Source organism: Lysinibacillus xylanilyticus (assembly GCF_001183605.1).
GTDB lineage: Bacteria > Bacillota > Bacilli > Bacillales_A > Planococcaceae > Lysinibacillus > Lysinibacillus xylanilyticus.
Map to the genome: position 1 here is coordinate 1,288,416 of NZ_LFXJ01000005.1, position 57,671 is coordinate 1,346,086.

The following is a 57,671-nucleotide window of genomic DNA, read 5'->3' on the forward strand; positions in this document are numbered from 1 at the left end:
ATACCGTACGGAGTTGGGGACAGTTCCATCAGCTCTTCTCTATCTTTAAGATCAATAAGCTCAACTGGTATATTCAATTTATTTGCACCAGTTATTATATTTTCTGTTGCAATTTCAACATATGGGCATTGGAATGAACGTAAAATTGTTAAGTTGTTAAATTTTTTTAATCTGTCCACCCAATCATTCGGAAAGTATGGTTGTTCGGTTTCGTAGCTCAATGGGTAGACAAGCAATTCAAAATCATATGGCGCAGTATCAATAAGTTGAAAATCATTTTTCAAAAATATCTCTTTACTTGGCACCCAAGAAGTTTTTGAATTAGAAATAACAACGACACCTTTTTTGGCTTGCTTTTTGGCATCTTCAATACATTTATTGATTAATGAAGTTCCGTAACCTTTCCCAACTTCACTCACCCATAAACAATGAATTACTAAATAACCATTAGCATGAACCACTCTTGAGGAATTTTCTGCCTCAGTATATTCAATAAACCCAACTTGTTTTTTATTGTCGATTACTTGCACATATTTCAAGCCTTCTTCAAATCTATTGTTCAGCCATTCGTTCTTATTTAAATATCCGTTTGATTTCTTCTTACTTCTAAGACAATAGCTCCCAATTCCCTCTAATAATTCATTATTTAATTCAATTAACTCAATCTTACTCATGGACAACACCTCCTATTTATTAGGTTAATTATACTTTTTTTGTTTGAATGTTTTAAGTACGTTTGTTTGAGTAACAGATTAGCATCTGTGGGATACCTTGGAGAATAAAAAATCAGGCTATTTTTCATTTAGCCTGATTTTGACAACGAATGAAAATTAATATTTTATGTGCATTACGACTACTCGTTTTTAATATTTCATGCAAATGATAAAAAAGTAATGATTTGAAATATTCGAGGAGGATTTAAATAATGGATAGGAATAGGGATAAGAATAAAAATAAAAATCAATCTACTGATTCACTGGATATTTATGCTGCTAAACTCAACTATATCGGAACATCTCTTTCTACATTAGGTGATGGCATTCAGACAATTGCAGCAGGTCTTGCCTTAGAAGCATTACTAAATAAAATTCAAATGATCAAGCAAAACAAAATATAAAGATGAAACAACAAATTGATCAATTAATTTCTGAGTTACAGCAAATAAAAAGATTTTTAAGATAACACATTTTAGTTCCAATATTACGGATACTTATTTGTGTTTGCCTTTTTTACTCTGCACTTCGAGTAATTCAGAAACAGTGACAAAACGATATCCTTGCCTTTCAAGGTCAGGTATTATTTTTTCCATTGCTTGCACAGTTTGATGGCGATTTCCACCTCCATCATGAAAAAGAACGATATTTCCTTCTTTAACACCGTTTAACACAGTATTAACAATTCTATCCGTACCTGGGCTTCTCCAATCTAATGTATCTAAATGCCACGACCACATAACTACTTTATATCCTTCTTTAGCAATTGCTTCTATCATTGCATCTGAATACTGTCCTTCAACAGGTCGGAATAAAGTAGGCTTAAATCCTGTAATGTTCTGAATGACGTCATTCGTTTGATTTATTTCATTTAGTAAATTCGAGACATTCGTCCTTAGAGGATGCGTAAATGTATGATTGGCTAGTTCATGGCCTTCCTTATACATTCTTGATATTACCTCAGGATTTTTTTTCGCATTTTGACCAACAATAAAAAAAGTTGCTTTTGCATTATATTTGGCTAATAAATCTAAAATCTGAGACGTGTATTTTCGATGTGGTCCATCATCGAAGGTAAGGGCAACAATTTTTTCATCGGTATTGATCTCCCAGACAATTTGTCCTGCCTCTTCATAATACTTTCTTCCTTTATTTTCATATTTTTCTGCGCCGACTTTTACATATAAAAAGGAAACAGTTAAAAGGCAAATAGGTAATAAAAATAGGAGTTTTTTCAAATCATCACTTCCTCAAATAAAATATTTAGTACCTTATTATTTGAGGAATGTTAAAAAAAATGCTCTTTTTTGATTTTTTGTTTTAGTATATACCTTTGTGATTGCAGCTAAAGGTTGTCCTTACAGTGATTTTGGGTTAAAATCTGTTTTTTAAAATGATGTTCCATATGTTCAAGGTAGTCCTGGATAAGCCAATGAAGAGTCACTTGTTGATTATTTTCAAAGCCACATTGTAGAGTAAGCTTTTCATTGGGGATATTTTTAATAACATGTATAATTTTTTTATTTAAGCTCACCCATAGATTCAATACTTCATTAAAAGGTAACTCTTGATACCCTTGAATTTTCACCCAATGAACTTGGTCATACGGGGTTAATACTAAGGGTTCCTTTTCGTATTGTATTTTAATGAACCTTTCCAAATTATTAATGGCGGAGTCACATAAATGGCCTAATATCTCTTTTTTTGACCACTTTTGAGGCGCTGGTCGTTGTGAAATCTCTATTTCAGACATTTGACGAAACTCTTCTGGTACCTTATTTATCCAAAAATATAATTGATCTATTGTACTTTGCATATTTTTCACACCCCTAATGATTTTTGAAATTAGCTATTTATGAAAACTTAAATAATAGTCAATTAATTTAATGACCTCGTATATTTTTTTATATTCTTTTTCTATTTTATAGGAAATAAACAATATAGCTACATTAAAACTTAAAACTGCTAGAGCGACAATTTGGACCAGTGAGATCCCCATCATCAGTTTTATATTGATGGCTGAGGCAATTATTGTAATCAATGATAAGATTACACCACACAATGTAATATAAATTGGCTTAGATCTAATAATTTCATTTGCTTGCAATTTCAAAACATCTAGTAAATATCGAATTTCTTTCAATTTATATTGTTGATCAAAAATCACAAAATATGACATATAAACATCGTTAGTTATATTTTCATTCAGTATATTTTTATGAATTTTTCTCACTAAACGATCACAAAAATCTTTATCTAATGCTTTTTCAGGTATGAATAATTCCTCTTTATTTTCAAAAACATTTGCGCCGGGATGCTTCAAACCCCTCATCCTCTCATACTTGTTTACCTGATTTAATGACCTTATTAAGAATAGAAAACTCGTTTATAGTCTCAAAACATAGTCACCCAAATTTTTCAGATATTTTAATTATATGAAGGGATGGAAAGGTTGTATGTTATTTTGGACAAAAATTTTATTGTAAGTTTAGTAACTGCTGCAGGAAAAATACATAAAGTTCCTTAGAAAAGTTGTCGATAGACAGCTAATGCATCTGTAATATTGAATTGCTCTGTTCGTGAGTCACCATTAGCACCTACTGTTACTAAAATATACTCCTCGCCATTAATCGTTGCTAGACTTGCTAAACATAAGCCTGCTTGCACTGTGTAGCCAGTTTTGCCACCAATTATTTCACCTCTCGTATTTTCATTTGCATTCAAATTTTTAAACATTCTACTCGTCAGAGTCATTCCCTCTGGATGAAGATTCGTTGACTTTATTGAGTATCTTTCAGCCGTATAAATATCCCTAAAGTTGTTATTTGTTAAAGCATATTGTAAAAGTATCGAAATATCTTTCACACTCGTATAATGATCAGGATGATGGAGTCCTGTTGCATTCCTAAAATGTGTGTTTTTCATCCCTAGCTGTTTAGCTTTTTCGTTCATTAACTTTACAAATTTACTCTCCGACCCGGCAATATAATCGGCTAAACCAATAGAAGCATCTGCACCAGAAGGTAGCATTGAACCATAAAGTAAATCCTCTGCTGTTAACTCTTCATTAGGAAGAAAGCCTGCCACAGAAGCATTTTCTTCATATAAATTCTTAAATATACTTTTAGGAAGCAAAATCTTTTCCTGTAAATTCGGGATATTTTCAATGGCAACTAAAACTGTCATGATCTTCGTCAAGGAAGCAGGATAGATAATTTCATCACTACCTTTGTCTAATAAGATCTTATTTGTGTCTAAATTCACTAAAATAGCATTTGAGCTATGTAAATTTACATCAAGATTTATTTCACTTTTCTCTGGCATTTCCAACTGAGGATAATCAACGATTTCTGGCTTTAATTGTTGCAATGGATTTTCTTTAACAAACAAGTACATCAGAATAATAAAAATCATTAATATTAGGCTATAAAATCCTTTTCTTTTAAACATAAAACAACTCCCTCTCTCTATGCCTCTATTGAAACATAAAAGAAGGAGCTCTTTTTTAATAATCTATTATAGAATTCTTAAGGTTTCTTAAGAAAGTGTTGGAAGCATAACAGTGAAAACTGTTTTTTCTTCATCACTTGAAGCTGATATCGTACCTCCATGAGCATGGACTATTTCATTGGCAATTGCAAGACCAAGCCCCGCCCCACCTGATTGAGTCGATCTGGCAGAATCTAAACGATAGAATTTCTCAAAAATCATCTTTAATTTTTGTGGTGGAATTGTTTTTCCCTTATTTGTAAATGAAATAAATACCTGGTCATTTTGATGGTGTGCGCTAATATGGATTAAACTGTTATCATCGCTATATGCTATGGCATTTTTTAAAATATTATTAAATACCCTTGCTAATTTATTGGCGTCCGCAAAAATCTTTATTTCTCCCTCGATATTCACAATTGCCTGCTGTCCTTTAGGGGCCAATAAGGGATAAAATTCATCTGCCAATTGCATTAGCATATAATTCAAATTAATGGCTTCTTTATCTAAAACAATGGACTGTAAGTTAAACCTAGTGATTTCAAAAAATTCATTAATCAACTGTTCTAGCCTATATGATTTTTCTAATGAAATCTTCACATACTTTTCTTTTTGCTCTACAGGCATGTCCTTTGCCTCATCCAACAGACTTAAGTAACCAATCATAGATGTCAGAGGTGTTTTAATATCATGGGCTAAGTAAACAACGAGATCATTTTTGCGCTGCTCAGCCTCCTGTGCATCCTTTGACCGTTTTTCTAATTTATTTTTTGCATCATTTAATTTTTTCTCCATAAAATCTAGCTCAGAAGGAAGATTTATTTCTTGATTTGATTCCTCTGAAAGCATATTAACACCTATGGCAATTTGTTTAAAATACTTCGTAAATCGAGAAAGTGCAAAATAAAAAATTACTAATAGCAAAATAATTAAGCCTATTGCTAACCAAAGGGACTTATTTTGTTGGAATAATATCCCATAAGCCGTCCGTGCCGAATAATAGTCAAGCTCTAGCACGTTTTCACAAAATCGAATAAACCAATCAGCGAAAGGGGCTTGTAAGACACCATCAATAAACACATAGCTTATGAAATAACCGACCAACAATGTTATTACTAAAATGAGCAAAATTCGAAGCATTATTGTTCTTTTTAGTTTTCCAAAATCATTTTTCAATAGTATACCCCACTCCCCAGACAGTTTTTATGAATTTAGGGTTCTCTGCGGAATCATTCATCTTTTCTCGTAAATGTCTAATGTGAACCATTACCGTATTGTTACTGCTATAATACTTCTCGCCCCATACTTCTTGAAATAATTCTTCTGATGAAACGACACGCCCTCGATTTACACATAGAAACCACAATATGGAGAACTCAGTAGGAGTAAGAGACAGTTGTTTTTCGTTTAACATACATTTTCGGTTATTTTGCTCTAAAATTAAGCCTGAAAAATCAATAATCGGATCATTTTGTAATGTCCCCTGATAATTGTACTTTGTAGATCTGCGAATTTGAGCCTTAACCCTTGCAATAACCTCCAATGGCCGGAATGGCTTTGTTATGTAGTCATCAGCCCCTAATGTAAGCCCCGTTATTTTATCTAATTCCCCTTCTTTCGCTGTTAACATAATCACCGGAAAATGATATTGTTCCCGAATTCTTCGGCAAATTTCAAAGCCATCTATATCAGGCATCATTACATCAAGAATAGCAAGATCCAATTTGATAGAGTGTATACACGCTATTGCTTCCTGAGCATCATAAAATTTATATACATTAAAATTTTCATTTTTTAAATAAAGCTCTATTAAATCCGCAATTTCCTTTTCGTCATCTACTACTAGTATATTTATATCCATGCTCATAACCACCTTTGTTCAAAACCTTTATTTAACAATATTTTTCAGGTTCTACTAATCACCCAACATCATATCATTCCGTTTAACTTACTGTCATGCAAAGTCTTATTATTTAAGAAAATCTAAAGAATTACACATAAAAAAACCACTCGTTTTTTACAACGAAGTGGTTTAAAGAATTATTATGCCGAAATATACACCATTTAGGTGGTTTCATTATCTAGCTTGATCATCATAATAGGCTTCATTAGCAGCCTTTTCATTAGTGCCCTTTAAAAAAGCTAAAATCATACCTGGACGTTTCAGTAACATCCAGTCTCCATAATGGTCAAATCGTCTGCACGAAGTAATCATTCCATTTTTAATCGTTCCGTATTTTTTACCGTTCTTCTTGCCCCATTGTTTTAAACGCTTAGCAAAATCAGCATCTTCTGCCATTAGCATATTCTCGTTAAAACCTCTTATTGCCTGAAAGTCTTTTTTATAGCACCAAAAGATTCCTACAGAAATAAAACCATACTTGAACAGTAAAGGAACAATTAGTAACATGGTAGATACTACTATACCAAAGGACATTCTTTCAAAATTTCCGGTCACGCCTCCTCCAATCAATTGATTGGATGCTAAGTGCTTTTCAACCTCAGTTAGCATGTGTTCTGTCATTCGAGTATCAGCATCAATTGTAACGAGAATATCGCCTTTCGCTAACGCAGCTCCAGCATTTCTAATCTTGGATAAATTTTTATCGTTATTTTCTAATGTCACGCAATTATAGGACTGTGCAATTTCTTTCGTTTTATCGGTACAACGATTTAACACAACAATTACTTCTACTTGATCTTTAAAAGGTTGTGCAGCCTTTGCAATTGACTCTAGACAACCACCAATATAATTTTCTTCGTTATGAGCAGGTATTATAATAGAGAATTTCAAACTTCCATCACCAGGAACATCTTTTATAAATGGTGTGCTTTCCGACATATAAAATCTCCCCTTCATAAGTAGTTCTCGTTATTTTAATTTAAGTATACATGTAAACGCTTCCCTCATTTTTTATTTTTTGGATTTTTATGTCTATTCTGCAACAACATTTACACTGTAGTAAAATGAATTAAGTCCCACTATTCACATTTAAATTTTTGGGCAAAAAAATAGAGTTGATTTTGTGAATATCAACTCTTTCGTCTTATTTTATTTAGGATTTTTATTCATTAGAACTTCTTCTTTTATTTGATTTGCTTGAAACGAAAATCGCCGTTGAGAAAATAAAAATTCCTGTACACAGCCACATTGTCATTCCATCCCATTGACTGTTGAATAATGTAATATTTATGAGAATGATAAATTGCATGAAACATGTGGCTAAATAAAGCGCTAAGGGATAGTTCATCAAACCACCTCCATTTTGAAGTCATCCATTTAGAATATATTCAAAGAAAATGTTAAAAATCCTTTAAACAAACAAAAGTACTGCAATGATTTTTTGCAGTACTCATCAATTATGCCTCCGGCGGATGTTTGGTCCCCGCTGAAAAGTGACTTAAAATCTCATTCAGCTCTCCACCTATTGAGGTGGGAGACTTCTGTAGCTGGCGCTTCGCTTTCGCTACATAAAACATTTGTAACTGCCGTTTCACTTTCGTTACATAAAACATTTGCTGAAAGAAGTTAAATCAAGTTGGCTTAGCTTCCAAATGCGAAAATAAGCTCAGTCTCACAAGCTATTTCTCCGTCAACAGTTGCAATTCCTCGCCCTTTACCAATGGCACCTTTTAAGCGTGTAATTTCCACTTCAAGTCGAAGTTGATCACCAGGTTTAACTTGTTTTTTAAAGCGACAACTATCAATACCTGCCAATAATCCAAGTCTTCCTTGATTCCCTTCTTTTGTGAGCATAATAATTGCACTTACTTGAGCTAATGCTTCAACGATTAACACACCTGGCATCACTGGATAATTAGGAAAATGTCCATTAAAAAATTCTTCGTTTATCGTTACATTTTTAATAGCAACCGCTCTTTTCCCCTCTTCTAATTCCAATACTCTATCCACTAACAGAAAAGGATAACGATGTAGTAAAACTTCTTGTATTTGTTGAATATCTAGCATCAAAAAACCTCCAATATTTTTATCACCTAATTCTATCATTAATTATTAGTAGTTGGTACTATTTTTATGTTTGAATTACAAAACCACCTTAGATGTGAATTGAAATAATATTGGAGTTTATTACTATAATTTAATAATATATATCATTATACAAATATCACCGAAATATTTTCTGATTTTTAGAAATAGTTATTTTCACTTCTTTTCAGTATTTCAGTATCGACAGTTATATAGCAGATAGCATATAATATTTGTTGCATTCATTAAGTCAATTTATTATTCTCACAAATGAATGTTTAGTTTATTAGAATAGGATGGGTAAAAATGTTATCTTTTATTGCAATAGTTCTTCTCTTATTTTTAATTCCTGGTCCTGCAGTTATCATTACTATTACGCAAACGCTAAAAGGTGGAAAAAAGAACGGTATTTTCACTGCATTAGGTATTGGACTAGGTGATTTAGTTCATACGTTAGCAGCTGTATTAGGGCTATCAGCAATTTTAATGAATTCTGCCACTGCCTTTGAAATAGTGAAATATATAGGTGTTGCATACCTTGTTTATTTAGGTATTCAAATGCTCCTAACAAAACCACAAAAAATAGAAAAACCAACTGTTGAACAAAGTTCGGCAAGTTCTTCGTTCCGACAAGGTTTTTTAGCGGAGATTTTAAATCCAAAAACTGCACTATTTTTCTTAGCGTTTTTACCACAGTTTGTTCAGCATAATGGCCAATCTATCACTGTACAATTATTGATTTTAGGAATTACTTTTGTTGTGATGAGCGCTTTGTATACTATTTTGTTAGCTATTATTACAAGCTTCATTGGTGAAAAAATCTTTACGAAGACATCAAACAATGGTTCGCGTTGGATTGAAAAGGCTGTTGGTTTCGTTTATATTGGTCTAGGGGTTAAATTAGCACTTCAAACTCAAAGTAGATAATATATAGTTTCTTAGGAGAACACGATAAAAACGTGTTCTCCTTTTATATTTCAACAACAAGTCCCATTTCTACTCTTACTTCCCTTTTTTCAATATCTTTATTTGAATAACTCAATAGATCACATCCAATAAGTTGAAATCCATGCTTTCTGTAAAATTGAATGGCAGGATAATTAGAAGTTTGCGTTTCTAAAACGATCGCCCTCACCCCTATTTCTGCTGCTCGCTTTTTGACCAAAGCCATGAAATTACTCCCAATCCCTTTATGTTGATGAAATTGATCAATATGAATATCATTAATTCTCAACACATTATGCCACTTTTCATGGCTGAAGCTAACAATGCCCGCTTCTTCGCCATTTAACTCTGCTATATAGCATTCAATATCCTCTATGTGATCTTCGAAAATTTCTCCTTCTAAATACTTGTGAAACGGGGTGTCGAGATGTTTTAACGTAAAATCAATTGCCCATCCATTTTCTTGTTCTTTATAGGAAACATCATAATAATAATCAGAGCTGTATTGATAGATTATTTTTTTACCGTTAGGAAAATTCTCTTTATATATTCTTTTTATTCGTAACAACTTTAATCCCTCTTTTCCTATATCTTTAAACTAGTTCTTTAGATAATCTTATTGCACATGGATAAAACTGTAAACAAGTTAGAAGATATGCAACTTGAATTAGTTCAAAGTTCATTCGAATTCTTGGAACATTTGAATACAAGAGTCCTGTTCAGTACAAACTTATACACTTTAAAAGTTTTGTGTAGACAATCCACATATTATAAAATACTCTTATTACTTATTAATTAAAGAAGGTGTAAATGGATGTATGATATTACAGTTATCGGTTCAGGTGTAAGTAGTATTTTTTTAGCATATGCCTTATCTCAAAGTAATCAAAAAATATTAATACTTGAAAAAGGAAAATCTATAGAGAAGAGAAATTGTCCTTTAGATCGAGGCGAAACATGTAATTGTAAAATATGCGATAAATATTTCGGGTTTGCTGGTTTGGGTAAATCAGAAGGAAAATTTAATTATGCAAGTGATTTTGGCGGGGAATTAGAGCAAAAATTAGGTAGAGAGAATCTTCTACAATTAATGGATGAAGTGGACGAAATTTTATGCCGATTCGGTGGGGACTCGGTTATAAAATATTCCACAGCGAATACAGAACTCTCAAAAAGAGCTCAATTATGTAACTTACAAATGTTAACTACTGAGGTGAGGCACCTAGGTACATCACTTTCAACAGATATTTTCCACCAAATATATAAAGTTTTATCAAGTAAGATAGATATTCAATTTGAGGTGGATGTGCAAGAAATAATAAAAGATAATGATTCTTTTACTTTAATTACAAATAAAGGTGATATCCAATCTCAGCAAGTAGTGTTCGCAACAGGTCGTTCAGGAACAGATTGGTTAAATAAACAATGTGCTAGTCTTGGAGTTAAGCAAGGCAAAACTCGTTTAGATTTGGGTATTAGAGTTGAAATGGCAGAACAACAGTTACGTTCAATTTTGGAAGATACCTTTGAAACTAAACTTGCTTATGCACATGGAGATATCATTTCAACTACTTATTGCATGAATCCTAAAGGAAGAATCATTCGTAAATATCAAGAAGGTTTAGTCATGCCAGATGGTCAAAACTTTCGAGAGCAAAAGAATGGAACTTCTAACTTGAATTTTACTTTGTTCACTCCAACGTATTTTTCTACTCTAAAAGAAGCAAATATGTATGCACATAAGGTGATCGGCGAAATAAATAAAGGTATAGATCGTATTGTAGTACAACGCTATGGAGATTTAAGGAAGGGACAGTCTACAACAAAAGAAAATATGTATAATAATCGAATTCAGCCTTCGTTAAAAGCTGACTTTGGGGACTTAACTAAAGAAATTCCTTTACTATATATTCAAATCTTGCAGGGATTTTTAAACCATTTGGAAGAATTTATTGGTGAAGCTATTGATGAGGATACATTGCTTTATGGTATGGACGGAAAGTTTTATTCACCAACAATAGAAACTGATGAAAATTTCCAAACAAATATTCAAGGATTATATGTAATTGGAGATTGTTCAGGAGTTACACATTCATTATCACATGCAGCCTCTAGTGGTATTTTCGTAGGTAAATATTTAGCTAGAAATTGTTAGTTTAAAGAAATTTATTGCTTTATTGCAAATCGAAAAATTTGTTAAATACGATATCAAATATTCAATAACCCTTCAGATAAAGCAATTCTGAAGGGTTTCAATTATTTTTGATTTAGCTTAAACTTATTTATTGTTGAAATATTTTCTTACTTAATCTATTCTACACTTTAAAAATATATAAGTACTTTGTGTTCTAAAGGTTTTACCTTATTTTACTCGTTGAAACATAGGATGACTTTCTTTAAATTGGATTAAATCCCATAAATTTCCGTATAGATCTTTGAATACAGCAACAATACCATATGATTGTTCTTTTGGTTCTCGAACGAATTCTATTCCTTTTTCTATCATTTCATTATAGTCTCTCCAAAAGTCATCTGTCCCAAGGAATAGAAAAACTCTTCCTCCTGCTTGATTCCCAATAAAAGATGTTTGTTCTGGTTTTGAAGCCCTTGCAAGTAATATTGTAGTTCCAGACGAACCAGGTGGGGATACTACTACCCATCGTTTATCTTGTTCTGGTTGATACGTGTCTTCAATTAACGTAAAATGAAGTTTTTTTGTGTAAAACTCAATAGCTTCATCATAATCTTGAACAACTAAAGCAATATGTACAACAGATTGTATCATTTTATTAACCCTTCTTTCTTTGATAAGCAAAAAGCCTTATACCCTATTTATTATAATGTTTATCTTTGCAAATCATTTCTGATATATCAATAATATATCAGAAATGATTAATTAAATATAAATTTATTTTTGTTTTTTATTGCACTAAACTGCACTGTTAGTATAAGAAAATGAATTATACGAAAAAGTAAAGGATTGAAGATGCAATAGACATCTACTTACGTACTTAAAATTCCTGCTTTTTTATTATCTCCCACCACTAACATTCATAATTTCTCCGAGGATATAATTTGAAGCATCGGAAGAAAGGAAGGCAATTACCTCTGCTATTTCCATAGGTGTAGCAGCCCGTTTAATAGGTACAGATGAAGCCATACGCTCGAGTCGATTATCACCAGGAGCAAATTTATCATGAAAAGGTGTTTCTACCATTCCAGGTGCTACCCCATTCACGATAATTCCATATTCAATTAGCTCTCTGGACATTCCAATCGTCATTGTATTTATCGCACCTTTAGCAGATGCATAATGAATACTTTCTCCTGCCCCGCCAATACGTGCAGCCGCAGAGGATACATTAATAATTTTTCCGCCTTTTTTCGGAATCATATGTCTTAATACAGCTTGGGAACATAAGAGAACACTATTTACATTTAATTTAAATGTTTCTTCCCATAGCTCTTCACTCAAATCCATAAATGTACTTTGGCGGATTCCACCCCCAGCGTTATTAACTAAAACGTCAATTGTGCCAAATGAAGAAATAGCTTGTTCAACCATTGAGTTCACTTCTTCTTTATTAATAACATTAGCTTGAATTGCAATGGCGTCTCCATCTTTTTCTTGAATACGTTGAACGGCTTCCATGGCACCCTTTACATTTGTATTATAATTAATAATTACTTTAGCCCCTTTAGATGCCATCAACTCGGCCGAGGCAAGCCCAATTCCTGAGCTTGCGCCTGTGATGAGAATAACTTTTCCTGATAAGTTATTCATAGCTTCCCTCCTAACAAAATGTTTTTAATTAGTAATTCTATATTTTATATCGTTAAACCTTTTGAGGAAGATTTTTATGTATGAGAACATGAGGCTTTTGTAGATTACTAATTGGCTTAATTCAGTGTTTCTTGTTGAGCTAACATGCCCCGTTAGCTCATTAAAAAAAGGAGCTGTCAAAACAGCAGAATGATCTTCAAGTAACCTCCCCCTATGACCATTTTCTAATCATAAATATTTCTAATTATAACTATCACTAATCTTTATTTCACTTAATGATTGAACTAATATAAAGTAAAGCAAAAGAGAAATACTGTGAAATACAAGGAGATGTAGTAGTTTGTCGCAACATTTATTTAAAATAATCATTCTTGCATTTGCTTCTGCCATTCAAGGAGCAGCTATGTCTATTTTCTTATTCCCTCATTACATTCCATCCGGTGGTGCTGCCGGAATAGGTGTGTTATTAAATTACACGTGGGATGTGCCATATGCAACGAGCATTTGGATATTAAATGCAGTGATGGTGATCGCAGCCTTCAAGTGGCTCGGAACAAGCAACGCAGTGTGGACGATGTTTTGTGTCGGCTCAGCTGCCTTCACTATCCATTTAATTTCTCCACACATTCATCATCCTATTGGAAATGTATGGATTGATTTAGTAATTGGAGCCTTTTTATTCGGTTTGAGTGTGGGAATTTTATTTAAAATGGGGGCTTCTTCAGGAGGAATGGATATTTTAGCTCTTATTATATCATCTTTTATAAAGCGACCTCCCGGAAGCATATTATTTTGGATTAATAGTTTGATATTACTTGTTGCCGGTGTCGTGATCGATTGGAAAGTGATCATGTATGCCCTGATTTGCCAATGGTTTGGAACAAGGCTGATTGATATCATTGGAAAGGGAAACTTTTCTATACCTGTACTAAAGAAATATTCTGGTGCAAAAACTTTGAGATAATTGGCAAGTAATCTCTAAATCTTGGTCATACTTATACTATTATCAAAACAGATACCCTGTTAATGGTGTAGCCCTGAAATAAAGTTTGATAAAAGAGCAAATAGAAAAGCGTGTTTTGAAAAAAAATTGATCAAAACACGCTTTTTTTACTCAACTGAAACTGACTGTCTATTACACTAAACTGCTCCGTTAGCAGCATAAAAAAGCTGACTTAACGACAGCCATTAATCTTAGTATTACATAATCCATTATTTTATGATTTATTTTGTATATCTTCATACCATTCCAGTGCTTTTAGTTCTTTATCTTTAACAAAATAATCTTTACCTTTTATGTACGATTCAATGTCATTAGGAAATTATTGTGCTAATTTTTCTTTTAATTCTCCATAATTCTTCAGTTCATCTGGGTGCGATTTTAAATAATCTCGAAAAGCCAGGTGCCTTCTTATTTCATAACTTCCAATCTGATAGATATGAACGTGATGAGAGCGATTGTCCCCGCCTTTTCGAAAGTATCTACGATTAACTATCCCGTATTCACCTTTCGGCACATAACCAATTTCTTGCATTTCTAAATTATATTTATCAACCTTGTTAATATCTTTAACAACAGGCATTATGTCGATTATTGGTTTAGCTTTTAACCCTGGCACAGAGGTACTACCTATGTGGTAAATTTCTATGATTTCATTGCCGAAAATAAGATTCAGCTTTTCAGCCTCTTCCGTAAACATTTGAATCCAATTCTCATTGAACGAACTTACTTCTACTTTTCGCAAATTTCCCCCTCCAAATCATTTTTTCAAATTTTATCACAATTGAATTAATAAATCCCGCACTGCCGAGGGGAGTATTTTAGCCAACATCGTGTTTCTTAACGATGCAAAACGCTCTTGAATGACCTATCAATAAACTGTTGAAATGTCTTCTAATTCATACTAGAATGACGTATATAGATAAAATCTATATTTAACAGTTAAATACAGTCATTTCACGATATGCTGCATCGTATGTACGAGATACGATAAAGCGATTTACAAAGAGTTGGCGCTCAGTTATGAAGTAAGTAAAATTACATTTATACATTTCCATACATTCTAAGTTGACATAACAACTGAAAAAGGCAGTAATGACTAAGGATAAACCCCTGTCATTACTGCCTTTTACATCATATAAAAATTATATTATATTTTCTTTTTGAGTTTGTCCTTTTTTCTTCCGTTAACAATGAATCGATCAATCTTATAAAAAATCCGTATGAATATACAAATTCATATGGATTTTTTTAGTTGACATATCATCTACTCTCTCTAGATCGAAGTTACATCACATCTCTTTTTTGCATGGTGTGGTACAAACTGGTTTAGTATTAACAGTTATTACCCCATCTGATGCTGCTTCTGCTGATGATGATGCTGCACCAGCTACTGAGGTAAATCCTACCGCTAATAAAGCTGTAAAAATAAGTGCTTTCACTTTTTTCAATATACTCACCCCCTCTTTTTACTGTATTATAACTTATTTGGAATATTACGACAATACAGAAGTAATTAAACTTACACTTTATGTATTTAATAAAAGTTCAACCAAAACAATAGTATAAAGCAGGACGAACAATATTATCATGGCACTATGAAAAAATTTTCTGATATATTAAAAAATAAGAGATACAGCTATCCAACAATAAAGGGATACAGCCAATATTTCGGCATAGAAAAAATTTGCGAAATATTGTAATACCACGTTTTATAAGCACTTTGAGGCGCATTGAAATACAAAAAGAGGGAGGGTAACCCATCTCGATTACACTCACGGCTCTAACAGGGAATATGTGTTAAACTAAAACGAAAGGTAATGTTACACAAAAGGTCCATTTTAAACTCAGGAATTTGTCCTTCCAATTTTCCATTATCCAACTGCAACGGCGTACAAATTGGTTCTGGCGCGACACCATTGACACGTACATCCTTAGAAACAAAGTACGAGGACAGAGATACCATAAAGTTACTTATCGCACCTTTTGTGGCGGCATAATCCATTAAAGATAAGGACAGATCGAAAGATTGAACCGATGTGGTGGTAATAATCGCACTTCCTGGTTCAAGATGTCATTTACTTTTTCCTTACAAAAGAAAAAACACCCTATGTAAGCGAGCAGACTAGTCCAATTTTGAAATGGATAGTTTGAACACATACATACAGTGTTTTAATTACCTCTATATAGTTGGTTGAGGTTATGAAAGATATTTAATGACGTTTTTTATGTTTAGACAACTTTTCATGCTTATGCTTGTAACGCCTCAATTGTTTGAGCTACTTGCTCTTCTGTTAAATTGTGACGCACGATATAGCGGTTGCTCGCATGCTTTGTACATTCGATTGTACAGCCACCTAAATGCTTTGCTTCATTTTCTTCAGATGCGATGATTTGCTTGTTACATTCAGGGTTTGCACAGTTAATGTAACGTTCACAAGGTTCAGCGTCATAGTGATCACGACCGATAATCACATGCTCTACTTGATTGACTGGCACCGTTAAACGCTCATCAAATACGTACATTTGACCGTCCCATAATTGGCCTTTCGCAACAGGGTCTTTTCCGTATGTTGCAACACCGCCATGTAATTGACCAACATCGCCAAAGCCTTCACGTTTCATCCAGCCCGAAAACTTCTCACAACGAATCCCACCTGTGCAATATGTTAAAACATTTTTCCCTTCGAATAGCTCGCGGTTTGCACGTACCCATTCCGGTGTATCACGGAAGTTTAGTACATCTGGTCGAATCGCACCACGAAAATGGCCGACATCGTATTCATACGTGTTACGCACATCTAATACTACTGTATTTTCATCTTGCATTTCAGCAAGGAATTGTTCTGGTGACAGGTAGCGACCTGTTAAGTCATGTGGGTTTACGTCTTCTTCTAAGCCTAAGTTTACTAACTCACGACGTGGGCGTACGTGCATTTTTTTGAATGCATGGCCATCTACCGCATCAATTTTGAAGACAATGCCTTCAAATAATGAGTCTGCTTGCATGTTTGCCATGTATTGCTCTGTTTGCTCAATCGTACCTGAAACAGTACCGTTAATGCCCTCATTGGCTACTAAAATACGACCTTTTAAACCGATTTCTTTACACATAGCTAAGTGCGTCGCCGAAAACTCAGCTGGATCTTCAATCTTCGTGTAATGGTAATATAATAAAACTTGATAATTCATTGTTTTCCACCTATCATTTCAATATTTGCAGGATATTCCTGATAGTGTCTTTTACGACTTATTAACCATAAAGGATAATCATTTAAAATGCTATCGGTAATTAGACTGAAATGGTTATAAATATTGTTTTTAAAGAATTTGTGAAGTGATTAGCGGACCTTTTTTATAAAGAAGTGTATTCCACATCCTGGCCCGATTGTGGAACATAAGTTAGATATCACTATTCAACTAAACTGCTCCGTTAGTTGAATAGCAACAATCTTTTCGAAAACACCCTAATAGTTTAAAGGGACTTTAGCCTTTCTAGCTCTAATTTAATCTAACCTTATGAATGTGATGTTAATGGAAATAAAGGTCGTTCTGTTCCGAAGTTTATCATCGGTCGAATAAACAACACATCGTCCTCAACGTCTATTACTTCAGATTCAGCATCTTTACAATCAGGGATAAAGTGAAAAATAATTCTTTTTATTTCTGAGGATGTAATGTAACTTAAAACCTCCTCTATATCAATTTTCTTACGACTAACAAAGTCAAAAAGATGTAATTCTCCATCCTCTTTTTCGAATAATACAATAACGTCTTCTTCTTCGATAAAATAAATTGAATTAGGAAATACAATAAGAAAATAGAACATAAGTAAACTTTCATTTTCTTTCACATCTAAAATTGACGACGCCGGAATCCTCTCCTTTGCGTACAATTTCAATAAAGATAAATTCTGGATATCTTCAATATCTAATTTACGGATCGCTGTATTTGATTTTTTCTTTAAATTATCCACATTTAAAAAATATCTACTTTCTTGTACTTTCGAAAACCCAAACTTCGGATAAAAGTCAAGGACTGTTTCATTCGCAAATAAATAGATGATTTCATATTGGTCCTGATATATATCAATGATATGATCCATTAATTTTCGTGCTAAGTCTTTATTTCGATAATTTGGATGTGTCATTACTGTACCAATTTGTATCGCTTTATACTCTTTACCGTTTACTAATACAGCCATTTTACTTATTGATGCATTGGCAATAATTTTATCTCCATCTATATATGAATAACATATATATTGATCGTTCCAGCATCCTTTTTCATACCATTTGCTAAAATCTAAATTAAAAACTAACTTTGCTAATTCATTGAAGCTTTCTCTATATTTTAGATTGTCCTTGTAATCATATACGAATTGATAATTTGTCATAATGACGCCTCATTTCTATATTTGGTTACTTCAAACAAGATTATTTAAAACATTGCTCCCTAACCTGCTTAAAAACATAAAAAAGACTATAAGAAGAAATTCTTCTCATAGTCAAATTTAAATTCAATATAAATCATTACGCCTCTCCGTAATTTTTGTTTGCACACAGATTAACATTGAAGCAGATACACATTGTTGCTACTGCCTTGGCTTCTGCACATATAAACTATGCGACCGGATTTTGCCTTTGACACCAGCTAGAGACTTATTGACAATATTGAATATTTGATTTGAAAAGATATGATGACTTCTAATCGATAATGAGCAAATGGGCAAACTAAAAAGAACTAAGGAATAACCTTAATTAGCCATATTGCACTATAAAATTCTGTAGAATTTCCATTAGCAATTAATAAGTTTCATCATAAACAATCAAACCCTCATTTCAACATTGTATTTATCACCACTATATATTTTTCTGGATACTTTTGTAAAGAGTATTTACTTATAGCTCTATAAATGTGGTTATTATGTATATGCCAATAGACCTTCAACAAGTCAAAGATCTATTAGCTGAATTGTTGGCATTTCTATTTACTGTTTTGGTGTATTTGCGGTAAGTGGATTACTGTTTGCAACTAATTGTACTGGTGTCGTACCCTGCTGATCAGACTGTGTCATTTCTTGTGCATTGTTTACCCCAAAGCGTTTCATTACACCAAAAATAGCCGCAGCACCTATAATTCCCAATGTTAAAAATCTCACTGATAAAATTCTCCTTTCTCATACTGAATATTCTAAAACAGCTTTAGTATTGGAATTCCTATGCGGTTTATACTGTGTTAAATATACGAGTTTTTCATTTAATTTACATATAAATGGTATGAATTTCGAATGGAGGTAGAACATGAATATATTTTTGCAACAGTAGAAGATATCCCACAAATAGAAAAATTATTTGTATTAGCAGAAAATATTTTCGCTATTAACTTGTATGACAAACATGGATTAAATGAAACGAGCCGTACTGTGCGCTTAGAACTTTAAAAATATGTATTAGAGCCTGCATTGAAAAAAAGCAGGCTTTTAAATTAGGTCAAATGTAAAACCACTAAACTCAATTAAATAAAATCTTTCCACATAAAATCAATACTTAAAATACCAATTGGAAGCTCGTTAGCTATATAGTTTTTTCCAACGGCCACTTTTGGTTTTCGGAAACATACAAGATTATTATAATAACCAAAAGCTCGGCAAATAGACGGACGTACCGAATGAATACCACATTGGTCATTTATTTCGTCATAAAAGATACAGGTTCCATAAAGACGTTGTTGATTTTGTAAATCTAAGCTCATCTTTTTAGGCATCGCTTTGATTTTCTTTTTTATTTTCTTTAACTCTTGTTCTGTAATTGGAACAGGCCCACAACACATCCCTCTACAGCCTTTACAGGGTAATTTTTCCATAAAACAATCATCTCCTAGAAAAAGCAAGTGTTATAATTCGTTTTTTGATTGGATTCTCTAGTTAATTAACCTAAATAAAGCAAAAAAATAGGATTCCCCTGGCCAGGAGAATCCTATTTTACACTTAAAATCAATAATTGTAAATTATAGCACAAATTAATTATTTTGTCAATTTTACACACTAAGAAATTTCTATTTTTTAACATCATATTTATTTAAAAAACCAATGATAACTTTATTAATTTTTTAAATTGTGTTTTTCCGATGGATGTATCCACAAAAGCTCTTTCAACTTCAAAATTATAAGAATTTAAATACTGCTTAGATGATTCAAAATTTCCAATCTACCTTTTTCACCATTAGAACCCTCCTGCAATAATTTTACAGGATTTGACTAATGTTTATAACACTTTATTTAAAATGTGTACTCCTCACCATCTTCCGGTACGAATACATGTGCAGCAATTCCTTTTTCATGTATAAAGCTTTTTAAATCTGCTCTTGATAATGCCCAATGGTTGACCGCTTCCATATGACTAACGATAATTTTCGAGTTTGCAGCCGCTTTATGAACTTCATAAATATCATCTTTACCCATTATGAGAGAGCCACCCTCCAAAAATTGATTGTCTCCCCCATTAACGACAATAATTTCTGGATGATTTTTTTTGAGCACTTCTTGTACTCCGTCATACCATACAGTATCTCCAGCAATATATAATTTTTTCTCGTTCGGATGGTTAAAGACAACTCCACATACTTGACCAATAAATTTTAAAACTTCTCCCCTGCCGTGTTGACCTTTTGTTTTGATTAATTGAATACCTTCAATTACAGTATCTTCTTGTAAAACTTCGACATTGAAAAAGCCAGCTTTTTTAACTTCATTGGCATCCTCTTCATTTTGCACAAACATTTTAAGATCTTTCGGTAGTATTTCTTTAGCGACTTCATCAAAATGATCTAAATGTAAATGAGTTACGATTACTGCATCGACATTAATGAGTTTGTCAATAGATGTTGGTAAATCAACTAATGGGTTATTTTGATCCTGTCTCACCGAATTTTGCACAGGAGGATATGCACCTTTATTTGCTAAAACTGGGTCAATTAAAAACCTTTTCCCTGCATATTCTATAACTAAAGTGGCATTGCGAATTTGTTGGATTTTCATATTTATAACTCCTTTTCTTTAAATTACATTTAGTTTATACTATGTCCAAATAGTAATTACATAGATAAAATCAAGTCTTTTATCAATTTGACTTGAATAATGAAAGGAGTTACAACATGTTAGATAGTACGGATCTGCGTATACTAGATGAGCTTTCTAAAAACAGTCGTATTACGATGAAGGAGTTGGGTGAGAAGGTTCATTTGACTGGGCAAGCGGCGTCAGCGAGGGTGTCAAGACTTGAAGATAATGGGGTCATCGAGAGCTATACTATTGATGTGAATCCTATAAAATTAGGTAGCAATGTCCATGCATTTATTAATATTTATACTAAAAGTCCGCACCATGAACCTTATCTGTCGTTTTTAAAAACACAGCAGCAATTTATTGTTAATAATTTTAAAATCAGTGGAGATAGCTGCTATCTTCTTGAATGCAGGTTTCCGTCAAACGAAGTATTAGATCAATTTTTAGTTGATTTAAATAAGCATGCAAACTATAAATTGTCTATTGTCATTAGTAAATAATGAGATACCAGGCTCGCTCCGTAGTAAGCCTGGTATTAATTCATATTGTTGTAATAAAGTTTTTTAATTCTCCACTTTCACATAAACACTACCAACTAATTTTCCATCAAGTTTCCACATGCCACTTGTTGGGAAAGTCATATTTGTTGGAGCATGGTTATCTGCTCCACTATTCGGTCCAAGTAACCTTAGCATCTGTAACCCATTCAAATTCTTTATGCGTTAATTGGTGAGTACCCTTTACACTAAAGAAATCTCCTGTTTTTACGCTTTCTCCCCAAAAGTGCCAGCCGTATTTTCCTGGTTTACTAGTAAATAATTTTCTTTCTTTAGTATGCGTAAATCCAATTAATTGTGGTTCACCGATTAGGCTTAAATTTTCAGAAGTAAGTACTCGCTTTCTTTCCACTCGTTTTCCTTTGCTAGAACTTCTCCAACATGTCTCGAACCATTATCCTCTGATTCTTTGAGAGCAACCTAGTAATACCAATCCACATATTGTGATGAAGCCTATAATTCTTTTCACCAATTTCCCCTTTTTAATGTCCAACGACTGTTTTCCATTTTTTGTTATATGATTTATCATTGTCTTTTCCGTTATATTCTAAGTGTAATTGCACAATCTAAAACGTAACTAAACAATAACGGAGGTTATAACAATGAAAAAATTCTTGTATATCGGAGCAATGGCAGCATTCTTACTAACTGCTTGTTCTTCTCATGACGAAGCTCCAGCAAGTGAACAAGCAGAAGCAAAAGAAAAAACAGTCAATGCTGAAACAAAAGAAAATCTTGAGAAAAGTTTTCTATATGAAGCAGAAGATCCGTTTACAGAATAGTTGAAGAGGACAGATAACTAATTAAAGTTATCTGTTCTTTATTGTGTACTTTTAAAATTTCAACAACTTGCGAATTATATAAGAACCAGACAAAAACGATCAATCTTATCATGTGGATTTTGATCAGTCATATGCGTATCTTATGCTCTTACGTACGGAAAGCGGATAGATCTTCGTATTCCACTATCGAAAATTCCGTGACATCCGCTGAAAAGTAGCTTAAATGCACTTTTATCTCTACACATATATAGGTGGGAGACATCTGTAACTATCATTGCTCAAACACATGTAGCTGACGCTTTACGCTACCAAAAAATGCTAAAAGAACTTTAAAACTGCACCTCCATTTAAAGAAGGTGCAGCTCATATTGAATGTCCTTATTTTACCTTCATTCAGGCTTAAATTTCTTTGATATTTCTTTCTTTTTAAGAACAACAAATGATATTACTGTCCCTTGGTTTAGGTCACTTTTTATTTGAAGTCCCTTACCGTAATGTTGTTTTAAACGAAGATCTGTATTAAGCAACCCAATTCCAGTTGTTGTCTCCGATCTTCTAACAAGTAAACGTTCCATCGTCGCATTATCCATTCCAATACCATCATCCGACACAGTTATCTCAATGTACGTGTCGTAATCTACAATGCGAATATGAATATTCCCACCATTTTCACGGGGCAAAATACCATGTTTCAAGGCATTTTCAATCAATGGTTGGATGATTAGTGATGGTATCAAGACGTTAGTCGAGACTTCCAAATCCCACGTTACATTTATCCGCTCCCCAAAACGTTCCTTATAAATATATAGATAGGATCGAACAAGATTTAGCTCATCCTCAATTGGAACAAGTTCATCAATATTTTGGAACTTAAATGACTCCCTTAAAAAATCACTCAGTGCTTCAAGTAACTTACTAGTTCGCTCGATATCAATGTCACTTAACGTAATAATGGCATTTAATGTGTTAAATAAAAAATGAGGCTGTATTTGTGCCTGAAGCCAAGCTGCCTCCATTCTAAGTCTTTCTTGTGCAGATTGTTTAACGTCAGTTAGAGCCTTTACCCTTGACCTTAACTCTAAAGCGTCCACAGGCTTAGTGACATAATCATTAGCACCAGATAAGAATCCATTTTTAATGTCTTGAGACTGACTTCTCGCCGTAAGAAGTAACACAGGAAGTTCTGTTATTGAAAATTGCTGACGAATTGTACGCACTAATTCATACCCAGACATATTCGGCATCATCACATCTGAAATAACCAAATCCCATTCTTGAGACATTAATTTTTCGAGGGCTTTACTACCACTTGTGACAGTTACTAAGTCGTATTTTTCTATTGAAAGTATTGTTTCGATCACTCTTAAGTTAACTGGATCATCATCGACGACCAAAATTTTAGGTCGATTTGCTTCAATGATTGAATGGTTCTCTGCCTGAGAATCGAATGTGTTTATAGAAGGCACTACCGTTAAATCTTCCTTCATACTCGATAGCAGCGCCACATTTTCTGTAGCATCTTGCTCATCAGTTGAGTCAGATATGGGTAAGGTAAATGTAAATTCTGACCCTTTTCCAACAGCTGAAATTGCCTGTAATGTTCCCCCATGTAGTTCAACTAAACGTTTACTAATACTGAGTCCTAGCCCAAATCCGCCTTCAATCATTGCCTTACTAAGGGTACCCTGCTCATACGGTTCAAAAATACGTTGAATGGTTTCCTCATCAATACCAATACCAGTATCCGAAATTACAATTTCCGCCATACCATTTTTCACATGACCTGAAATTTTCACTTCACCTTCGTTCGTGTATTTCACTGCATTATGAAGTAAGTTGAAAACAATTTGAATAGCTCTATTTTCATCAGCAACTACTTTTGGAAAATTTTCAGGAATTTGATTAACTAACTGAATCTGCTTTCCTTCATTCATAACATAAAGCATATCTAATACACCCGATACAATTGAGTGAATCGAAAAAGTTTGAAGCTTTAGTTTGGGGTTATTTTCTTTTAAGCTCATCACATCTAGTAAATCATTTAACATTAGTGACATACGTCGTCCTACAGACAGAACTGTTTCTAAATCCTTGACACTTTTGTCACTGAGCACTTGATTTTCCCTTTCCAAAACGGCTTTTGAAATGTTAAGGATGCCATGAAGTGGATTTCGTAATTCATGAGACGTATTGGCAAGGAATTCATCCTTTAACTTATCTGTCTTTTGGAGCTTAATAGCAAGTTCTTTCGTTTCCGAATGGACTTTAGCATATCCTTTAAACCATAAAATAGCCAAACAAGCCACTGTTAATACAAGATCAAATGGATACATGATCACTTTTATTCCAAAAATAAGAAGTAGACCATCCCAAATAAGATTATTACCAAATGCTAAAATGGCAAAAAGTAAAAAAATATTACTTTTAATCTCTTTAATAGATTCTCGAATTACTGTTAGGATCGTTATAACAATCGGGATCCCTAAAATAATTATGTAAATGCCTTGATTGATTACTATATAGCGAGTAGACAACACGATTGTCAACAATGATGCGATACCACAGAAAATACTAAACAAACGAATATATTTTCTCACATGTTGAGGTAACCAATGTTTTATGCATTGAAGCATTGAAAAGCCTATGCCGACCATAGAAAGATGAACTAATTTAAAAGCCCAGTCGTAACTAATCGGAAACCAATAAGATAATAATTTGTCATCGCTTCCTAATAGGAAATAAATCATACAGCTAATCGATAACATTGAAAAGTAAAGTAATCTTCTTTCTTCCATGTTTCCAACAAAAAATAAAATAATGGAATAGATAGCATGTAGTAAAAAAACAACTGCTACTAGTTGTTGCATATTGATCGACAATTGAGTTTCACGAGCTAATATATCTTCTTTTCCAAATTTAATGGAGCGAACAATTCCACCGTTACGAGGGTCCTTAAAGTTTGAAGCCTGAACAATAATGTCGATTTCTTTGTGACCGTTCGCTTCAAAAGAAGCAGTAATCGGAATATTCTTGGCAACTGTTTTTTCTGCATTTTCCCCTATTTGACCTGATTTTGCCAGCCGCCTACCATTTACATATATTTCTGAGGAACTTCGAACACTCGGAACTCGAATACTGTAAGTTATATTGTCTTCTGGATTAACGAGTAATTTTAAGCGATAAGTACCGTAACCATAAGGTGTTATCTCTCCCTCTTGTAAAGATGAGCTCCACCCTTTAGGAACCTGTATGTATTTAGCATTCTTCGAGGATTCTAATTGCTGTTCTTCACTAATCAACCATTTATAAGGATAAAATTCCCACTCTCCATCAAGTGTAACTGCATGACCGTCATTTATATCCCAATTTCTTAAATCCAATTGACCTTTTTCCGCATGTGGTTGATCTGTATTATTAAATACATGTAGCCATAAAATTCGTGAGCCTGTTAGAATTATTATAAACAAGCTAATGATGAGAGCAATTTTTTTCTTTTGCATTAAAAATAATTGTCAAAAGGTAGTTTGTGTTTTTCTGTTATAACACAAGTTCCTTAGGCCAAACCACACCTCCTACGATATATTATCCTAACAGAGTTACCGTTACTTTTAAATCTAATTTTTTCTCTAAAATCCAAATTTTACATTTCGTTAATATTAAAAAGCCTTTTATATAACAGATAAAAGGCTTTTAATATTAATTCAGATTTTCATGGAGAATCCAATTTTATGTAGTCAATATCATACAATAATTGTATATGTGCTAAAGGGATTCTTGTGATGTTAGATGAAAGAACCGTTCACTTTGACTACGATATCAGAATTAAGCTCATCATTTTCACGGAATCATGCGAAAAGTAACCAAAGAGATTACCGGAAAAGAATATTTTGCCTACTCCGGTTGATTATTGTATCGATACTTCCTTTACACTAGCTTTAACTGTTTCAAAGCATAATCTGTTGTCATTGTAATGTTTTCTGGTATTTCATCTATTGAGAACCACTTAACTTCCTCTAAAGCATGCGGCTCTCTATTTTGTACTTCCCCATTCGTAATACGAGCAGCGAAAGTAGGTGCAACATAGTGAATATCTTCTGAATGAATAATATGATTGGTCACACATACTAATTGAGTTATTTCGATATCCACACCAAGTTCTTCCTTAATTTCTCGTATAATTGCGTTTTCTATTGTTTCCATATAGTCTACCTTGCCACCAGGTAAGCTCCAACAGCCGGCTTCAGGTGCTTTTTTACGTAAAACGAGTAAAATCTTGTTGGACTGATCTAGGATAACTGCTCCCACGCCAACTTTAGGTAATTTCTCTTTTTCCATTTTTATTCCTTCCTCTACTAGAATACTTTTAATATTTGTTAATTATTATATACGAATTCTTCCTCATTCGGGGTCACTTTTATCAGTGAGGCTTTTTATCTTTATTGCTATAATTTATAAAGTTTTAGCAGATTAATGTCAGCGTTGCTTTTTTCTATGTACAAAGATTTCAATAATATAAAACGCGCAGATGAGTGTCTACTTTAAATATTTATTCATAGATCTCACAGTCAAGAATAGTGTGGCTTAATTAAGGAACACTAAATAGAGGTGTTGTTGCTTATGAAAAATTACATTATTTTACTGCTTACACTTTTTCTTGTTGTTTTTATTAGCGTTGCAGAAGCAAAAAATGAAGAATATGAAATTGTTTCAAAATTAAGCAATGAAAAAATAACTTTGTATGCAAAGAATATAGGAAGTCTATACCGAGATTTTAAACTGGACTTCAAAGGGGAATCTTATTTTAGACCTTATTGGATGAACGTTACTAACCCAGCTTATGCCCCACAAATATATTATGAAGACATCAATAAAGATGGGGAGAAAGAGTTAATCATTATCTTAACAAAGGGGTATGGCACTGGTGTGTTAGATGAAGAGGTTCATGTATATAGACATACTAATGGATTAATTGACGTTCTTGTTGATAATCCTATTGCCATTATTAACAAAAGCGTAAAAACTAGTTTAACGACTAATTCAGCCGAAATTAGATTGTATGACAAAGTGTATAAAATTGACATATCCCCCATAGATATACAACCTGCAAACATGTTTGATGATATCGCCTTTGGAAGTTCTATTCATTATGAAGTACAAGACAATCAACTTATTGTAAGAGTAAGTGGACAAATATCTCCTGCCAGTTTTGTCGGTGAAATAGTTATTGTTTATGAATATCGTGACAAAATGTATCAAGCAAAATCCATTGAATTCCAGCCATACAACTAATTTCAATAATACTGTTGCCTTTGATCTTGCGCAATCTGAAATATAGAGAAACTTTAATCATATACATTTATGTCTATTTCATTATTTATTGGAATCAAATCCTGATCACTAGTCCCCTAAATCCATTTCCTTTAAAAATTTATATAAAGACATACAAAAAAATGAAAGTCCAACCAATAGCAGAATTCCACCAAATATGAAATTCGATAAAATGTAACCTTTCGTTATTACTAGGAAACTATCTGTATCCATGCTTCCACCCATTGATGTACTTAAGTACTCATTCGCTGAATCAGCACCATTTTCAACACCATTTATTATTATTAAAAATCCAATTGCGCTTAGGACAAATGTAAATATTACAAATCCATACTTTTTTATATCCTTCATATTTTCATCCACTTTCTCTTTTATTTCATCGTTTTAGCGATAAAAACCAAGACAGCAATTAAACAGTCTTGGTCTTGACCACTCATGATGTTTTATCCTTTATTAAAGAAAAAATATTAGTGTCAAACGGAACACCATTTTGGTGCATATAATTTTTAAATATCCCTTCTTTTTCAAAGCCCAATTTTGTTAATAGCTTGTTTGAAGCTTCATTTTCAGTAAAAACAATAGCTCCAATACGCATTAAATCCATCTCTTGAAAGCCAAATGATATTACTCTATTAACGGCCTCCTTGGCATACCCTTTGCCCCAGCTCTCCGGAAAAAGTGCGTAGCTAATGTCAGCTCTTTTATGCTCTGTGGACCACTCTTGAAAACCAATCGTACCAATAATACCTTCTTGCCCTTTTAATGCAATTCCCCATTTAATACCACGTTTTTCATCATAATTCTTTGAAAAATTTTTAATTATTTGTTTAACCTGCTCTATACTTGTTAATGGATTCTGACCATAATGGCGTAACACATCAGCATTAGAAAAGCAATTTAAAACATCTTGGGCGTCATGTTCAGTAAGTTCTCTTAACACTAATCGTTCAGTCTCTAAAATAGGAATCATCTTCTTCACTCCACTTCCAAATAAGTTATAGGTTAGATTCTATATAAAAAGAGTGAGAGTTGCATTACTATTTTAAAAATTTCTAAAATAATAGATGTATTCAAGAAATTCGATGGCAGAATATTGTCCAGCTTCATCACAAATTTAACAAGCTTATTCAATTAGATAAAAAATCCTATAAATAAATAAGAAAATAACGATTGGTAGCAAATATGGAATGGCGCCATAATTCACTTGGCATTTTCGAAATCAAGGGCCGCTAAAAAATTGCTGGTTAATGAGGGATAGTACGTGTGTGTGGCTACTTCACGCTGTGATGTTTTCTTGAATTAATCCCAGATATATGAATTTCGTTTTCCCATTACTAGATAGCCCATGAATTCAACAGATGAGGGAATTGGCCCTAACTTCTTTGCTCTATACTACATAGTATAAAGTTAAAAAGGATTTGATCATAAGTATAGTTTGAATATCCATTTAGTAGCTTTAACCATTGTAAATAAACGATAAATTTTGTGAACCATGCTTTGTAATAACAGTTGTGCACCTTTTCCCTTCTTCGCAATGCGCTCAGGTGTATATAAAAAGGGAAAGGACAATAAGGGTATGGTGTAATGCTCCAGCTGCTTTTTATAAAATAAAAACTTTTCTTTCTACAATTAATAATGCTAGAAATTTTATAAAGGAGGGAAACTGTTTGAGTTATTCAGGTTATGGAACAGGCACGAGTCTTGCCTTTGCAATTGTATTATTCGTTCTTTTGATTATTGCCGGCCTTGGCCTATTTTATTTATTAAGAACTATAGTATGGAGCGGTGTGTAGTAATGCATCATATTCCAAAAGTTAAATAAAAAATGAGCTAAATGACACTAAATTTAGCTTCATTCCAGGGCTTGCGTGTATGAATATTACCCATAACGGAAGTCCTTTTTTCATGTTTTCATATAATTTTGGGAAGTCGATTTCCCCCTAAATTTCTTTACATCCTTTAATTAGGGAAAAGATAAGTTTTTAATGATTAAACTTTCTGGTAAAATAAGTGTAAGAAATTGTAATATTTTCAGATGAACAATAGATTATCAGGAGGGAAAAAAGTGAAAAAATCATTTTGCTTGAAAGAAAAATTTCTCTTATTTCTTTGCCTCTCACTTGTAGTTTTATCGGGATGTGTAACTAATGACAATCCTACGCCAAAGGATTTTCTTAAAGATGGTAAAGCAGACATCTTTGTTCTTGATGATATTGTATATTCTAATGTTGAAAACATAGATTGGGTAAAAGAATTAGATTACACAATAGGTGAGAAAATTGGTGTAATAACAAAACAAACCAATAAAGCTAAGGGTTTTGAAAACGGAACATCTAACAAACTACCCGTTGGAACCATAATTTATGAAACCGATACACCAATCAATATTACTATTGTAGATGGCAAGGAAATACCTTATCTGAAGATGCTCGAAGGATAATAGATAAGTATCAAGTTAAATATCTAATTTCATTTTTCTACTTACGCTTTTCATATTAAAATGTTTATAAAATTCAATTGCTTTCGTATTAAATTCCCAAACATTTAACTCGACTGAGTCAACTTTCTTTTCTTTAGCCCAAGTTATACAAGCATTAAACAATATTTTCCCCATTCCTTTTCTTTGTAAGTTCGCTTTTACACCAAAATCGTGTATGTAAGCATATTTCCTTTGAACAAGCGACTCGAAAGGTGGAGAAGCTTCAACACTTATAACTGCGAAGCCTACTACAATTTCATCTTCCCTCGCAATTAGAATGTCACTCTCTTCGTTATCAATTAATTCTTTATAATAGGATTCGGGCATTACAGATTCAACGCTTTTAAAAATCGTTGGTTCTTCCAATACATGCTCTTCATGCCCTTCTTTTACAATTTCATTCACAGCAAAATAATCTTCCTCTGTTGCGATAAAAACTTCGATTGTCATCATTACATCCCCCTTATTTTCATAAAATAAAAACCTTGTCCCCTCAATGTATCTTTTAATAATCAATTTATCTTTCCAATTATTATTTTCCTATACATCCCATTTAGCATTATTGGTGTATCTTCTACAACTACTATATTTTCAGGTGAAATTTCTTCAAAGCTCCGGCCAATATCAGTTCCTAATAAGCTAATAATAGGTCTTAGCAACATTTTAGGTAAGGACAGTTTTTTGTTTTTAGGGACAAATTTATCAAAAACTATTATTTTTCCTTCCGGCTTTAAAACCCTTATCATCTCTTGAAAACATTTAGTTGCATCAGGAACTACCGAAAGGATTAAACTAGCTACGATAATATCAAACGATTCATTTTCAAATTCCATTTTTTGAGCATCCATTTCTAAAAATGTAATTGTGGAATTTCCAAACTTTTTTCTTGCTTTTCTTAGCATATCAGGAGAATAATCAATTGCCGTTATATTTAGGTTAGCGTGATGTATTAACTCTAAATCAGCTCCTGTTCCTACACCGACGAACAGGATCTTTTGTTGATTATTGAATGGTATGGATTGAAATATTTGTTTTCGTGCATACAAAAAAAATTCCCGAATTAAAGAACTTGTCGTAAATTGGAGAACCAATCTTATATATAAATTTATTCCAAGAATTATTCAAACTTCTTCACTACCACTTCAATATTAATCCTCATCTTAAATCAATAATACATCACGCCATTCCCATTTTGTATAAAATTACCTATTAATATAAAAAACCGAATACTCATTATCAATAAAATATTGAGTACCGGTCATATGTTTATATTGTTCTCAAAAACATTAATAAGGGATATTAAAAATTATTCTAGACACCACTTAATAATAAGTCCTGCATGTGTAAGACCTCCACCAAACCCATAGATTAATAAAGTATCCCCATTATTTAATTTCCCTTCGTTTATGCCTAACTGTAAGGCCAATGGAATAGAAACGGATGATGTATTTCCCATATACTCAACACTAGTTAATGTTTTATCTAGGCTAATACCTGATTTTTCACAAATGGATTCTATCATTCTTAAATTAGCACTATGAGGCACAAACCAATCTATTTCATGTAGTTGCATTTCTGCTTGCTGTAGTAATTTCTCTATACCTATAGGAAGTGTACGCGATGCCCATTTATATACCTCTCTTCCATTTTGAACTATTTTCCCTGACGTATTCAATGCTGAACCGTGCATAGTAGTTGATAAATTAGTTAAGTATAAATGCTTTCCTCCTGCACCATTTGTACCTATATGACTAGCGATAAAGCTTGGCATTGCTTCATCCTTTTCTATTAAAACTGCTGCAGCTCCATCCCCAAATAAGATACATGTCGTTCGATCTGTATAGTCCGTAACTTTAGATAAAGCTTCCGTCGTTATAAATAAAATTTTACGATGGAGTCCTGATGTAATTAACCCGTTCGCTACATGTAATCCATATGTAAATCCAGCACAAGCTGCGTGAAGATCTAATGCACCTACATCTTTCATTTGAAAGTGTTCTTGGATTTGGCAAGCTACACTTGGAAAGGCATAATCAGGTGTAGTTGTTGCAACGAGAATTAAATCTATATCCGAAAGATCCTTTTGATATTGTTCAACCAAATTTTCTATAGCTTTAAAGGCTAATGTTGACGCAAATTCATTCTCACTTGTTATTCTTCGTTCCTTCATGCCAGTCCTTTGTACAATCCAATCATCGTTCGTCTCTACTATCTTTTCTAAATCATCATTTGTTAGCCTATTTTCGGGAACATAAGTACCTATTGCTGTTATTCTTGCTTTTGATTGAATGTTAATCATTCAACATCTCACTCCTTTTTTATATTCAAGTACTATTACTTAACAATACAAATTAAGGTTCTTCAAAACTTTGTAGTTCCTTTAATATGTATTATTTTTCATCATAAGAAATACCTTAGACTAAAATAATTTTTATCACCTCATTTTAGTAACTGGTACTAATTATAAGTAAAATAAGAAATATATTCAACTTTGACACCTAAATAAAAGGCATCAAGAAACTCTTGATACCTTAGTTAACAACATTCCTTAACCACGACCAGCTTGGAATTCAGGATATAAAGTCATTCCACCATCCGCAAATAAAGTAATCCCTGTTACATAACTAGCCTGCGATGAAGCAAGCCATACTGCGACTGCAGCAATTTCCTCTGGTTTTCCGATATACCCCATCGGAACCATGCTTTCTACATCTGCACGTTTTGCTGGATCTGCAAACTTTTCTGCATTTATGGGTGTATTGATCGCTCCAGGTCCGATGTTATTGACACGAATTCCTTTTGGAGCATATTCTAACGCTAAAGTTTCAGTCATTAATTTAATGCCCCCTTTACTAGCGGCATAATGCACGAACAAAGGCCAAGGAATTTTCTCATGAACACTGGACATATTGATTACAGTACCTTTAATATCGTTCTCCACGAAGTATTTAATCGCTTCTCGACATCCTAAAAACGCACCCGTTAAATTTGTATTGATGACTCTATTCCAATCACTTAACGGCATTTCATGAGAAGCTACTGGATTTTCTATTCCTGCGTTATTAATCATGACATCGAGAGTTCCAAACTCTTTTACAGCTGTTTGAACGAGATTAATAACATCCGCTTCAACTGTAACATCGCCCTTTACAGCAATGGCCTCCCCACCGGCTTTTTTAACTTCTTCAACGACAGCTTTAACATCCGCTTCATTTGAACGGTAATTAATAACTACTTTCGCTTTTTCTGCTGCGAAGCGAATACCCATCGCTTTACCTAATCCCGTTGCAGCACCTGTAATCACAACAACTTTTCCTTCTAAATCTGGATACATACAATGCCCTCCCTTTTATTTTTTCGCAATCCCTAACATAATGCCAGCAGCAACTATAAAAACAATCCCTATGATAATTGCAATGAATTGCCGTTTTGTTTTTTTCTCACCTAATATAAAAATTCCGCCTAAAGTGGAGATGATGATCCCCATTTGGGAGAGAGAAAAACTTGTTGCGACACCTACACGTGGTTGAGATATGAATAAAAACATATTTCCGGCCGCCCAGATTAAACCTGGGATAATATTACGAAACGCATATTTATTAAATGGTTTATGCTTAAAGGTTAATAAAACCCCACCTATTACCATCCCGATTGCTTGTGGTAATAAAGCAGACCATCCACTAACATTGAATAAACGTATTACCACCACATATACTAAATATCCAAACGTTGAAACAAGTAAAATTAAAATCCCTTTTTTCAAATTGCTTCCGTGATCTTCTTTTTTCTCCTCTGGATTTGGAAGAGATGTAAGTACGATCCCTATAATAATACTTATAAGTGCAAGAACACCTAAAATAACCGACATTGTTGTCGACCATTCATGGAACACAATTACACCAAATAAAGTTGTGGACACTAATTGTAGCCCTGTCGAAATAGGCATTGTTTTGGAAACACCCATTAAATCAATACTTTTCAATTGGTTTACTTGTCCTAAGGCCCAAAAGAGACCTGATACAATTCCGACTCCAAACACTAATGGTGTTAACTCAGGCTTTACAAAAAAATAAATACCTATTGAGAAAATAAGTGCACCAAATGTAGTCCCTAGTACTTGACTATAGGGTCCACCACCGAGCTTGACGTTAAATAATACTATACTTCCCCAAAAGAGAGCTGGTAATAATGCAAGGATAATATCCATTTCTTTCACCTCTCTAAATGCTTTATTTGATTCTGATTATTGTTACTTGAAACAAAACATCCATAATACTTTTTTATGATGTACCAAGGTAAATTTTTTATACTTTTAACTTAGAACCACGATTTTAGTTTTGCTTAATTTGTAATGTAAAACTTGCACTTTCATAACGCAAAATAACCAAGATGGCAACTAAGCTATCTTGGTCCTCAATATTATAAGTCACTTTTTTTATATTTTTTATTCATTACTAAGGCAATCAACTCTACAATAGTAGTTATCCCATCATAATATAAATTAAGCTATTATTTAGCTTACACACCGCCTTGAATTGTTACTGAGGGTCACTTCCATATGGTGGCCCTTTTTTATTGTTAAATTTTTTTCGAGTTTCTCATTTTAAAGGACTTTTTGTTGGATAAATACCTCCACTATTTTCTATAAAGGTACATATTATAGTTGTAGAAAGGAGGAATTCTTTATGGGATGCTTCGGAAACTATGGCAATTACAACAATTGTTGCTACGGAGGTTATAGCTATGGAGGTGGCAATAACGGTTCAACATTTGTTCTAATTGTTGTTCTGTTCATTCTTTTAATTATTGTCGGCGCTACTTTCATAAAATAAACAGGGTGAAATTGTTTAGCATACCTGTTCATTCAAGGTCACTTCCACAGAGTGACCTTTTTTAGATGAGATAATGTGCCGCCCTTTAGGGTATGAATTTGCCCAACGATCCAGCCTCAATTAATTATTCCCCGTCACAAAATAAGTCAAAATTTCACTAGTGCCAACAATTATTTATTCTTTACATTATCGTTTTTTATCCATACGTATCGCGGGCACTAGCTTCAGGCTATTAATAAATTATACTCAATACCTCGCCTTATGCTCATTTAGGGAAAACTAAGTTATTCCTGCCTCCAAAAATGATAAGTTAAGGATCACTTTCCTCCGCTGACCCTATATATATAAACCTTAATTAATGAACAATAGTCTCAGTTCAGGAAATTGTAAATTTAATTAGTCACCTTTTTTACACTTAAAGCATTCCAAATAATTATTTACAGGAAATGGAACGGCGAACTCTTTATAAAGATATTGTCGTTTCTTTTTTTATAGATATATTAGTAATAGCGTGGGTTCGGATAGTGGTGGTGGTGGTGGTGCGGATGGCGATGATGTGATGGATATGTTGTATGGGTTGGGTAGTAATGCATTGGGTAGTAATGGTGGGTTGGATAGTGATGAGTCGGATAAACATGGGCTGGAGCAGTAACCGGGTAATATGGATGTCTCCCACCATGTTGTCCCCCATAAGTATCATGTCCGTAATCGTATCGCATATCTTTTCCTCCTTTCGATTTCGATATAGGTTATGCTATAAAAGGATTAACAGTCTACGCAGATGCCTATTTGCTAGTCAAATTGCCTCCTCTTCACACCTACAAACAGAAGAACAATCACCATTTCTACTAATTTTTCTACACTGAATACCATTAATTGAGCATGTTTTTTATCTACAATGTATGTTTTCTATAATTTAAATGGACTGTAGAGTTAATAAAAGAAAAAAGATACAGCTCGCTTTTGTCGACACAATAAATAAGCTGTTTATATGACAATACGAAAGCCCACAATCATTCAACTTATCACATCGAATCTACTAGCATAGCATTTTTTTCATGTATACCTAAATAATACCTTATTCGTGTTATAATTCTGTTGAGTATAGAAGTAGAAATTAAATTAAGCACAATTAAGGAGCGAAATTCATGATCGATAAAAAATGTAAAAGATGTGGAAAAACCCAATTTACAGAGGCTACAGATTACATACCTATAAAACCAAGTAAAGGCTCATTTAAAGGGGCAAACAAGATCTACACATTTTGCTTAGATTGTGGTGAAGTTGACTCAATTCGTATCGAAAATACAACTATTTTTAATAAATAGGCTTTTAAAAATAGAGCGATAATGGCCCACATATAAAAAAATGAATATCCTATAATTTCAAACCTTTTGTGAGTGTGTTTGTAATCATGATGGCCATTCGTAATTTACTAAATCCCACCAATTGATCAATAGCATGATTTTAATACTTCAAAGTGAAGGAATTTGACACAACAATTTCGAATATTAAAGATGTATTTATTCGTACAAGTCTTTGTGAAGAACATTTGACAAACAAATTCGACTGTGAAAATTGAGTATTTGATTTCGTAAAGGAGAGATTTTAATGAGTATCGTTATCAAAAGAACCAATGAAACTGAAGCTCCTATTCTTTTAGAAATACAGAAAGAAGCATTTGAAGATGATTTAAGAAAGTATGAAGACCATGATACAAGTCCAGTAAATGAACCGATCGAACGATTACTTCGAAAAATTGAACTCTTTATACACTATACCATATGGCACAATAATGTGATTATTGGGGGTATAGATGTGCGTGATTTAAAAGATAACAAATATCGATTAAACAGAATATTCATCTCAAATAAATATCAAAACAAAGGGCTTGGTAGCCAGATAATGCAATTGGTAGAAGAAGAATTTCCTTCAGCAGTTGAATGGGTTTTAGATACACCACATTTAAATATTAGAAATCATCACTTCTACGAAAAATTGGGCTATAAGAAAATCGGTCAACATCAAATAAATGAAAAGCTTATTTTATTTGATTATACAAAAAAGATAATGTAATGTTCGATTACACAAAAATTGTAAATTTCTATTTAATATTAATATGACTGTCTATAATTCAGTTTTTGATAGTGAGAGCATAGAACAAACAAAAAGACTACTCATCACAGAGTAATCCATTTTTGTTTGTTGTTTAAAATTGTAATTTCGCATTTTCCTGATGCTTCAATATATTAAATTTTCGTTGGATATACCATTCCACAACTATTAAATTGGGTATCCAACATAACCAAGCGATTATAGAGTAGCTAAGATTAAAATGTTCAAACCCAAATAGTATAGTAAACAAGACAAGCCATATTCTTAATGTGACAGCTGCAAAGGTTAAAGAATAATTTCTTATCATCCACTTTTGATGATCAAAAACTTTTTTATTTTTAATTTTAGCAAAAGCTTGTAATGCTGTTATCAACCAAAATGTAGATAAGAAACCAAACCCCAACTGAGACATCAATCCTCCTGTAGCATAAAAGGCTAAATAAAGCCCTGAAACGCTTCCTAATAAAATACCTATCAAATAAATTTTCCCCATCATACGATGACGTTTTATATTTTTTTCTCTAAACTTCGAAAATAAAGTAAAGGGACCAATGACTAAAGCCACTACTCCAGATATGATATGCAAATAAAGCATTATGTACCAAAACGAACTCAATGTTGCATTTAACATAAGCTTTAATTTAACAAATCCTGCTTGATGCGCATCCATGAAGAAATATTGAACAACTGAATAACAAGATATTAAAATAGCTAAACAAATCAATATAAGCCAAGTTTTTTTATGCATCTTTCTACCTCCTATTTTTTAATGTCGGATTTTGCGTTCAAAAGAATCTCCTCACTTCATCTATATGCTATTTAAGTACTTGTTTTGTTATGTATGATTTCTTTCTGTTCTTACTGTAACATTTAATTTCACGACATCCCCTTCCCACCTAATAAGTGGTAAAAAAATGCGCGTAAGAGGTTTTATTTTTTAAATGAAATTTGAACCATATAGAATTTTTTGATATTTCTTAGATTGCCATGCTTTCTCTCCCTATGGATAAAAGGATAGTAGAGTTGACTTATATTTATAATTTTGGCATAATTTAAATAACTCAATCAAGAACGTGAAAAATAGTTTGAAAGGAGGTATAAGGCAGTGGATAAATTACGTTTACACTCTTCAAAATAAAATTTTGAGGAGGAAGAAAAATGACAATTATATTTAAAGAAGAAAAGTATATTGATAAGAACGATTTAAAAGTACTATATGAGGATGTAGAATGGTATGCATATACAAAAGATTTAGACCAGTTACAGCAAGCATTGTTAAACTCTATCTATGTATTATCTGCATGGGAAAATGATCAATTAATTGGTTTAACAAGAGTTGTGGGTGATGGTCTTACAATCCTTTATATACAGGATATTTTAGTTTTGAATAGCCATCAAAATCGAGGCATCGCGACTGATATGATGAATCATATTTTAGAAAAATATAAAGATGTTCGTCAAAAGGTTCTTTTAACAGAAGAAGCCCCTGATGTCCGTCATTTTTATGAAAAGAATGGTTTCCAATCTTGTGACAAAGGAACACTTGTAGCTTTTGCAAAAATGACTTAATTGTGTGCTAATGCTAGACATTTAACCCAACAAAAAAATAAATGAAATTTGATATATCCACTATTCTAGGACTTGTGTGTATGATATTCCTCATATATACAAGTCCTTTTATTAGGCTATCATATGTTTACACGATCGCTCACATACTTTTGTACATGGCTTTGTACCCCTCAGAATAGTCAAAAATTGAAAGCAAACTGGAATGAAATTATGCTTCAACACCCCTAACCTACTATAACCTTTCATAGCCTTAAACTCGCTAAAATACGTGAAACACTAAAAAGCTTTTCACACGTAGCAGAAGAAAAAGCTATGTACAATTAGGTCACTTATTAAAAAATCCAAGCCATCAAACCCTTAATAAGACTACTCTACAAAATAGCAGCTTCTAAGCTCAACAACGTTTCAATGCGCTTTGTCCCCTACAGGTTATGAAAAAACAAATACAAAAAACCGCCCATTTCTGAGCGGTCTACTGTTATCTGATTTAATTTGTACCCATTGTCTTTATTCACGTTTGTTTAATTTTTCGGGGAATTCTAAATCCTAAAGCTATAGCTGCACCTATACAGCTAGATAGACATCCTATTATCAAATATATTGAAAGAAGTGATTCACCAATTAGAACAGATGCTATACCCCCAATAACCGGAAATAAAGCTACCATGTACCCACTTTTGGCAGCACCTATTCTTTCAACAAGCTTTAAATAAAATAGCCATGCTAGGAAAGATGCTATCAATGTTAAGTACAGTAAAGCAGATATGTATGTTGTTGATGTAGGAATTATGATTTTTTGTCCCTGTAACAATACAATTATTGACATTAAAATACTTCCTACAGCAAAACCAATTGCATTAGAATAAATAGGATCAATCTTTACTCTGGCGTTCCTTGCAGAACTTACATCACCAATCGCTGTAAGTACTGTACCTAAAAGAGCAACCATAATGCCTTTTAGAACATCTGTGCTAGAAAAATTACTTAAAGAAGGATAAATGAGAACACAAACTCCAAACACCCCTAAAAGTCCTCCAAACAAAACACGAGGATGTAGTTGCTCTTTTAAGAAAATACGAAGAGCTAACGGCGTCAGTATCACTTTTAATGAAAAGATTAATGTTACAATTGCTGCTGAGCTTAATATTGTTGCGTAATATAGGCATAAATAACTTAAAGCAAAGTTACAAACACCAAACACAATGATAAAGGGTATATCTTTCCTTGTAGGTACCCCTTTAGGCTTAATAAACATTACTAGGGCAATAAATAAAAATGCAGTAATAACAAGCCGATAAGTCAAAGATAATTCTAAGCTTACTGGCGTTCCTTGAATTTTCACTGCAATAAAATTAAGCCCCCACACTATTAAACAAAATACATACATTAGATTTGTCACTGTATTTACTATACCTTCTGTCGTTCTTTAATTAACGAAATATCTAGAGAGAATATCCAACAGTTTTAGGAAAGAATTATCTTCTCTTGGAATTATCGCCTAATACATATTATCATCGTATTTCAAGTTTGTAAAAAGGTTTTTCCCTAACCTACTTAGCTTTGTAGATTCCTGAAAACGATGGAATCTATACATGTTACAAACTTTATTGACCAAACAAGCGTCTGGTCATTTGTTTATATGGTTTAAAAGCAATCCCTCAACTTGATTTTTTAACGCCTGATTAGCATATCTTAATACTTGGTCCTCTCCAGGTGTAGTAACGGTTAAATCGCTGAAATACTCGCTCACCTTTTCCTACTTTGCTAAATCTCTTTTGATGTTGTATTGTTCGCTAGTTATAGCTTTTAAGAGTTTTTCAATCAATTACATGTAAACCTTACACATCTTTAGATTTTCAATGACCGAAAAATCACGCTGTAATGATTGTATTGTCAAATCCAATATAACAAATTTGAAGAATTGAAATTGGTTGGATTAGCATCAGGGAAAGAGTTATATTACAAATTTCCACATGGGGATGAAATTTATAATGCGACGGCCATTTTTAAAGCAACAGCTGTAAAAGGCATTATTAAGCAAAATGAGGAGAGTAAAGATTTAAAATATTTCCCTTTAGAAAAACTTCCAGATTTAAATTATACAACATTGAAATTACTAGAAAAGGTTGGCTATATTTCAACTGATTAGAAACGGGTCTATTATCCACCTCTCGTTATCCAAAACAATAAACTCACCCATCAATCTTGAAAATTACACACAATTCCTTTTGTTAAGCCTCCTCAACCACTTCTATGCCCCCCTGCTTCGCTCTGTTGACCAAAAGACTCAAGCAAGTGTCCTTATCTTGGTGTTCTTCTGAACTTGTTACTTCTCCAATTGGGATGTGCTCACTTACTGTTAGGATAGAACGTGCTTTATATATCGAGATTTATGGATATTTCCTAAAATCAAACTTTCAAATAATATTACATCTTGTAAAGCAATTTTTCTTGCGTAAAATGCTTATTTTGGTCTCTCACGGTCTCCAGTTTTGAGAGACCATTTCAAATGAAAAACTTGTTCCCTACTTTGTCGATTGCAATACACTTAACCTGTTCCAGTAAGGCACCTGAATAAGAAAAACACTGACTTCGTTAATGGATGAATCAGTGTTTTTTACGTTATCGATACATCATTTTTTTCAGGAGAAATTCTTAAAAAAGCCATGTATTGAACAAAAGCCTCTTTACAAAATTAAACAGTCATTGTACAGTTGGTTACACAAGTATACAACCATACAATCAGCATGAGCAAAACTGGGGCAAAGAAAGGAGTGTTCTTGTTGAAGCCAATATTAGATGAATCACTACCCATCTTTCAGCAAATCGCACAAATAGTAATAAACGACATTGTTGAAGGACACTTAACAGAAGGCGAAAAAGTTCCATCTGAAAATGAATTATCAAATTTTTATAACATCAACAGAGCAACTGTAAGAAAAGGACTACAGACTTTGGTTGATGAAGAAATCATTTATAAAAAACGTGGAATTGGGATGTTTGTTATGGAAGGAGCTAAAACAAAATTGTTAGATGAAAGGAAAAAACAGTATCGAAAGGAATATATATTGCCACTGCTAGAAGAAGCCAAGCGATTGGGAATGAGTGTTGAGACAGTAATGAAATTAATAAAAGAGGAGGAGAAAAAGTGATTCGAGTTAAGAATGTTACCTATGGATACGGTGAGGAACCAATACTAAAGGATATTTCTTTCAAAGAAATAGAAAATGGTATTACCGCAGTGTGGGGGCGAAATGGGGCTGGTAAAACTACACTAATGAAACTTCTTGCTGGGCATGACAAACCAAACAAAGGGATTGTTGAGATTATGGGAGCGGCTCCCTATAATCGAGCAGAGGTAGTTCAATCTGTATGTTATATGCAAGAAAATCACCCATTTAGTTCTATCTGGAATGTAAAGGATTCTTTGCGATTTGGACAGTATTATTATTCCAATTGGGATATGGATATGGCTAATCGACTTTTAAAGATCTTTAAGCTGGATGAAAAGAAGAAAATATCAAAGTTATCAAAAGGTATGAAATCTGCTTTGCAGTTTATCATTGGAATTTCTAGCAATGCGAAAATCACAATTCTGGATGAACCTAGTAATGGATTAGACGCAAACATGCGTAAGAAAATGTATAAAATTATACGAGAAAGTCAGGAGCAGCATCCAAGATTGTTTTTAGTATCTACTCATCATATTGAAGAAATCCAACAGATATGTGATTCAATTCTTGTTATTCATGATAAAGAAGTATTCATACATGAACCAATAGATGAAATTAGAGAGTATGGAATCTGGTTGGTAGGAGACAAAAATAAGATAGAAAAAGTGACGGATGGACAATATGTATTAGAAGCAAGTGAATTAGGATCTAGGTTAAAAGTGATGGTTGATGTACCTTTTAATGAAAAATGGAAAGAGATCGCATCTTTTCATGGTCTATCAATAGAAAAAGTAAAACTACAAGATTATTTGTTAAATAGGACTGAGGAGGCAGAATAAGGATGAATTCTTTATATGGAACATTTCGTTTAGTCTCAGAGGAAGCCTTATTTTATTTAGGTAAATTAATGTTTCTATACATTACTATTCCGTTGACGTTGTTGTGGGTCCTTATTGGATATATATTTGGACTTGGAGATGATGTAGTTGCCTCAATTTCTGGTCCCGCTTATTTTTTTATTGCATTATTTGGAGTAAATGGATATAGATCAATGTATCCAGTTGCGATTGGGATGGGAAGTACGAGGGTACAATTGCTCAAAGTCTATTATGGTGTAGGTATTTTAACAGTTGTTATAAGTATTACTTTTCTAAATGTATTGCAATATATTTTAAAAACTTTATATCTTCGATGGGAAATCGGAGCGAACATTTTACATCCTGGATTATTTTTAATAGATGGATATCATTTCTTGGCTTATTTATGGATTGACCTTATGTTTGGACTCTTTTTGTTCGGGGTGCCTTTTCTACTTTATAGTATTTATTTTCGTTTAGGGCTGCGGAAAAGCATCATTATTCTCATGTTGTTGTCAGTCATTTTCATGGTTTTATATTATGGTAGTTATTTAAGCGATAGTATGGAATGGTTTTTAGAATTATATTTAGATGCTTCGGGGATGACATTGGTTACTTTATTAGGTTTATTTAGTGTTGGAGCATTATTATTATCATACCCTATTATGCGAAATGCTCCGTTAAAATCAAAGTCTAGAAAGGATTAAACTGGTAATGTTAATTTCAATATTTGCTCACTTAAGAAATGATAAAAACAGCCTGAAAATCACATGATAGATGCACACTATTGATAGACTGCAAAAAGATAAGGCGAGTGACCTTTTCGATGACCTATGAAAATCACTTTGGTCTCTTTTGGTCTCTCGCCTTATTTTGATAAAGCCTTGATACCCTTACTCTTGAATTGCTGCTTCTAATGCTACAACGATCATATCGTTGAATGTAGTTTGACGTTCTTCTGCTGATGTTACTTCACCTTTTTCTCAATTTGTGACTATGTATAATTACTTTTTAAAAATAGTAAATGCTAAATCTGTCTAACGCTCACAGTCTCTATAAATGGCTCTGTGAACTTATTACAATTATTACGGTAAGCTAATTCAACTTAGCTCCTATTGAATTGCATCAGCCGTAAAATCAGAAAAACGATTGCAATGAACGCAACCGTTTTCTAAGTTCAATTATTTTTGCTTTGATACGAATGATTCATATCTTTGAATAAACGCTGATATTTGAGAACGAGTTAAAATTTGGTCAGGGTTATAGCCACCGATTGATGTAGCTGTAGTAATCCCATTATCTATGAAAAATTGAATAGCTTCGTTTTGACTTACTGTTTTCCCATAGTAGTAAGATGCCATCAGTTGTGCCAATGTACCACGTCTAATGCCCTTATCCGCTAGACCTTTAGAAGCTGTAGTTTCTTCATTTGCTAGTACAGGCATTTTGTACTTTTTCGCCATGTTGTATAAACCACTTTTGTTCCAAGACGATGTGTTTTTTACACTTGCTAATTCATCTTTTTGAGCGTAACGGAAGAAGATTGTTAGGAAGTGAGCTTCTGTTAATTGTGTGTTCGGTTGTAACTGTGTTTCATATTTCTTTGTTTTTGCGTTCCATACGTTACCGTAACCACTAATTAAACCTCGGTCGATTGCCCAAATCATATCATCTCTCCACCAAGCTGTAGTGCTGAAGTCTGCAAACTTTTTAGCGTAAGCTGAGTAGTCCTGTGTAGTGGTAACTGGAGTTGTAGGCGTTGGTGTTGATGTTGAAGCTGAGTAGTTTAAATAACTTGATGCTACATACCCCTTTGTCCCGTCACTTCTTTTCACAGGATACCAAACAAAATGGTTTTTCTTCGTTGATACTTCTTCATATTCAAAAGGGCCCGTAATGGTAACAATTTCGCCTTCACGTAAAGTACCCATAGAAGGACTATCCGTAGTAGGTCTTGTCCTTAATGTTACATTAGTTGTTGCACTAACTTTTTGATTTGTTTCAAAAAAATACTTTGATTTATTTAATGGTAAATCAAAATCATAGTTCATCGCTGAAAATTTAATATTTTCCCTGCTGGTAGAGTCATATTGAAAATGTTCGCGTGAAAAAGGCAGATCTGTTAAGTCTATTAATTCCGATTTCTCAATAATTTGGAGAATTCTTTCTTGATAGGCATTTGCATTTCTTTCACCAGTTGCTTGGACAATTGGACTATTTACTGGCTTAGTACCGTTATAAGCCATGATAGCGAAGTACCAATGTTCCAGTACATCTCTTTCCCCGCCGTTGATGCTAGGTAAATCCTTCCGCTTAAACATAGCATCTAGAGTCTCTACACCAGCTTGAATATTATAGGCAATATCGCTTTTTAGTCTATCTTGATTGTAGCCGGCTTTATTTGTAATTTGCATAACGCCAATTCCATTATCAGCTGTCACAATCGCTTCACCATTCTTATCGAAATGACGCCAATTTCCACTTTCACCTTCCGCTATTGCCTTCACAATTTCAGGAGGAACATCATAAATCAGTGCTGTTTCGGTTAACAAACAGTTCATTGTGGAATAATCAGGGTTTACTTTCGATGCCGAATCATACTCACATGTATTTGCAATATTATTAGCTAATACATTTTTATCTATATTTATAGATAGGGAGAGGGCACCAATGGCAATAACACTAATCAATGGTTTCAATATCTTTTTCATATCAGATTATTACACTTCCTTTCATATTTTCTAAAGTTAAAAGGTTCAGATATATGTTATCATAAACCCAATATTTGGGATAGTGGTAATATTCAATGTTTCTTTCATTTAACAGGATTGAGTGATAAATGATAGCCCTAACATATATTGTTTAATATTGATTCGGTGAAAGGGTTGTAAATAGTGATTGTTGGATTTTTACCTTTTTGTGAAATAAGTAAGATTTCTAAAGTCCATTGAAACAAGCCCAAGTCAAATCTATCAACTCTTTCAGGCTCGTTAAATGGCTCTGTAAGCTTGCTATGTTGCCAAAGAACAAAAGGAACAAGCGAGTGAATTATTCGACTTACTATAAATAAAAAATACCCAACAAGCTCCGATATTTTCGGTCACTCATTGAGTATTTTTTATGCTATTTATTTGTTTGGGCACTTTTGCGCACTTTGAAATTTCTTCCAAACTACAAACCCTTGCTACGCTTAGTCTTGAATTGCTGCTTCTAAAGCTACAACGATCATATCGTTGAATGTAGTTTGACGTTCTTCTGCTGATGTTACTTCACCAGTTAGAATGTGGTCACTTACTGTTAGGATAGAAAGTGCTTTACGGCCGTGTTTTGCAGCTAATGTGTAAAGTGCCGCAGATTCCATTTCTACAGCTAGTACGCCGTATTGAGCTAATTTTTCGTTTTGGTGTTCATCTGAATAGAACATATCTGCTGTAAATATATTACCTACTTGTAAGTTTAAACCAGCTTCTTTACCTGCATTATATGCTTTTAATAATAAATCAAAGTCAGAGATCGGCGCGAAGTCGATAGCGCTGCCCCAAATGATTTGGTTCATACGTGTATCAGAAGTTGCTCCTTGAGCTAAAATAACGTCACGAACTTTTACATCTTTTTGAATTGCACCACAAGTACCTACGCGGATTAATTTTTGAACATCATATTCTTGCATTAGTTCTGTAGCGTAAATCGAGATTGAAGGCACACCCATACCAGTACCTTGTACAGAAATACGTTTACCTTTATAAGTACCTGTAAAACCAAACATGTTACGTACTTCGTTATAGCAAGTAACATCTTCTAAAAACGTTTCAGCAATGTACTTAGCTCGTAATGGATCTCCTGGAAGTAAAATTGTGTCAGCGATTTCGCCTTTTTTTGCATTAATATGAATACTCATACTGCAATCCCTCTTTTCTGTCAGTTATCACTATAAATAATACTGTGTTTCTCATTTTTTCGCAATGCTAGACGTCTAGCAACTTGAAATAAATTATTTTATTTTAACTTATATCATGCATGATCTACGTATAATGCCCACAACTCATCAAATACTTCAGTTGTTAAGTTGTCAGTGGCGTATGATTCAATATACGAAGAAAGCTCATCAAAGTCTTCGCTCTGCTTCGGAAAATTATGTTCGTGGAACGTTTCCTCCGCAAATCGCACCTTCGGATCTGACCAATCCCCACCTCTGAATGTCAGTACATACAAATAAAAGCTCTTTTTCATTCTAGAAATCCCCTCTTTACTCATCTGCTTTCCGCTAGTTTATCAAAAAATATCTTCTTCGTCACAAAAAAATCTATTAAGTATTTTCTCCTACTATTACGAATAGAACTATTCTCTCGTGAACTCTGGACTTTCGTCTCAGAAAAATAATATGCATATTTTGTCTGAAAAATGAAAATTTTTAGATAAAAACGATAGAAATACCTAACAAAATAAGGTAAAATTTAAACCAATATTCAAAAATAGGATGGTGATGGCGATGAAAAACTCTCACAAACTCAGGAACTCTATACAGAAACGCCTGTCTCTCTTTAAAACTGACCTTTCAAAAAAGAAAACACATGATCTAGAATTCGATAGGCACAATCTCCCTCCTACTAAAGAAAAACGACAACGTTTTTACCATTTAATACGAGGAAAAGTACTTATTATATTTTCTCTCATTATTGTTATAAATGGCACAATGGGTTTATTATCGTATATCAATATTCAGAATCTGCAAAGACAAATGAAGGACTTTACTGAGAAAAACGTTCAGGAACAATTAACTGTCAACCAACTTGCGTATGAAATTGCGAGGCTCACCAATTTAGAACAAGCCTATTTAATTACCGGGAACGGGAACTTTGCTACTTCTTATAAAATGAAAATCGATACCATCGATAAAAAAATGAAAACCTTAGATGAGCAGTTTACAGAAAGAGAGTTAGAATTAAGTCATATACAGGCGATCAATCAATATTATAAAAATTACCTTGAATATTCTAAAAAGGTCATGACAATGCGTGATGAGCTTGGTCTCGAACAAGCTCGCAAGCTCATGATGGGCGGTACTGGCGAAACGATGAAGAATTATATTGATAAAAATATCGAGTCCATTAATGCGGTTATGGATGATGCTAATAAAGCTAAATTAGATAAACTTAACAAGCAAGTTACGCTATCCATTACTTCTTTCTTCTTAATTTCAATACTTGGATTTATTGCAATTATTATTTTTGGTTTTATGTTATTTAAATCATTAAGAAACAATACACAGGCCATTAACCATTCCATTCTCGATATTGCACAGGCTGGTGGCGACTTGACACGACGTGTTAAAGTTCGTAATCGTGACGAGTTTTCAATTATCGCCGCTTCAACCAATACACTTATTGAATCGATATCTAATTTAATTAAACGTGTCAGTAATCTGGCGGACCACGTTTCAAGTAGTAGCCAGGAGCTAATGTCATTAGCCGATGAAAATGCGCGTACCATACAGAATATTGCAGATGCTACAGCTGATATCGCGTGTGATAGCGAGAATACGATCTCTAGTATGACTAGCGCACAACAAAAAATGAGTGATCTTGAGCATTCTGTGAACCATTTAAATGAGCAAGCAAATGCTGTTAAGCGTGCTTCCTTAGCTATGCAACAAGCAGCTGACGAAGGCAGTAGCTCTGTACAACAATCTTCATTAGTTATGCAAGCAATAGAAGAAACGATGGCCTCCACTACTACCACAGTTGAAGCACTCGGTCGAAAATCCGCCGACATAACATCTATTATCGGCACGATTACTGCTATTTCAGAGCAAACAAATTTACTCGCATTAAATGCAGCAATTGAGGCAGCACGCGCTGGTGAGCACGGACGAGGCTTTGCGGTTGTCGCTGATGAAGTTCGAAAGCTAGCAGTGCAATCTCAAAATGCCGCTAGAGAAGTAACATTCATTGTAACGTCCATTCAAGACGAAGTGACATCCATAATCTCTCAAAACCACGAGGGTGTATCATCCGTTATTCGTGGCGTTGAAGTAACGAATGAAACAAACCAATCTTTAGCCAATATTTTAACGCATACTCAAGAAACGACAACAATTATCGCGACTATGGTAGAGAAAATTGCATTAACACTTGATTATAGCAATGCTGTAGCGAATGATTTTGTCCATGTGAATGCCTATGCTGAGCAATCAGCTGCCAACACAGTCACTTCTGCTGCTGCCGCCACTCAAGGATCAGCATCTATGCAGGAAATTAATGCCGCTGCCACAGAGCTTGCTCAACAAGCAGATAGTCTACGAAATCTTGTCAGTGAATTTAAAGTTTAAAGTGTCCTAGAAAGATGTTCATTTTACATGAAGCAAATACATGAACTAGCGCCGGAGTTTTTTAAATATAGTTCAATAAACGAGCATTTTATTGGAGATCGTACTATGAAAGTAGTGTCTAAAAAAATAGTTTGCGATTTGGAGAAGACAATGCTAACTAACTTAAATCAATACCTAAAAGAATTAATGGTGCATATTCCTGAAGGAGAAATCAACTTACGTGATTTTCGAAACGAGCAAAAATGGATTAGTTCAAACTATAAATTTGGAATGCCGGGTATAAGAAAAAATTTAAAAGAGGTTACTTGGATTGTTGAGATAAAGCCATTTTATCTTGGCAAATATACTGTGACTGAAGAACTTTATACGATTATTATGGGGAAGAAATTTTCAACAATACAGGATCGAAAACCAATTGTTAATGTTTCATGGATAGATGCAGTGAACTTTTGTAATTCATTATCTGACGCTCTGGGTTATGACAAGTTTTATGATTTTTACAAAAAAAGTAAATCAGTTGTATGCAATCATAGTTCTAATGGCTTTCGATTACCGACAGATGCTGAATGGCAATATGCATGTAAAGCAAAGTCAAAAGGATATCGGTATGGAGACATTGATGACATTGCTTGGTATAAAGATAATTCTAACGAACATGTACACAAAGTTGGAGAAAAAATGCCGAATGAATGGGGCTTGTACGACATGATAGGAAATGTTTGGGAATGGTGCTGGGACTTATACGATGAAGAGATATTTGGTAATTACAGAATAATTCGAGGAGGAAGTTGGGCTGAAGAAGAACGTGGATGTGGAGCTACTTGTCGCCGAAAGAGTATGCCTGATTTCTTTATTGATGATATGGGATTTAGAATTGCAAGATCAATCATTTAATATTTCTAATCAATTATGACGTTCTATCCATCAGCTTGACGAATCTATCCGTCGCTTCGACGTTTCTTTCCGTCGTTTCAAGGGCCCTTTCCGTCGCTTGATTGTTCTTCCGTCGTTTCGACGACCCTTTCCGTTGCTTCGGTTGTTCTATCCCGTTTCGATGGCGCTTTCCGTCGCTTTTGAAAATATTTTAAAACCATAAAACAACTCCTAGCACGATATAATCCTGCTAGGAGTTGTTATTATTTAAATAACGAAAGATATTCTGCATAGCCTTCTTTTTCTAAATCTTCTTTTGGTACAAAGCGGAGGGCCGCGGAGTTAATACAATAGCGTAAGCCTCCTAGCTCACTTGGTCCATCAGGAAAGACATGACCTAAATGAGAATCAGCGTCTGAGCTTCGAACTTCTACGCGACGCATCCCATGAGAAGCATCAAAATGTTCCGTTACTTCTTCTTTTTCAATCGGCTTTGCAAACGCTGGCCAGCCACAACCTGAATCAAATTTATCGAGCGAGCTAAATAATGGCTTCCCGGACACGATATCTACATAAATACCCTCTTCAAAGTGCTTATCAAATTCATTTCGGAACGGTGGCTCTGTTCCATTTTCCTGTGTCACATAGTATTGCATGTCCGTTAACTCTTTTAAACGTTGTTCTTTATTCATTTTTCAGCCCCCAGTGTGTCTCCTGAAACGCTTTGCGACCAGACCCGATAGCATAGCGTTCGTAGTGCATTGAATTTTTCTTATAATAATATTGATGATAGTCTTCGGCCGGGTAAAACGAGCTCGCCGGTAAAATTTTCACTGCGATCGGTTTATCGAACTTACCAGATGCTTGTAAATCTTCTTTAGAACGTTCAGCTAAATCACGTTGCTCATCATTGTGGTAAAAAATCGCGGTAGTGTAGGACTCTCCGCGATCATAAAATTGTCCTCCTGCATCGGTTGGATCAATTAATGTCCAAAATGTCGCTAGTAATTGTTCGTAAGAATATAACTCATCATCAAACGTAATTTGAACCGCTTCAATATGCCCTGTCGTTTCAGAGCATACTTGTTTATATGTTGGATTGACAACATGTCCACCCGTATAGCCGGAAATTACTGATTCAATGCCAGGTGTTTCGTCAAAGGGTTTGACCATACACCAAAAACAACCACCTGCAAACGTTGCAACTTGCTTTGCCATTTATCTCACTCCTTATTCACCAGGAACAATAAGTTCAAGTAGAATCTTATCCTTTGGTAAGTCTAATTCCTTTGCTTTAATACGAGATCCAGAAGCAATGTTAATGCGCGATAAGTCAATATAGATTTCTGCCTTATTCGGATTAATTGTAATCCACGAAGGGAAATCCACCGTGTCTCGCATAATTTTCATAGTCGTCTCTGGTGGAATATTTAAGAGCCCTACATTCATTCCAGTCTGCTTTAAAATGATATTACCTTTCTCATCCACAATAGGATCGAAATTCATAGAAATCGGAATTTCTGTATAGAACACCTTTAATGTACTGCTTAATTTAATATCATCACCAATCGTAAAGTCCAACGGTAATGGTGACCCCGCATCCTTAAAATACTTCTTTGATATTGATTCTAATTCCTTCGTTGTTGTTTGAACAACGAGGACATTTCCCTTTACTTCGCTTTCATCTTTTGAACTCTCCGCAAAATTTACTCCATCTACTGGTCTAGTTGCTAAAAAAACGACGAGGAGGATTGCAAAAAGCACTGTGCCCGCTAAGGCAAAAAATGCAAATTTCCATTTATTCATTTCGTCACTCCTCGAGGCCTATTTCCTTGTTAATCTTTTGTTCCATGTTACATTTCTCCATTGCTTTTTTAATTCGTTCTGTCATTTTATCATAGCCTTTTGCATTTGGGTGGAAGAAATCCGTATGATAAACGAGTTCTTTATTTGAATCAAACAAGTCCTCCACTGATACATAACAAGCATTAGTATCTTTCTTTGCTATGTCTTCTATGACTTTATTCCACTCCGTAATAATCGTATCAAATTCATTCGCTTCATTTGTCACGATTGAGAATGGATTATAAAAGCCGATAAGTAATAAAGGCACAGTTGGATTTTTTTCTCGTATGCCGTCAACAATTTTACTATAACGTTTCTTATAGGCCTTCAATTCCTTATCAAAAGCATTTCGTTTCAAATTAAACAGATCTTGTCTGACAATCTTCATGACATCATTTCCACCCATTGTAATTGAAATGAGCTGTGCTTTTTGCAACTCTTCATCATAATGCCCTTTTTCCACTAATTTTAATAGCTGATCACTACGTCTTCCTCTTTTGCCTCGATTATCGACTTCAACATCAGAAATCGAGGGCCAAGCTACCAATGAATCTGATAATCTTCCAACAAAACCGTCTTTATTATACTCATCACCGACACCGGCTGTTAAAGAATCACCAAGTGCTAGGTACTGTAGTTGCTTTGCGCTTTCATCATCAATTTTCCGTAAATCCTCTGGTGAAGGCTCAAAAAAATGTTCAAAAATTTGCGTCAATACATTCTTTGAGGATTTTTCCTCATTTTCTGTTTGTTGCTCATCCTGTTTCATATCTTGCTCCGTCCCTGCGTGCTCCCCTTCTGGTTCTGCTTGCGGATTCGGTTCATCTATTGATATAACACAACCACTTAGTACTAAGACGGTCAAACATGACAAAACTATCATGCGCCAAATACTCATTTGACCACCTTCCATCATTTGCTGTTTCTTTTATTATAGAATAGTTCATGCTGCAATGAAAAGTGACTATAGCTAGGTATTGGCAAAAATGTGTGTATTCAATGATTTTTTCGTAAAAATAGGCATTGCACTTTTCAATAATAAAAAGCCACTACAATTATTTATGTAGTAGCTCTCTTATATTATTCTGCAAAATAAATAAAACCGATTGCACCTGGGCCAGTATGTGTCGAGATGATTGGTGAAGTAAAGTTAATCTCTACATCATTAAAACCTGTTCCCTCAATTAATTCTTTTAAAGGTCCACCCATCGTTGTTAGACCATCGGCGTGAGAAATTCCAACTGTTTTTACTGTTTTCCCAGCAGTATCAGCTTGGAATTGTTTAAATAAGTAGTTCACAACCTGTTTATGGCTACGTACTTTGGATACGGGGTTGTATGCGCCACCTTCTAAGTTTGCAATAACTTTTATGTTCAGCAATGAACCGATAAAACCTGTACCTTTCCCAATTCGTCCGCCTTTAATTAAATTTTCAAGTGTGTCGACAATAACATATAAATACGTATTTTCGCGCACTTCCTCTAGACGCGCAACAATTTCCTCGACAGTAGCACCTGCATCGCGCATTTTAATAGCCTCTCTAATTTGAATAGCTAGACCTGTGGTAATAAAACGTGAATCGATCACAGTTACATCGGAGTCTGACATTTGCGCTGCCTGACGAGCTGATTCCACTGTTCCGCTCATACTACCTGTCATATGAATTGAAATAATTTGATCGCCATCTTTACCTAGCTCGTCGTATAATTCTTTAAATTTTCCCGGTGCAGGCTGCGAGCTTTTCGGTAAATTTTTAGCATTTTTCATTAAACCTAAAAAAGGTTGTGGCTCTAAATCAACACCATCTATATAAGTTTTATCATCAATTTGAATTGTTAGAGGCACAATATGTATACCGTGCTTTGCTACTTCTTCTTTTGTTAAATCACAAGTTGAGTCCGTTATTATATGAATTCGTCCCACTTCGACACATCCTTTTACTTCATTAAAATTTATTATATAGACTAATGAATCATTATGTAAACATGACATTTGTCATTAGGTTTCATTCATTTCAGTCCATTTTGAAACCGCTACCTTGGATACTATAGCGCTTTGTTGAGTCCTTGTCTAACAAAGTCCTCCAAGCACAGAAGTATTTATATGACACTTTTGATGTCGAAAACATGACAAATGTAAATACCAGGATGAAAATTATTGGGGTATAGTAAATGTATACACGAAAGGAGTGTTCGATATGATGGATTCTTTTGACTACAAAACATGGAAGGAAGAATTGTGGAATGCCATTACACATGGCATTGGATTTATCGCAAGTATTCCAGCATTAGTTGTTCTTATATTAGCAGCTGTACAAACCGGGAGTGCAATCCAAATTACAACGTTTTCTATTTTTGGGGCCTCTGTGATCGTTTTATTTTTAATGTCAACGCTACTACATAGTATGCCAGAAAAATACAAACACTTTTTCGCTATTCTTGATCATTCTTCTATTTATATTTTAATCGCAGGAACGTATACACCTTTTCTTTTAATCGCAATTGGTGGCACGCTAGGTATTACTTTATTATGTATTATTTGGTCACTTGCCATACTAGGCGTTATTTTTAAATGTTTTTTTATTAATCGATTCGAGAAGCTTTCTTTAATTTTTTACATCGGTATGGGCTGGTTAATTATTTTTGCCGTTAAGCCTATCTATCTTTTCCTAGGTTTTCATGGTTTTGCTTTACTGTTAGCAGGAGGGCTTTTCTATACGATTGGAGCTATCTTTTACGCATGGCGCTCACTTCCTTACAATCATACGATTTGGCATCTATTTGTGTTAGCAGGTTGTGGCTCGATGTATGCTTGTGTTTATTTTTACTTGTAAAATATTTATTAGCAAAAAAAATCGCTCTCTTATACTTAAGAGCGATTTTTTTGTTATAAGGTATTTCCTTTTAATATTAATATTCCTCAACCTCATATCCGTTCATAGAATAACCGTACCTCTTTCTTGAGGTATGGAACCCTTTAGCTTAGTACCCAAATAAATTAATATATCTGTTCCCATCTTTCCCTCCACATGAACAATTGTGTTCAAATACCTACGATTTATTATCGAGATAATGTATATATGCCTTTTCCATAAAGTTAAGGACTTCTTGATCAATAGGATATAGGTTATATTTTTTTGATTCCTCGGGTGACATTCTAATGTCCCAAAGTTTATCTAAAAATTCATCTTCGTCATTAAAGTCTTCACCTTTTTTTACATCCATTCTCTTAATGATATTTTGTATTCGTGTATTACTATAACTGAGATGCATATATTTTTTTAATTGTCCTACTAAAGCAATCCACTCTAAAAAGTCTGGATCGCTACTAGCCATTTTCGGAAGTTTTCCTAGTACTTCCGTGTTTTTGAAATTTAATTCATTTTGATTATTTTTTAATACTTCTTTAGTATCCTTATTATTATATAAGTCCATGATTTTTTTAATCCTAAATTCTTCTCCATCAACGACATAAAATTATTATCTGGAATTAATGCCAGAAAAAAAGCACCAGCAAGATGCCGATGCTTTAAATCTGTTAAATGCTTTGTAATATTAATTATTGATTTGAACCAAAAAACCTTTGTAAGCGTTAGTATATCAACAATCCTATTAACGATATGAAAATCGATGTGCTCACACTAACCGCATAGACCTGATTATTTACGTTCAAAAATCTGATATTGGAATGTGTAACCCTCTGGTGCTGTTTCTGGCTCCTCTGAGGATACTTGTCCAAAATCCTGCTCATATTTCGGGAAGTATGTATCCCCATTAAACGAATGATTGATTTTTGTAATATACAAGCGATCTGCAATATCCATAGATAGGCGGAAAATTTGCTCGCCACCAATAATCATAATTTCTGGAACATCTCCAGCAAGGGCGAGGGCACCCTCTAAGCTTGTCACCACTTCAATCCCATCCGCCTGATAATTTTCATCACGCGTAATTACGATATTACGTCGACCTGGAAGCGGTCTACCGATGGATTCAAATGTTTTACGCCCCATAATCATTGGCTTCCCCATCGTTTTATCCTTAAAATATTTTAAATCCCCAGGCAAATGCCACGGCATGCCATTTTCATAGCCAATTACAAAATTATTATCATGTGCCACAATTAAAGAAATCATATTGTCCCTCCAAATACTATCGTTCATTATATTATAAACATAATTTTACTTTGCAATCAGATTAATTCTGATATGAAATTAAAAAATTTTCTTTTCCAATATTAAATCCTAGTATTTTTATAAGAATAGTTTATAATAAGATTAACAAAAGTAACTAAAAAGGATTGATGATAATGACAAAATTAAGAAATGAAGCGATCCGTTATATAAAAGTAAGTGATTCTACGAAACAGTATTATGATTTAACACCACAAGAAGCGAGAGCTATACGATTAATGCCAAAATGGATGTCACCGCATAGCCCACAACTTGCGGCAATTGAAGATAGAAAAATATTAGTGCGCGATGGAGCACAAATTAATGTGCGCATTTATAGACCTGTTTTAGACAAACGACTTCCTGTCATTGTTTATTACCATGGGGGCGGTTGGGTTTTTGGAGATTTAGAATCTACGGATGCGGGCTGTCAGCTATTAGCAGAAAAAGCGCAAGCAATAGTTGTATCGGTTGATTATCGCCTAGCACCAGAATACGCATTCCCTACACCGCTCTACGATGCCTATGACGCTTTAGTGTGGGTTTACGAAAACATCGGAAATTTTGGCGGAGATGCAGCAAACCTTACAATAGCTGGTGATAGCGCTGGCGGAAACTTAGCAACGGTTGTTGCCTACTTAGCTGCAACATTAAATGGACCAGCAATTAAAGCACAGGCACTTATTTATCCTGTAGTCAATGTTGATTTTACAACAGCTTCTTACAATGCTTACGGCAAACATTACGGCTTAGACAAACAAGGAATGCAGTGGTTTGCAGGTCATTACACTGAAAAAGAAAACTATATGGATCCACTTGTTTCCCCACTTCAGATTGAGGACTTAAGTGTTTTACCAAAAACAATAATTATTGCTGCAGAGGCAGATGTCCTCTACGATGAAGGACTTGCATACGCACAAAAGCTTACAGATACCGGAGTGACTGTTGAACATGTAAATATGACTGGTTTAATCCATAGCTACTTTAGTAAAATGAATTTTTTCGAACAAGCGACTATTGAAACGGTAGAAAAAATTGCTGATTTTGTGAAATAAGTTTGTCTATCACCATAAAATAGTGCGATAATAGAGCAAAATGTATTTTAAAGGATGACAACATGACACAAACTATTGCTTTACAAATTAACAACCCTTATTCTAATCAATTAAAAAAAGGCTATCCTCTCATTTCGAAAGATGCAGTTGATGCACGCCATCTTCCAAAAGAAGAAGGCGCACTTCTGAGACTTACGGATAATTATAACCGTTTTATTGGCACAGGATACTACGGCCTACAAAACAAAGGGATTGGTTGGGTGCTAACAACCGATACAAACGAAAAAATAGACAAAGCTTTTTTTATGAAAAAATTTAAAAAGGCCATTCAAAATCGCGAAGCATTTTTCAATAATCCTCACACAACAGCCTTTCGTATCTTTAATGGCGAGGGTGATGGTATTGGCGGTTTAACAATTGACTTTTACGATTCTTACTATATGGTGAACTGGTATAGCGCAGGCATTTATGCATTTAAAGAAACGGTATATGAAGCACTTGCAGAGACTGTAAACTACAAAGCCATTTATGAGAAAAAACGTTTCGATACAAAAGGACAGTATATTGAACAGGACGATTTCGTAATGGGAACGCCAGGCGAATTTCCGATTATCGTAACGGAAAATAATATGAAATACGCTGTCAATTTAAACGATGGAGCAATGACAGGTATTTTCCTTGATCAACGAGATGTGAGACTTGCCATTCGTGAACGTTATTCG

Annotated in this window: 62 protein-coding genes and 4 pseudogenes (2 of these 66 cut by a window edge); 23 read left to right on the forward strand and 43 right to left on the reverse strand. The window is 33.9% G+C overall.

The genetic code is table 11. From position 1 onward, the window contains the following. Positions 1–674, reverse strand: the 5' portion of a protein-coding gene (locus tag ACZ11_RS09015; protein ID WP_049665433.1) for a GNAT family N-acetyltransferase. Its footprint begins 88 nt before the window's first position; only the first 674 of its 762 coding nucleotides appear in the window; the start codon lies at positions 672–674; its stop codon lies off the left edge, out of view. Positions 675–925: 251 nt separating this feature from the next. Here ACZ11_RS09015 and ACZ11_RS09020 point away from each other — a divergent pair, with 251 nt between their 5' ends. Beyond that, complete coding sequence (locus ACZ11_RS09020) at positions 926–1,117, forward strand: hypothetical protein (RefSeq protein ID WP_236690816.1); 192 nt, start codon at positions 926–928, stop codon at positions 1,115–1,117. A gap of 93 nt (positions 1,118–1,210) precedes the next feature. On the opposite strand, the gene ACZ11_RS09025 is transcribed toward ACZ11_RS09020, so the two are convergent. The 8 genes from ACZ11_RS09025 to fabZ all read right to left on the reverse strand — a co-directional run bounded on the left by ACZ11_RS09025 (position 1,211) and on the right by fabZ (position 8,172). Continuing rightward, positions 1,211–1,951: a polysaccharide deacetylase family protein gene (locus tag ACZ11_RS09025; RefSeq protein ID WP_049665434.1), complete on the reverse strand. Its 741-nt coding sequence runs from the start codon at positions 1,949–1,951 to the stop codon at positions 1,211–1,213. A 107-nt stretch (positions 1,952–2,058) separates the two neighbouring features. Continuing rightward, entirely contained in the window at positions 2,059–2,529 is a 471-nt protein-coding gene (locus ACZ11_RS09030) for a DinB family protein (protein ID WP_049665436.1), read from the reverse strand. Positions 2,530–2,562: 33 nt separating this feature from the next. Next, positions 2,563–3,036: a hydroxymyristoyl-ACP dehydratase gene (locus tag ACZ11_RS09035; protein ID WP_236690817.1), complete on the reverse strand. Its 474-nt coding sequence runs from the start codon at positions 3,034–3,036 to the stop codon at positions 2,563–2,565. Positions 3,037–3,236: 200 nt separating this feature from the next. Next, the gene (locus ACZ11_RS09040; protein ID WP_049665439.1) at positions 3,237–4,163 is read right to left on the reverse strand and encodes a D-alanyl-D-alanine carboxypeptidase family protein; all 927 of its coding nucleotides are present in this window, start codon (positions 4,161–4,163) and stop codon (positions 3,237–3,239) included. 87 nt (positions 4,164–4,250) lie between these two features. Continuing rightward, positions 4,251–5,342: a vancomycin resistance histidine kinase VanS gene (vanS, locus tag ACZ11_RS09045; RefSeq protein WP_049667132.1), complete on the reverse strand. Its 1,092-nt coding sequence runs from the start codon at positions 5,340–5,342 to the stop codon at positions 4,251–4,253. Between the two features lie 25 nt (positions 5,343–5,367). Beyond that, positions 5,368–6,063: a VanR-ABDEGLN family response regulator transcription factor gene (gene vanR / locus ACZ11_RS09050; protein ID WP_049665440.1), complete on the reverse strand. Its 696-nt coding sequence runs from the start codon at positions 6,061–6,063 to the stop codon at positions 5,368–5,370. 216 nt (positions 6,064–6,279) lie between these two features. Then, positions 6,280–7,044: a glycosyltransferase gene (locus ACZ11_RS09055; RefSeq protein WP_049665441.1), complete on the reverse strand. Its 765-nt coding sequence runs from the start codon at positions 7,042–7,044 to the stop codon at positions 6,280–6,282. A gap of 702 nt (positions 7,045–7,746) precedes the next feature. Beyond that, on the reverse strand, positions 7,747–8,172 hold the full coding sequence (gene fabZ / locus ACZ11_RS09065; protein ID WP_049665444.1) for a 3-hydroxyacyl-ACP dehydratase FabZ: 426 nt from the start codon (positions 8,170–8,172) through the stop codon (positions 7,747–7,749). 324 nt (positions 8,173–8,496) lie between these two features. Here fabZ and ACZ11_RS09070 point away from each other — a divergent pair, with 324 nt between their 5' ends. After that, positions 8,497–9,117, forward strand: coding sequence for a LysE family translocator (locus tag ACZ11_RS09070; RefSeq protein WP_049665446.1), 621 nt, complete (start codon positions 8,497–8,499; stop codon positions 9,115–9,117). A 43-nt stretch (positions 9,118–9,160) separates the two neighbouring features. Here the strand turns inward: ACZ11_RS09070 and ACZ11_RS09075 are convergent, their stop codons facing one another. Further along, positions 9,161–9,703, reverse strand: a complete 543-nt coding sequence (locus ACZ11_RS09075) for a GNAT family N-acetyltransferase (protein WP_049665447.1) — start codon at positions 9,701–9,703, stop codon at positions 9,161–9,163. A gap of 246 nt (positions 9,704–9,949) precedes the next feature. On the opposite strand from ACZ11_RS09075, the gene ACZ11_RS09080 reads away from it, so the two are divergent. Continuing rightward, the gene (locus ACZ11_RS09080) at positions 9,950–11,290 is read left to right on the forward strand and encodes an NAD(P)/FAD-dependent oxidoreductase (protein WP_049665449.1); all 1,341 of its coding nucleotides are present in this window, start codon (positions 9,950–9,952) and stop codon (positions 11,288–11,290) included. A 207-nt stretch (positions 11,291–11,497) separates the two neighbouring features. Here ACZ11_RS09080 and ACZ11_RS09085 read toward each other — a convergent pair whose 3' ends face one another. Together ACZ11_RS09085 and ACZ11_RS09090 are read right to left on the reverse strand one after the other, a co-directional pair. Further along, the gene (locus ACZ11_RS09085; protein ID WP_049665451.1) at positions 11,498–11,920 is read right to left on the reverse strand and encodes a VOC family protein; all 423 of its coding nucleotides are present in this window, start codon (positions 11,918–11,920) and stop codon (positions 11,498–11,500) included. 246 nt (positions 11,921–12,166) lie between these two features. Continuing rightward, positions 12,167–12,919, reverse strand: a complete 753-nt coding sequence (locus ACZ11_RS09090) for an SDR family NAD(P)-dependent oxidoreductase (RefSeq protein WP_049665453.1) — start codon at positions 12,917–12,919, stop codon at positions 12,167–12,169. Positions 12,920–13,259: 340 nt separating this feature from the next. Here ACZ11_RS09090 and ACZ11_RS09095 point away from each other — a divergent pair, with 340 nt between their 5' ends. Next, the gene (locus ACZ11_RS09095) at positions 13,260–13,883 is read left to right on the forward strand and encodes a YitT family protein (RefSeq protein ID WP_236690818.1); all 624 of its coding nucleotides are present in this window, start codon (positions 13,260–13,262) and stop codon (positions 13,881–13,883) included. Positions 13,884–14,136: 253 nt separating this feature from the next. Here ACZ11_RS09095 and ACZ11_RS09100 read toward each other — a convergent pair. The 6 genes and pseudogenes from ACZ11_RS09100 to ACZ11_RS26270 form a co-directional block, all read right to left on the reverse strand. Next, positions 14,137–14,664: pseudogene (locus ACZ11_RS09100) on the reverse strand (GrpB family protein). Between the two features lie 547 nt (positions 14,665–15,211). Further along, complete coding sequence (locus tag ACZ11_RS26265) at positions 15,212–15,370, reverse strand: hypothetical protein (RefSeq protein ID WP_161804452.1); 159 nt, start codon at positions 15,368–15,370, stop codon at positions 15,212–15,214. A gap of 332 nt (positions 15,371–15,702) precedes the next feature. Continuing rightward, a pseudogene (locus ACZ11_RS25135) lies at positions 15,703–15,978 on the reverse strand (SDR family NAD(P)-dependent oxidoreductase); the annotation flags it as partial. Positions 15,979–16,169: 191 nt separating this feature from the next. Next, a complete protein-coding gene (gene trhO, locus ACZ11_RS09105) occupies positions 16,170–17,111 on the reverse strand; it encodes an oxygen-dependent tRNA uridine(34) hydroxylase TrhO (protein WP_049665454.1) in 942 nt (313 codons plus the stop codon). Between the two features lie 325 nt (positions 17,112–17,436). Next, entirely contained in the window at positions 17,437–18,315 is an 879-nt protein-coding gene (locus tag ACZ11_RS09110) for a GNAT family N-acetyltransferase (protein WP_049665455.1), read from the reverse strand. A gap of 594 nt (positions 18,316–18,909) precedes the next feature. Beyond that, positions 18,910–19,080, reverse strand: coding sequence for an FxsA family protein (locus ACZ11_RS26270; protein WP_135811379.1), 171 nt, complete (start codon positions 19,078–19,080; stop codon positions 18,910–18,912). A 129-nt stretch (positions 19,081–19,209) separates the two neighbouring features. Between ACZ11_RS26270 and ACZ11_RS26275 the strand changes: the two genes are divergently transcribed. Beyond that, on the forward strand, positions 19,210–19,362 hold the full coding sequence (locus ACZ11_RS26275) for a hypothetical protein (RefSeq protein WP_161804453.1): 153 nt from the start codon (positions 19,210–19,212) through the stop codon (positions 19,360–19,362). Positions 19,363–19,436: 74 nt separating this feature from the next. Here the strand turns inward: ACZ11_RS26275 and ACZ11_RS09115 are convergent, their stop codons facing one another. Next, complete coding sequence (locus ACZ11_RS09115; RefSeq protein ID WP_049665456.1) at positions 19,437–19,784, reverse strand: YkgJ family cysteine cluster protein; 348 nt, start codon at positions 19,782–19,784, stop codon at positions 19,437–19,439. Between the two features lie 415 nt (positions 19,785–20,199). Beyond that, positions 20,200–20,958 (reverse strand): MBL fold metallo-hydrolase, encoded by a 759-nt coding sequence (locus tag ACZ11_RS09120; RefSeq protein ID WP_049665458.1) that lies wholly within the window; start codon positions 20,956–20,958, stop codon positions 20,200–20,202. Positions 20,959–21,074: 116 nt separating this feature from the next. Here ACZ11_RS09120 and ACZ11_RS09125 point away from each other — a divergent pair, with 116 nt between their 5' ends. Further along, on the forward strand, positions 21,075–21,485 hold the full coding sequence (locus ACZ11_RS09125) for an Lrp/AsnC family transcriptional regulator (RefSeq protein WP_049665459.1): 411 nt from the start codon (positions 21,075–21,077) through the stop codon (positions 21,483–21,485). 169 nt (positions 21,486–21,654) lie between these two features. Here ACZ11_RS09125 and ACZ11_RS09130 read toward each other — a convergent pair whose 3' ends face one another. Further along, entirely contained in the window at positions 21,655–21,894 is a 240-nt protein-coding gene (locus ACZ11_RS09130) for a hypothetical protein (protein WP_049665461.1), read from the reverse strand. 250 nt (positions 21,895–22,144) lie between these two features. Here ACZ11_RS09130 and ACZ11_RS09135 point away from each other — a divergent pair, with 250 nt between their 5' ends. Further along, positions 22,145–22,324, forward strand: coding sequence for a hypothetical protein (locus tag ACZ11_RS09135; protein WP_049665463.1), 180 nt, complete (start codon positions 22,145–22,147; stop codon positions 22,322–22,324). A 389-nt stretch (positions 22,325–22,713) separates the two neighbouring features. Here ACZ11_RS09135 and ACZ11_RS09140 read toward each other — a convergent pair whose 3' ends face one another. Beyond that, a complete protein-coding gene (locus tag ACZ11_RS09140) occupies positions 22,714–25,824 on the reverse strand; it encodes an ATP-binding protein (RefSeq protein ID WP_049665465.1) in 3,111 nt (1,036 codons plus the stop codon). A gap of 424 nt (positions 25,825–26,248) precedes the next feature. Further along, on the reverse strand, positions 26,249–26,659 hold the full coding sequence (locus tag ACZ11_RS09145) for an NUDIX domain-containing protein (protein WP_049665466.1): 411 nt from the start codon (positions 26,657–26,659) through the stop codon (positions 26,249–26,251). Between the two features lie 282 nt (positions 26,660–26,941). Here ACZ11_RS09145 and ACZ11_RS09150 point away from each other — a divergent pair, with 282 nt between their 5' ends. Continuing rightward, the gene (locus tag ACZ11_RS09150) at positions 26,942–27,613 is read left to right on the forward strand and encodes a hypothetical protein (protein ID WP_049665468.1); all 672 of its coding nucleotides are present in this window, start codon (positions 26,942–26,944) and stop codon (positions 27,611–27,613) included. A 108-nt stretch (positions 27,614–27,721) separates the two neighbouring features. Here the strand turns inward: ACZ11_RS09150 and ACZ11_RS09155 are convergent, their stop codons facing one another. Beyond that, positions 27,722–28,003, reverse strand: coding sequence for a hypothetical protein (locus ACZ11_RS09155; RefSeq protein ID WP_049665470.1), 282 nt, complete (start codon positions 28,001–28,003; stop codon positions 27,722–27,724). Between the two features lie 82 nt (positions 28,004–28,085). Next, positions 28,086–28,622 (reverse strand): GNAT family N-acetyltransferase, encoded by a 537-nt coding sequence (locus ACZ11_RS09160; protein ID WP_049665473.1) that lies wholly within the window; start codon positions 28,620–28,622, stop codon positions 28,086–28,088. Positions 28,623–29,319: 697 nt separating this feature from the next. On the opposite strand from ACZ11_RS09160, the gene ACZ11_RS27235 reads away from it, so the two are divergent. Then, entirely contained in the window at positions 29,320–29,445 is a 126-nt protein-coding gene (locus ACZ11_RS27235; protein ID WP_269079316.1) for a hypothetical protein, read from the forward strand. A 272-nt stretch (positions 29,446–29,717) separates the two neighbouring features. Beyond that, positions 29,718–30,092: a hypothetical protein gene (locus ACZ11_RS09165; protein ID WP_236690819.1), complete on the forward strand. Its 375-nt coding sequence runs from the start codon at positions 29,718–29,720 to the stop codon at positions 30,090–30,092. A gap of 15 nt (positions 30,093–30,107) precedes the next feature. On the opposite strand, the gene ACZ11_RS09170 is transcribed toward ACZ11_RS09165, so the two are convergent. The 5 genes and pseudogenes from ACZ11_RS09170 to ACZ11_RS09190 all read right to left on the reverse strand — a co-directional run bounded on the left by ACZ11_RS09170 (position 30,108) and on the right by ACZ11_RS09190 (position 34,338). After that, complete coding sequence (locus tag ACZ11_RS09170) at positions 30,108–30,584, reverse strand: GNAT family N-acetyltransferase (protein WP_236690820.1); 477 nt, start codon at positions 30,582–30,584, stop codon at positions 30,108–30,110. Between the two features lie 59 nt (positions 30,585–30,643). After that, positions 30,644–31,256: pseudogene (locus ACZ11_RS09175) on the reverse strand (class I SAM-dependent methyltransferase). Between the two features lie 181 nt (positions 31,257–31,437). Beyond that, entirely contained in the window at positions 31,438–32,421 is a 984-nt protein-coding gene (locus ACZ11_RS09180; protein WP_049667135.1) for a ketoacyl-ACP synthase III, read from the reverse strand. A gap of 258 nt (positions 32,422–32,679) precedes the next feature. After that, positions 32,680–33,465 (reverse strand): glucose 1-dehydrogenase, encoded by a 786-nt coding sequence (gene gdh / locus ACZ11_RS09185; RefSeq protein WP_049665477.1) that lies wholly within the window; start codon positions 33,463–33,465, stop codon positions 32,680–32,682. A 15-nt stretch (positions 33,466–33,480) separates the two neighbouring features. Beyond that, a complete protein-coding gene (locus ACZ11_RS09190) occupies positions 33,481–34,338 on the reverse strand; it encodes a RhaT/GlcU family sugar-proton symporter (RefSeq protein ID WP_049665478.1) in 858 nt (285 codons plus the stop codon). Between the two features lie 478 nt (positions 34,339–34,816). On the opposite strand from ACZ11_RS09190, the gene ACZ11_RS25140 reads away from it, so the two are divergent. From ACZ11_RS25140 to ACZ11_RS09200, 3 genes are all read left to right on the forward strand, one after another. After that, positions 34,817–34,963 carry a YjcZ family sporulation protein gene (locus ACZ11_RS25140; RefSeq protein WP_082172731.1) on the forward strand — a complete coding sequence of 49 codons (147 nt, stop codon included), beginning with the start codon at positions 34,817–34,819 and terminating at the stop codon, positions 34,961–34,963. 1,148 nt (positions 34,964–36,111) lie between these two features. Beyond that, positions 36,112–36,291 (forward strand): hypothetical protein, encoded by a 180-nt coding sequence (locus tag ACZ11_RS09195; protein ID WP_049665479.1) that lies wholly within the window; start codon positions 36,112–36,114, stop codon positions 36,289–36,291. A 283-nt stretch (positions 36,292–36,574) separates the two neighbouring features. Then, positions 36,575–37,039: a GNAT family N-acetyltransferase gene (locus tag ACZ11_RS09200; RefSeq protein ID WP_049665481.1), complete on the forward strand. Its 465-nt coding sequence runs from the start codon at positions 36,575–36,577 to the stop codon at positions 37,037–37,039. Between the two features lie 133 nt (positions 37,040–37,172). Here ACZ11_RS09200 and ACZ11_RS09205 read toward each other — a convergent pair whose 3' ends face one another. Continuing rightward, on the reverse strand, positions 37,173–37,826 hold the full coding sequence (locus ACZ11_RS09205; protein ID WP_049665482.1) for a DUF2306 domain-containing protein: 654 nt from the start codon (positions 37,824–37,826) through the stop codon (positions 37,173–37,175). A 410-nt stretch (positions 37,827–38,236) separates the two neighbouring features. Between ACZ11_RS09205 and ACZ11_RS09210 the strand changes: the two genes are divergently transcribed. Then, on the forward strand, positions 38,237–38,647 hold the full coding sequence (locus tag ACZ11_RS09210; protein ID WP_049665484.1) for a GNAT family N-acetyltransferase: 411 nt from the start codon (positions 38,237–38,239) through the stop codon (positions 38,645–38,647). A 511-nt stretch (positions 38,648–39,158) separates the two neighbouring features. On the opposite strand, the gene ACZ11_RS09215 is transcribed toward ACZ11_RS09210, so the two are convergent. Beyond that, entirely contained in the window at positions 39,159–40,046 is an 888-nt protein-coding gene (locus tag ACZ11_RS09215; protein ID WP_049665485.1) for a DMT family transporter, read from the reverse strand. 528 nt (positions 40,047–40,574) lie between these two features. On the opposite strand from ACZ11_RS09215, the gene ACZ11_RS09220 reads away from it, so the two are divergent. The 4 genes from ACZ11_RS09220 (at position 40,575) to ACZ11_RS09235 (ending at position 43,384) form a co-directional block, all read left to right on the forward strand. Further along, positions 40,575–40,796, forward strand: a complete 222-nt coding sequence (locus ACZ11_RS09220; protein ID WP_053093217.1) for an NUDIX hydrolase — start codon at positions 40,575–40,577, stop codon at positions 40,794–40,796. A 634-nt stretch (positions 40,797–41,430) separates the two neighbouring features. Continuing rightward, positions 41,431–41,799: a GntR family transcriptional regulator gene (locus tag ACZ11_RS09225; RefSeq protein ID WP_049665489.1), complete on the forward strand. Its 369-nt coding sequence runs from the start codon at positions 41,431–41,433 to the stop codon at positions 41,797–41,799. After that, positions 41,796–42,659 (forward strand): ATP-binding cassette domain-containing protein, encoded by an 864-nt coding sequence (locus ACZ11_RS09230; RefSeq protein WP_049665491.1) that lies wholly within the window; start codon positions 41,796–41,798, stop codon positions 42,657–42,659. The genes ACZ11_RS09225 and ACZ11_RS09230 overlap by 4 nt, the downstream gene beginning before the upstream one ends. 2 nt (positions 42,660–42,661) lie before the next feature. Then, positions 42,662–43,384, forward strand: a complete 723-nt coding sequence (locus ACZ11_RS09235; protein WP_049665493.1) for a hypothetical protein — start codon at positions 42,662–42,664, stop codon at positions 43,382–43,384. Between the two features lie 186 nt (positions 43,385–43,570). Here the strand turns inward: ACZ11_RS09235 and ACZ11_RS25725 are convergent. The 4 genes and pseudogenes from ACZ11_RS25725 to ACZ11_RS09250 all read right to left on the reverse strand — a co-directional run. Then, positions 43,571–43,654, reverse strand: a pseudogene (locus ACZ11_RS25725) (purine-nucleoside phosphorylase); the annotation flags it as partial. Positions 43,655–43,858: 204 nt separating this feature from the next. Then, complete coding sequence (locus ACZ11_RS09240) at positions 43,859–45,388, reverse strand: SH3 domain-containing protein (protein WP_049665494.1); 1,530 nt, start codon at positions 45,386–45,388, stop codon at positions 43,859–43,861. Positions 45,389–45,867: 479 nt separating this feature from the next. Beyond that, on the reverse strand, positions 45,868–46,575 hold the full coding sequence (deoD, locus tag ACZ11_RS09245) for a purine-nucleoside phosphorylase (protein WP_049665496.1): 708 nt from the start codon (positions 46,573–46,575) through the stop codon (positions 45,868–45,870). A gap of 113 nt (positions 46,576–46,688) precedes the next feature. Continuing rightward, positions 46,689–46,907, reverse strand: coding sequence for a YozE family protein (locus tag ACZ11_RS09250; protein WP_049665498.1), 219 nt, complete (start codon positions 46,905–46,907; stop codon positions 46,689–46,691). 259 nt (positions 46,908–47,166) lie between these two features. Between ACZ11_RS09250 and ACZ11_RS09255 the strand changes: the two genes are divergently transcribed. Beyond that, positions 47,167–49,005: a methyl-accepting chemotaxis protein gene (locus ACZ11_RS09255; protein ID WP_049665499.1), complete on the forward strand. Its 1,839-nt coding sequence runs from the start codon at positions 47,167–47,169 to the stop codon at positions 49,003–49,005. Between the two features lie 150 nt (positions 49,006–49,155). Beyond that, positions 49,156–49,899, forward strand: a complete 744-nt coding sequence (locus tag ACZ11_RS09260) for a formylglycine-generating enzyme family protein (protein ID WP_049667136.1) — start codon at positions 49,156–49,158, stop codon at positions 49,897–49,899. Positions 49,900–50,141: 242 nt separating this feature from the next. On the opposite strand, the gene msrB is transcribed toward ACZ11_RS09260, so the two are convergent. From msrB to ACZ11_RS09285, 5 genes are all read right to left on the reverse strand, one after another. Beyond that, entirely contained in the window at positions 50,142–50,570 is a 429-nt protein-coding gene (msrB, locus tag ACZ11_RS09265) for a peptide-methionine (R)-S-oxide reductase MsrB (protein ID WP_049665501.1), read from the reverse strand. Then, positions 50,563–51,096, reverse strand: a complete 534-nt coding sequence (gene msrA, locus ACZ11_RS09270; RefSeq protein ID WP_049665503.1) for a peptide-methionine (S)-S-oxide reductase MsrA — start codon at positions 51,094–51,096, stop codon at positions 50,563–50,565. The genes msrB and msrA overlap by 8 nt, the downstream gene beginning before the upstream one ends. A gap of 12 nt (positions 51,097–51,108) precedes the next feature. After that, positions 51,109–51,684 carry a YpmS family protein gene (locus ACZ11_RS09275; protein ID WP_049665504.1) on the reverse strand — a complete coding sequence of 192 codons (576 nt, stop codon included), beginning with the start codon at positions 51,682–51,684 and terminating at the stop codon, positions 51,109–51,111. A 4-nt stretch (positions 51,685–51,688) separates the two neighbouring features. Next, positions 51,689–52,621, reverse strand: coding sequence for a GDSL-type esterase/lipase family protein (locus ACZ11_RS09280; protein WP_236690821.1), 933 nt, complete (start codon positions 52,619–52,621; stop codon positions 51,689–51,691). Positions 52,622–52,803: 182 nt separating this feature from the next. After that, positions 52,804–53,646, reverse strand: a complete 843-nt coding sequence (locus ACZ11_RS09285; RefSeq protein WP_049665506.1) for a DegV family protein — start codon at positions 53,644–53,646, stop codon at positions 52,804–52,806. 274 nt (positions 53,647–53,920) lie between these two features. On the opposite strand from ACZ11_RS09285, the gene trhA reads away from it, so the two are divergent. After that, positions 53,921–54,556 (forward strand): PAQR family membrane homeostasis protein TrhA, encoded by a 636-nt coding sequence (trhA, locus tag ACZ11_RS09290; protein ID WP_049665508.1) that lies wholly within the window; start codon positions 53,921–53,923, stop codon positions 54,554–54,556. Between the two features lie 217 nt (positions 54,557–54,773). Here trhA and ACZ11_RS09295 read toward each other — a convergent pair whose 3' ends face one another. Together ACZ11_RS09295 and ACZ11_RS09300 are read right to left on the reverse strand one after the other, a co-directional pair. Next, entirely contained in the window at positions 54,774–55,157 is a 384-nt protein-coding gene (locus ACZ11_RS09295; protein WP_236690822.1) for a hypothetical protein, read from the reverse strand. 224 nt (positions 55,158–55,381) lie between these two features. After that, a complete protein-coding gene (locus ACZ11_RS09300) occupies positions 55,382–55,858 on the reverse strand; it encodes a dihydrofolate reductase (protein WP_049665510.1) in 477 nt (158 codons plus the stop codon). Between the two features lie 173 nt (positions 55,859–56,031). Between ACZ11_RS09300 and ACZ11_RS09305 the strand changes: the two genes are divergently transcribed. After that, positions 56,032–56,949, forward strand: a complete 918-nt coding sequence (locus ACZ11_RS09305) for an alpha/beta hydrolase (RefSeq protein ID WP_049665511.1) — start codon at positions 56,032–56,034, stop codon at positions 56,947–56,949. Positions 56,950–57,011: 62 nt separating this feature from the next. Further along, positions 57,012–57,671, forward strand: partial view of a class I SAM-dependent rRNA methyltransferase gene (locus tag ACZ11_RS09310; RefSeq protein ID WP_049665513.1) — the 5' portion only. It continues 537 nt past the right edge of the window; 660 of the gene's 1,197 nt are visible here — the first part of the coding sequence; it begins with the start codon at positions 57,012–57,014; its stop codon lies off the right edge, out of view.

Coding starts and splice junctions, on each gene's coding strand:
- ACZ11_RS25140 (WP_082172731.1), top strand. CDS start 34,817: ATGGGATGCTTCGGAAACTATGGCAATTACAACAATTGTTGCTACGGA.
- ACZ11_RS09260 (WP_049667136.1), top strand. CDS start 49,156: ATGCTAACTAACTTAAATCAATACCTAAAAGAATTAATGGTGCATATT.
- ACZ11_RS09250 (WP_049665498.1), bottom strand. CDS start 46,907: ATGAAAAAGAGCTTTTATTTGTATGTACTGACATTCAGAGGTGGGGAT.
- msrA (WP_049665503.1), bottom strand. CDS start 51,096: ATGGCAAAGCAAGTTGCAACGTTTGCAGGTGGTTGTTTTTGGTGTATG.
- ACZ11_RS09240 (WP_049665494.1), bottom strand. CDS start 45,388: ATGAAAAAGATATTGAAACCATTGATTAGTGTTATTGCCATTGGTGCC.
- ACZ11_RS09080 (WP_049665449.1), top strand. CDS start 9,950: ATGTATGATATTACAGTTATCGGTTCAGGTGTAAGTAGTATTTTTTTA.
- ACZ11_RS09210 (WP_049665484.1), top strand. CDS start 38,237: ATGACAATTATATTTAAAGAAGAAAAGTATATTGATAAGAACGATTTA.
- ACZ11_RS09155 (WP_049665470.1), bottom strand. CDS start 28,003: ATGAAGGATATAAAAAAGTATGGATTTGTAATATTTACATTTGTCCTA.
- ACZ11_RS09020 (WP_236690816.1), top strand. CDS start 926: ATGGATAGGAATAGGGATAAGAATAAAAATAAAAATCAATCTACTGAT.
- ACZ11_RS09055 (WP_049665441.1), bottom strand. CDS start 7,044: ATGTCGGAAAGCACACCATTTATAAAAGATGTTCCTGGTGATGGAAGT.
- ACZ11_RS09070 (WP_049665446.1), top strand. CDS start 8,497: ATGTTATCTTTTATTGCAATAGTTCTTCTCTTATTTTTAATTCCTGGT.
- ACZ11_RS09150 (WP_049665468.1), top strand. CDS start 26,942: ATGAAAAATTACATTATTTTACTGCTTACACTTTTTCTTGTTGTTTTT.
- ACZ11_RS09200 (WP_049665481.1), top strand. CDS start 36,575: ATGAGTATCGTTATCAAAAGAACCAATGAAACTGAAGCTCCTATTCTT.
- ACZ11_RS09300 (WP_049665510.1), bottom strand. CDS start 55,858: ATGATTTCTTTAATTGTGGCACATGATAATAATTTTGTAATTGGCTAT.
- deoD (WP_049665496.1), bottom strand. CDS start 46,575: ATGAGTATTCATATTAATGCAAAAAAAGGCGAAATCGCTGACACAATT.
- ACZ11_RS09190 (WP_049665478.1), bottom strand. CDS start 34,338: ATGGATATTATCCTTGCATTATTACCAGCTCTCTTTTGGGGAAGTATA.
- ACZ11_RS09235 (WP_049665493.1), top strand. CDS start 42,662: ATGAATTCTTTATATGGAACATTTCGTTTAGTCTCAGAGGAAGCCTTA.
- fabZ (WP_049665444.1), bottom strand. CDS start 8,172: ATGCTAGATATTCAACAAATACAAGAAGTTTTACTACATCGTTATCCT.
- ACZ11_RS26275 (WP_161804453.1), top strand. CDS start 19,210: ATGGAGGTAGAACATGAATATATTTTTGCAACAGTAGAAGATATCCCA.
- vanR (WP_049665440.1), bottom strand. CDS start 6,063: ATGGATATAAATATACTAGTAGTAGATGACGAAAAGGAAATTGCGGAT.
- ACZ11_RS09295 (WP_236690822.1), bottom strand. CDS start 55,157: ATGGACTTATATAATAATAAGGATACTAAAGAAGTATTAAAAAATAAT.
- ACZ11_RS09275 (WP_049665504.1), bottom strand. CDS start 51,684: ATGAATAAATGGAAATTTGCATTTTTTGCCTTAGCGGGCACAGTGCTT.
- ACZ11_RS09205 (WP_049665482.1), bottom strand. CDS start 37,826: ATGCATAAAAAAACTTGGCTTATATTGATTTGTTTAGCTATTTTAATA.
- ACZ11_RS09255 (WP_049665499.1), top strand. CDS start 47,167: ATGAAAAACTCTCACAAACTCAGGAACTCTATACAGAAACGCCTGTCT.
- ACZ11_RS09195 (WP_049665479.1), top strand. CDS start 36,112: ATGATCGATAAAAAATGTAAAAGATGTGGAAAAACCCAATTTACAGAG.
- ACZ11_RS09115 (WP_049665456.1), bottom strand. CDS start 19,784: ATGGAAAAATTACCCTGTAAAGGCTGTAGAGGGATGTGTTGTGGGCCT.
- ACZ11_RS09140 (WP_049665465.1), bottom strand. CDS start 25,824: ATGCAAAAGAAAAAAATTGCTCTCATCATTAGCTTGTTTATAATAATT.
- ACZ11_RS09305 (WP_049665511.1), top strand. CDS start 56,032: ATGACAAAATTAAGAAATGAAGCGATCCGTTATATAAAAGTAAGTGAT.
- ACZ11_RS09085 (WP_049665451.1), bottom strand. CDS start 11,920: ATGATACAATCTGTTGTACATATTGCTTTAGTTGTTCAAGATTATGAT.
- msrB (WP_049665501.1), bottom strand. CDS start 50,570: ATGAATAAAGAACAACGTTTAAAAGAGTTAACGGACATGCAATACTAT.
- ACZ11_RS09030 (WP_049665436.1), bottom strand. CDS start 2,529: ATGCAAAGTACAATAGATCAATTATATTTTTGGATAAATAAGGTACCA.
- ACZ11_RS09120 (WP_049665458.1), bottom strand. CDS start 20,958: ATGAAAATCCAACAAATTCGCAATGCCACTTTAGTTATAGAATATGCA.
- ACZ11_RS09145 (WP_049665466.1), bottom strand. CDS start 26,659: ATGGAAAAAGAGAAATTACCTAAAGTTGGCGTGGGAGCAGTTATCCTA.
- ACZ11_RS09040 (WP_049665439.1), bottom strand. CDS start 4,163: ATGTTTAAAAGAAAAGGATTTTATAGCCTAATATTAATGATTTTTATT.
- ACZ11_RS09090 (WP_049665453.1), bottom strand. CDS start 12,919: ATGAATAACTTATCAGGAAAAGTTATTCTCATCACAGGCGCAAGCTCA.
- ACZ11_RS09160 (WP_049665473.1), bottom strand. CDS start 28,622: ATGATTCCTATTTTAGAGACTGAACGATTAGTGTTAAGAGAACTTACT.
- ACZ11_RS09110 (WP_049665455.1), bottom strand. CDS start 18,315: ATGACAAATTATCAATTCGTATATGATTACAAGGACAATCTAAAATAT.
- trhO (WP_049665454.1), bottom strand. CDS start 17,111: ATGAATTATCAAGTTTTATTATATTACCATTACACGAAGATTGAAGAT.
- ACZ11_RS09170 (WP_236690820.1), bottom strand. CDS start 30,584: ATGATGACAATCGAAGTTTTTATCGCAACAGAGGAAGATTATTTTGCT.
- ACZ11_RS09125 (WP_049665459.1), top strand. CDS start 21,075: ATGTTAGATAGTACGGATCTGCGTATACTAGATGAGCTTTCTAAAAAC.
- trhA (WP_049665508.1), top strand. CDS start 53,921: ATGATGGATTCTTTTGACTACAAAACATGGAAGGAAGAATTGTGGAAT.
- ACZ11_RS09135 (WP_049665463.1), top strand. CDS start 22,145: ATGAAAAAATTCTTGTATATCGGAGCAATGGCAGCATTCTTACTAACT.
- vanS (WP_049667132.1), bottom strand. CDS start 5,342: ATGCTTCGAATTTTGCTCATTTTAGTAATAACATTGTTGGTCGGTTAT.
- ACZ11_RS09280 (WP_236690821.1), bottom strand. CDS start 52,621: ATGAGTATTTGGCGCATGATAGTTTTGTCATGTTTGACCGTCTTAGTA.
- gdh (WP_049665477.1), bottom strand. CDS start 33,465: ATGTATCCAGATTTAGAAGGAAAAGTTGTTGTGATTACAGGTGCTGCA.